Genomic DNA, 56,720 nt, shown 5'->3' on the forward strand with positions numbered 1-56,720 from the left:
AGGGGCTCGACGAGCGCGAGGTCAACGAGGCCGCGGTGAAGGTCGCCCTGCGCTTCATCGAGCCCTGATTGAAGCCTCCCGTCGCGGGCAGGTGCTCTCCATGGAGGCCACGATCGCTCTGCGACTGCCCAGGGACGCGGCCAGCGTGCCGCTGGTACGGCGGGTGCTCGACGGCACCCTGCGCTCGCTGGACGTCGACCCCCGGATCCGCGACGACATCGAACTGATGCTGACCGAGGCGTGCTCGAACGTGATCAAGCACGCCGGCACCAGTGACGAGTACGTGGTGAGCGCGGCCCTCCACGACGACCTGTGCGTGATCAGGGTGGTGGATGCCGGGGGCGGCTTCGACCCGTACGCGATGCGCAGAGCCGGACTCGGCGCCGAGCACGGCCGCGGGCTGCAGATCATGCGGGCGCTGGCCGACGACGTGCGCTTCGACCATCGCAGGGAGCACGGGGTCGTGGTGTGCCTGGAGAAGCGGCTGCGCCCCTAGCCGGACCCGTTGACAATGCGCCGCTTACTTATATGATTCAGATACTGAATCGTTCTTTGAAGAAACGGAACCCTCATGCTCGACTCGCGCACCGTCCAGATCGTCCTCGGCGACCTCCAGTCCGGCATCGCCGAGGCCAGCCGTACCAACCCGCCGGCGGCGCTGCGGCGCTCGGTGGGCGTGCTGGCCACCGTCGCGGGCGTGCTGGAGATCCCGATCACGGTCTCCCTCGCGCCCGGTTCAGGGGTGATCGAGGAGATCCCGGCCGACGTGCCCGTCCTGGTCCGCACGGGGCCCTGCGTCTGGGACGACGAGGCCGCCCGCAAGGTCATCACGGCGGCCGAGCGGCCCGTCATCGCCCTGGCGGGCGTCACGTCGGAGATCGTCGTGCTCAGGACCGCGATCGACGCGCTGGCGGCGGGATACGCGGTGCACGTGCTGGTCGACGCCTGCGGCGGGCTCACGGACCGCACCGAGGCGGCCGCCTTCCGGCAGATCGAGGCGGCGGGCGGCATCGTCACCTCGGTGGCCGGCTTCGCGTCCGACATGGTCAGGAACTTCACCACGCCGAAGGGGCGGGAGATCATCACCGCTCTGCACGGGTTGGCCGCCTGAATCTTTCCATTGACAACATCGCGCCCGTCCTGCAATCTAGTCACCGGAAAGATTGGAGGACGGAATGGTTCCGCTCATCGCTCTCATCGGTGGTTTCATCGCACTACGGCTCGTCGGTGTGGCAGGAGTCGAGGCGCTCGACGGGTGGCAGCCGGCACTGCGCGGCGGACTGGCCCTGATGTTCGTCACGACAGGCGTTCCGCACTTCCTGCCCAGCTGGCGGCGCGACATGGCCGCGATGATCCCGCCGGCGTTCCCCCGCCCTGAACTCCTCGTGATGATCACTGGAACGCTCGAGCTGGCGGGCGCCGCAGGTCTCCTGATCCCGTCCTTGGCCCCGATCGCGGCGATCTGCCTGGCCCTGCTGATGCTCGCCATGTTCCCCGCGAACATCTCAGCCGCCCGCCGCGGCCTCACCCTCGGCGGACGCCCCGTCACGCCCATCCCCCAGCGAACGGCCCTGCAGATCCTGTTCATCGCCGCCGCCGTCGCCGCCGCCCTGTGAAGCGGTCGTACCTCGTGGCCGCCGGCCTTCCGCGCGCGGAGGACCGGCGGCCACGCTTTCATTCCTCCGGATGCAACACGCGCCTGAGGAAGGAACGCGTCCTTTCGTGCTTGGGAGCCCCGATCACCTGCGCCGGAGGGCCTTCCTCGACGATGACGCCGCCGTCCATGAAGACGACGCGGTCGGCCACCTCGCGGGCGAACCCCATCTCGTGGGTCACCACGAGCATGGTCATGCCCTCCTCCGCCAGCTTGCGCATGACCGCGAGGACATCGCCGACCAGCTCGGGGTCGAGCGCCGAGGTGGGCTCGTCGAACAGCATCAGCTCGGGGTTCATCGCCAGCGCCCTGGCGATGGCGACCCGCTGCTGCTGGCCGCCGGACAGCTGGCCCGGGTAGGCATCGCTCTTGGCCCCCACCCCGACCTTGTCGAGGTTGTCCCTGGCGATGGTCTCCGCCTCGGTCTTGCTCCGCCCCAGCACCCGCCGCTGCGCGATCATCACGTTCTGCAGCGCAGTCAGATGCGGGAAGAGGTTGAACTGCTGGAACACCATGCCGACTTTCCGCCGGGCGGCGTCGATGTCGGCGTCCGGGTCTGTCAGCTCGGAGCCGTTGACGAAGACCTTTCCCTTGGTCGGGGTCTCCAGCAGGTTCACGCAGCGAAGCAGCGTCGACTTGCCCGAGCCCGACGGGCCGATGACGCACACCACCTGCCCGGGCTCGACGGTGAAGTCGATGCCCTTGAGCACCTCGTTGTCGCCGAAGTACTTGTGAAGATCGGCGATCTGTACGGCGTGCGTCACCGTTTCCTCCCCTGGCGCGCTTCGAGGCGGCGCACCACGACACCGAGCGGGATCGTGATCAGCAGGTAGGTCGCCCCCGCCACGATCAGCGGCGTGCTGTTGGCCTGGTCGATCGTGGCGTCGGAGCCGAACTTGGTGAGCTCCGTGGTCGCCGCGGTCACCCCGAGGGTGAACACCAGCGAGGAATCCTTGAACAGCAGGATCAGCTCGTTGGTCAGGGGCGGGATCACGATCCTGATCGCCTGCGGCAGGATGATCGACACCATCGCGCGCCCGGGCTTCATCCCCAGCGAGCGGGCGGCCTCCATCTGTCCCTTGGGCACCGCCTGGATTCCCGCACGGAACGACTCGGCCATGTAGGCCGCCGCGACGAGCCCGAGCGCGAGCGCCACCGTCCCGTACACGTCTCCCGGCAGCTTGAAGCCGGGGAAGGCGATCGGCAGGCCGAACCCGAGCAGCAGGAAGATGATCAGCGCGGGCAGCCCGCGGAAGATCTCGATGTAGACCAGGGCCACGACCCTGTAGGGAGTCACGGACGACAGGCGCATGAGCGCCAGCACCAGGCCCAGGACGAAGCCGATGACGTAGCCGGAGATGGTGAAGATCAGCGTGTTCTTCAGCGCCACGGTGAACAGGTCGGGGAACATCCCCGCCGCCACCTTGCCGTTGAGGAAGTTCAGCGCGATCTTGTGCCAATCGGCCAGCAGGATGACGCCGAGGAGGACTACGACAAAAACGGCGTACTGGATGCTCAGGCTGATCCGGCGCCGTTGCCGGGGGCTGAGGCCCCCGGCCCGTGTCGACGTGGTCGCCATGATCAGGAAGTGGGGGACGGGGTCGAGACCGGCGCCTGGCTCATCCACTTCTGGTAGTCGGCCGCCCAGGTGCCGTCCTTGACCGCCTCGGCCAGGGCGTCGTTGATGACCTTGAGCAGCGCGGTGTTGCCCTTCTTGGTGGCGAAGCCGTACTGCGCGTGGGTCGGGACCTGACCCGCCAGCTCGAAGGCCGAGGACACAGCGGGCTTCTTCATCCACTCCAGGACCACGGGCAGGTCCTGCACGACCACGTCGACCTGGCCGGACTGCAGCGCGAGCAGCTCCTTGCCGGAGTCCTTGAACTCCTTGGCCTCGATGCCGGCCTTCTTGGCCAGCTCGAGGCTGGTGGTGCCCGCCTGGACGCCGACCGAGAGGTTCTTGGCCTTGGCGTCCTCCAGCGACGTGACCCCCGCGCCCTTCTTGGTGACCAGGCCGAGGACCTCGTCGAAGTACGGGGCGGAGAAGTCAAGGTGCTGCTTGCGGTCCTCGGTGATCGTCATACCGGCGGCGGCCACATCGCACTTGCCGGCGTTGAGCGCCGCGCCGCCCTTGATGGAGTCGAAGTCGATGTCGACGATCTCCTGGGTCACGCCGAGCTTCTTCGCGGCCAGATCGATCATGTCGACGTCGAAGCCCACGACCTTGCCGCTGGCGTCCTTGGACTGGAACGGCGGGTAAGGAAGGTTCGTGCAGGTCGTCAACTTGCCCGGGGAGACCAGCTGGACCCCTCCCGCCGCCGAGGAACTCGCGGCCGCGGAAGGACCGCCGCTGCTGTTGTCGCCGGTGGAGCTGCTGCCACAGGCGGACAACGCGAGTGCGGCGCTCAAGGCGAGCGCGCCGGTGGCGTATCCGCGGCGGCTCATGAACCGGATGGCCATGGTGGCCTCCTCGAAAGTGATATGCGACGAACATTGAGTTCCGTGAAGTGTAGAGGTGCGCTTGCCGCGCTCCTTCCTCACCCACTTAACAATGCGTCATCAGAACGGCGGCACAGCGGACTCGAACCCTCACGCCCCTGCCCAAGCCGCTCGCCACCCCCACCAGGCACAGCTCGCGCCTGCCTGATCCCCACCCCCTCTACCGCGACGACCCGCGGGCCCTGCAAATCCTGTCCATCGCCCTGTGAACCACCTCTGCCAGGAGAGGAGGCGCCTGTAGTCAGCGCGCGTCGAGCACCGCGAGGTCGCGCACCATGTAGCGGCGATGCTCGCACTCCTCCTCCATCACCACGCGCAGGCAACTGCCGACCGAGCGCGCTTCCTCGGGATAGCCGGGCGCGGGTGCGCGCGTGCACATCCGTGCGAGCTCGGTGTCGGTGAGGCCGTCGACGATCCCGCGCACCACAGCCACGCGGCCGGCCCGCGCCTCCATCACTGCCGCGTACGACGGGCTCGAGGTCCATGCCGAGCCTCGCCGCGTCCGCGGGCGGATAACCGGTGTGGGTGAGGCCGAGCCGGTGGAAGGGCATCGGCTCGTCGAGGATCGTCCAGCTTGCCCAGGCGTCGGTGGCGAAGAGCAGGTGACGAAGCGTCTCGACGAAGGACCACTCGCCGTCGACCCGTTCATGACGAGCCGTGGCAGTCTCTCCGCGCGGGCGACCGTTTCCAGCCAGAGCCGTTCGATTGTGTCCCACATCGCGCGGAAGTCGTCGGCTGTCCTCATCGCTCGCAGCTGTACGCGCTCGAGATGTCGCCGGTCGAGCTGGGCCTCCACGAAGGGGGTGACATCCACATCATTGACGAGAAAGTTACGCACATCTCCGGACACACTGACGTCCACAAGCAAGGAGTCGACAATCTTGATCCGGCGCATGTCGCAGTCGCGAAATGTCGCGGCCGCGAAGCCGGCGCTCGTGAAGCTCGCACCACGGAACGCGTCGGTATTGCCGTACTGCGCTGTCATCGCGCCATTGTGCCCGATCTCCGATGCCGCCCTCCACACGATCCGAGAGCCGCTCTCACCCCCACCACGAACAGCCGCCCTACGAACGCAAATTCACCTGGCGAACCAACTCCGCGACCAACCTGCCTTGCTCCATCCACGACTTGTAGCGACGGCCTCAGTCAGCAAAGACGCGGTCGCTCGCGCTCGGCGTGTGGTCGGAGGCGGATCCGGCCACATCGACAGCCCCTGGGAACGCGCACTCGACGAGCTTGCCGACTGTTATCACAGAGATCAAGGCGGCGGCACCACACGTTCGCGTTGCTCTCCCCCACGCGAACGTGCGACTTCGGAGGCGATCTCGCGCGGGAGGTACCGCTGCCATAGCCTTGTCCTGACTTGATCACTGAAGGGTGCAATGTGCGCATATTCATCGCCGCCATCGCCGCGATCCCGCTCTTGGCTGGTTGCGCAGTCTCGATCAGCGGCGGCGAACATGCTTCGAGTTCGGAACGGGCACCCCATGGCCTGATTGACCCGCCCGCAGTCACGCGGCCCCTCACGGATCTTGCGCGAGGCGTCAAAGGAAAGGTGCTGCTTCATCATGTCGACGGGGAGGGCCAGAACACCGGCTGGAGCACGAAGCTCAAGATGGGAACCTCGTTTCGCCTCTCCATGGACTGCGTTGAAGCAAGTGGGGTGATGACTGTGCTGATAGATCAGTCTCGATTGCCTCACCAATGTTCTACCGGTCCTGGGAACATACGGGTCGGCATGATCCCTGACGAACTGGCTGTCCGTACCATCAAGGTCAAGGTGCCCAAGGGCGCCAAGTGGGCCATTCTCATTTCGAAGCCGCCCCAGAGCTAGCGGCATCTTCTTCGAGCAAGCGCGCACAGGTCGACGGCAGCAGCCCTCAGACTCGCCTGTCGATGAAGACGCCGAGCGTGGCGCAAGCCGCGATCACTCACGGGCAACCGACCTGTCCTGACCGGCACGCCCGTTCCCCCCAGCTCAGGCCAACAGACCCAGCAACCGGTTCCCAAGGTCCCCTATCAGCACCTGAGACGCGACTGAAATCCTGGCAGCTCAGGCGGCCAGGAGGGGTTCAACTGGCCCCTCGGGCACGGACGCCTGCTGGTCCTCCTCTCCGCAAGATGCTGCGCGTCATGGGCCGCTAATGTCGCCCTGGACATCTCCATCGGAAAGAGACCATTCCTTCGTGAACCTGGGCATCATCGGGCAGGCAGCTGGGCTGTTCGCTGTCACCAACATTGACGACCTCCTGGTCCTGGCGCTGTTCTTCGCCCAGGGCGCCGGGCACCGCGGTGCCGCCGGGCGCGTCGTGGTCGGTCAGTATCTCGGGTTCCTCGCCATCGTGGCCGTAGCCGCCGCGGCCGCCTTGGGAGTCACCTTCCTGCCCGAGCCGATCATCGCTTATCTCGGTCTCCTTCCGCTTGCTCTGGGCCTGAAGGCCGCCTGGCAGTCATGGAAGACCCGGCGGGCCGGGTTGGAGGACGACGAGCCGGTCCAGGTACGGCCGAACGGACCCAGAGCGCTGGAGGTGGCGGCGGTCACCTTCGCCAACGGCGGGGACAACATCGGCGTGTACGTGCCCGTCTTCGCCACCGCGGGCGTCGCCTCGATGAGCGTGCACATCGTCGTCTTCCTCGCCCTGGTCGCCCTCTGGTGCGCCGCCGGGCGGTTCTTCGCCACCCGCCCGCTCATCGCCAAAGCTCTCAGCCGATGGGGGCACGCCCTGCTGCCGCTGGTCCTGATCGGGATCGGCTTGCTCATCCTCATCGAGGGCGGGGCCTTCGGCCTGTGACGCCCCGGCCCAGCGGCCCTGACGGCTCAGACTCTGCCCGAGGTCAGGCCTCTGCTTGACCGAGGCAGTAGCGGGCGACGACGTCCGGCGAGGTGGGTCGAAGCGCGCCGCGGAGTCCGGAGGAATTTCTCCCGCACCCGAACTGTTCCACAGCCTGACTGTTTAATGTTCAACCAGCCTGGAGGAGGGGCCATGCCCGCCATCACCGCAAACACGCTGACCCTGCCCCGCGTCATCACGCCCGATCCGGTCGCGACCGTCCAGCGCCCGGTCCGGTCGGTGACCACCGCGCCCAGCGACTTCGAGGGCGAGGGCTTCCCTGTACGGCGAGCCTTCGCCGGCGTCTCCCTCGCCGACCTGGACCCGTTCATCCACATGGACCAGATGGGCGAGGTGGAGTACGCACCCGGCGAGCCCAAGGGCACGCCCTGGCACCCGCACCGCGGCTTCGAGACCGTCACCTACATCATCGACGGGATCTTCGACCACCAGGACTCCAACGGCGGCGGCGGCACGATCACCAACGGCGACACCCAGTGGATGACCGCCGGCTCCGGGCTGCTGCACATCGAGAAGCCGCCGGAGCACCTGGTGGTGTCCGGCGGGCTGTTCCACGGGATCCAGCTGTGGGTCAACCTGCCGCGCGCGCACAAGTTCCACCCGCCGCGCTACCAGGACATCCGCGGCGGCGAGGCCAGGCTGCTCGCCTCGGCCGACGGCGGCGCGCTGCTGCGGGTCATCGCCGGCGAGCTGGACGGCCACCAGGGACCCGGGATCACCTTCACCCCGATCACCATGGTGCACGCCACGCTCAGCCCCGGCGCGACGCTGGACCTGCCGTGGAACCCCGGCTTCAACGCGCTGGCCTACGTGCTGGCCGGACAGGGCTCGGCCGGTACCGGGCACGCCCCGATCCGCAAGGGCCAGCTGGCCACCTTCGGACCCGGCGGCGCGCTCACGCTGGCCGCCGACCCGCGCCAGCCCCAGGCCGAGCCCAACCTGGAGGTGCTGCTGCTCGGCGGGCAGCCGATCCGCGAGCCCGTCGCGCACTACGGCCCCTTCGTGATGAACACCCGCGCCGAGATCCTGCAGGCGATGGAGGACTACCAGGCCGGCCGCCTGGGCGTCGTCCCCGCCGCCCGGATGCCGCACACTGACGGAAAGGAGCGGCCATGACCGCCACCCTGGCCGAGGAGTACACCCGCGGCCGGATGTACTTCGAACTCAAGGACTACATCGGCGCCGCCCGCATCCTGGCGCCGGTGGTCGCCGCGGAGCCGGGCAACGTGGCGGCCCGGCTGCTGCTGGCCCGCGCCTACTACCACTCCGCCCAACTACGCGGAGCCGAGACGGAACTGCGTGCCGTCATCGAGCGCGCTCCCACCGAGGAGTACGCCCACCTGCTGCTGGGCCGTACCCTCCAGAGAGCCAACCGGCACGCGGAGGCCGAGACCTACCTCCGGCTGCACGCCGCCATGACCGGATGATCGATGGCCCCCTCACCTGCGTCGGCAGCTTCAACGACGCAGGTCAGGGGGCCTGATCCGTGATGCGGTCATCCGGCGGATACCCTGCCACCGCGTGGAGCGGCGATCATTGTCTCCATGACGGCTGATGAGGTGACAAAGGACGGGATGGCGCGGGTACTGGCGGACGGCAGCACGCTGCCGCTGCTGGGGCTCGGCGTCTGGCAGGTGCCCGATGGTCCGGAATGTGTCAACGCGGTTCGCTGGGCTCTCGAGGCCGGATATCGCCACATCGACACGGCTCAGGCGTACCGGAACGAGGCGAGCGTGGGGAAGGCGCTCAAGGAGAGCGGGCTCGACCGCGACGAGGTGTTCATCACGACCAAGTTCCTCCCCCGTGGCGGGGACCCGGTCCGCGCCGCGGAGGAGAGCCTGCGCCGGCTCGGCGTCGACCAGGTCGACCTGTACCTCATCCACTGGCCGGCAGGCGGTCCCACCTGGGCGTGGCCGGGCATGGAACGGGCTGCTGAGCTGGGGTACGCCCGCTCGATCGGGGTCTCGAACTTCGACGAGGCCGAACTGGCGAGCGTGACGGCGATCGCCGGCGTGCTGCCGGCGGTCAACCAGGTCGACTTCAGCCCCTTCGCTTACCGGCGAGCGCTGCTGGAGGCCTGCCGGCGCAGCAACATCGCTCTGGAGGGGTACAGCCCCCTGGGCACCGGGCGCCACCTTGCGGACGCCGCCGTCACCGCTGTCGCAGCCGACACAGGACGGTCGCCCGCGCAGGTGCTGCTCCGCTGGTTCGTGCAACAGGGGATCCCGGTGATCTCCAAGTCGGTCCGCCGGGAAAGGATCGAGGAGAACCTGCAGATCTTCGACTTCGAGTTGTCCGGCGAGGAGCTGTCGCGGCTCGACGCCCTCGACCGGACCGGTGGCACCGGGAGAGCTCTCGAACATCCGTGGTGGTGAGAGGCGTGCACCGGCCTATCCGTGGGTCCGCGTCGCGTCCGGCGGGTCGATCAGGTCGCGGAGCTGGTTGCGGTTGGCGATTCCGAGCTTGGGATAGGAGCGGTACAGGTGTGACGTGACCGTGCGGGGCGACAGGAACAAGAGATCGGCGATCTCCGCGTTGGTCAGGCCTCTGGCGGCGAGGGTCACGATCTCGCGCTGCTGCGCGGTGAGCCGGGCGGGCACCCCAGGAGACGCCGACGGGGCCCGCACGCTGATACCGCAGGCGCGTGGTTCGCCCTCGGCACGCCGTACCCAGGGCTTCGCGCGCCCAGGAGAGCGAACGTGTCGAGGGCCGACCCCAGCACGGGCTTGGCGTCGCGTGCCGCGGAGGCGGCGAAGTCGGCGATGGCGAGATAGGAGACGAACAGCGCCTGGCCGGCCAGGCGCTGTGCTTCATGGTGCGGCGCGCGGGGCGGAGGGTATCCGCGTGATTGCCGGGAGGTGCAGCCGGCATGCGGATGCCCAGGGAGTCGCCGGCTCCACCGGCACGACGCCGAACACCGTGGAGCAGGTTGCGCACGACGCCATCGCCTTCGTCACCGCCATGGACCTCGGCCAGGTCGATCTGCTGGGGTTCTCCATCGGCAACCCGGAAACCGCTCCCCAGGAATACCTGGACGTCTTCTTCGCCCGATCCGCATCGAGCCTGCAGGTCGGCAAGGAAGCGCTGGGCCGCATGTACGCCAGAACCGAGGATCGGGACACCCCGACGACCTGGGCGACCTGTGAAGCGCAGTACGACGCGGTCTGCACGTGGGGGATCCCCGATCACGGGCTGCTCCAGCGGCTCAGCTGCCTGACGATGCCGGTGTTCGTGACGAACGGCGCACCACGCGGGTTTCGCCGCCGACGTCGAGGCCTTCCTCAGCGACCTGCCCGGGTGATCCTTACTCGCCGGCAGCGGGCTAGACACCAGGTACGGCCAAGCCGAGCAGGTCGCCCTGGCCTGCCGACTGGAGGCGTTCGAAGGCGAGGCGGACGGCCACCGAGCCCTCACCGATGGCGGCTGCCACCCGCTTGACGGAACCGCTGCGCACGTCACCGACGGCGAAGATGCCGGGCCTGCTCGTCTCCAGATACAGCGGGGGCTGGCCCTCGCGCTCCAGCCGGGCAGCCGGGATATCACTCCCGGTCAGGAGGAATCCGTTCCTGTCCGTGGCCAGCTGGCCCGCCAGCCAGTCGGTTCCCGGTTTCGCGCCGATGAAGACGAACAGCCCGGCCACGGCCAGCTCTTCCGCGTCCGGCTTGCCCTCGCGGCGGAGCCGTACCGCCTCGAGCCGGTTCGTTCCGGTCAGGGCCGTGACCTGGGTGAAAGGCCAGACGACGATGCGCGGGTGGCGCTCGATCCTGTCGACCAGATACCGCGACATCGTGGCGTCCAGCGCGTCCCGGCGAATGATCACGTGCACCTCGGCGCACGAGCGGCTGAGAAAGAGCGCGGCCTGGCCCGCGGAGTTGCCGCCACCGACGATCGCGACCGGCCCGCTCTCGCAGGCCTGGGCCTCCGCCTGGGTCGCCGCGTAGTAGACCCCGACGCCTTCGAACTCCTGCAGGCGGTCCAGGGGAAGCCGGTTGTACCGCGCTCCTGTCGCGATGATGACCGATCTGGCGCTGATGACCTCGCCGTCATCGAAGGTGACCTGGTGCGCGCCGTCCTGGAACGACAGCGAGGTGGCTTTCGCGGCCTGCTTGATCCGGACGCCGAACTTCTGCGCCTGCAGCGTCCCCCGGGTCGCGAGCTCCTCCCCGGACACGCCCGCGGGGAAGCCGAGGTAGTTCTCGATCCGTGTCGAGGTTCCCGCCTGGCCGCCGAGCGCGGTGTCCTCCGCCAGGGTGGTCGCCATGCCCTCGGACGCGCCGAAGACCGAGGCGGCGAGCCCGGCCGGGCCCCCGCCCACGACGAGCAGGTCGCATACGCCCGGCGGATACGCACCGGTGTCGCCCGAGATTGCCAGGGCGTCGAGCAGCGCGCGGCTTCCGGGGTTCCTCAGCACCGGTCCGCCGGGCACGATGATGATCGGCAGGTCGGCGATCGGGACATCCAGGCCTTGCAGGATCTGCTCGGCCTCCGGCGACTCCTCCAGATCCAGCCAGTTCCAGACCAGCCGGTTTCGCGCCAGAACCTCCAGCAGCCGCCGCGTGTCATGGTCGAAGCGCGATCCGATCAGGGTCAGGCCGGTGCTGCGGGTCATCAGGATGGAGTGACGGAGCAGGAAGGTCCGCAGGATGAGGTCGCTCAGGCCCGGCTCTTGCGCCATGATCCGGCGCAGTTGCGCCACCGGAACCGCGAGGATCCGACCCGTGGAGGTGGCGACCGCGCTGAGGAAGGCACGCTGCCCGGTGAGCATGCCGATCTCGCCGAGGAACTCCGACGGGCCGTAGCCGGCGACCACGGCCTCCCCTGGCTCGCCGTACCCCTGCACGATGTCGGCCGTGCCCGCGAGCAGCACGATCAGGTCGTAGGTCTCGTCGCCGTCGGCGAACAGCACGTCACCTGCGGCTACGTCGCGTTCGCTGCCGTACCCGCGCAGCACGTCGAGCTGGGACGGGTCCAGGACAGGGGAACGCCCCACCAGCGAGATCAGGCGATCGTCGGTGGCCATCGGAACCTCCTGGCAGACAGATATCCATGCTGGTGCGGTCGCGGGGACGGGGGTATCGGCAACCTGACTGCAGTCAACCTCCCGATGGACGAGCATGGTGCGTGATCAACCCACCCTCAAGCCGATCCCGAGCGCGGTGCCGGGTTTCGAGGCGGCGGTTGGCCCCGCGACCTGACCACCGTCCACCTCGACTCTGATCAGCGATGATGACGGCGCCCTGCTGGTCGACTGTCTCGCCAGGCCGGTCGCCCTCGCCGAGTCCATTCCCGCGATGGAGGAGCAGATCTCGCCGGGATACCTGCAGATCTGGGGAAGGTTCTTCCCCGGCCAGCTGACCGGCAAGCCCGTCGCGCCGGCGCCGCTGGCGGGCACCACCGTTCCCATCGCGAACGTCTTGTTGAACTACTAGCGCAGCCACTTCGCGTTGCCGCGGTGCCGGGTCGGCTCAGGTTCAACACCCTTCAGCAGCGCCAGGCGCACCCTTGACGGGCACGCCGTTCGTAGATGTTGCAGTCCGCACCGATCCCGGCGAACGAGCCGCCGAAATGCATGAAATGCGTCCACGCCGGCCTGTCCTCGGCTTGGATCCGGAGAGGCATGGTGTTGTCCGTTCTGGACACGCGGGTCCTGTCTAGGCCCGCCAGTCGATCTGGCGTGGCCCTAATAGTCGGCGCCCGAGAATCTGCCGCTCATCGCCAGCACCCCCTACATGTCCGCATCCCGGCGAGCCTTCTCACGCTCGGCCATTTCCCGCCCGTGCTCGACGATCGCCATCGCGACCGCGCCCAGCATGAACCCGACGCCGGCGATCACGAAGATGAGCTGCGTCTGCCGAGTGGCCTCATTGTCGCCACCAATGAATGCGCGATAGGCCGTGAGAGCAAGGAGCACAGTCCCGACGAGGAGGAAGATCCGGCGCCCGATCATGGTTGGCGAGCATACGGGAGAGGGCTCGGAATGCGGGAGCTCCGACCCGGGATAGATCTCCGGGGCCGGGTCCTCAGTGCGGACCCGGCACTTGAACCGCAAGAAGAGCTGGTACAGCTCCCACCTGGTCAGAGCCGTCCCACCGAGCACGTGATCAGCGTGACCGCAGGGCCTTCTCCAGTGGCGTGGACGGCAGGTCAGTTCTGGTCCGGCCGTCGAGCGTCGGGCGCCACATGGGTGACCCGAGAGCGCCGATGACGGCCAGGTCGACGATGACGCCGAACGAACGAGGTCATGCCAGCGGAGACGATGGGTCTTGGCCGCTTGGGCCTGCTGAACGTCAGCGGTCTAAGCCCAGGGGCGGGGGAAGGTGGCGCCGTCCAGGCGGGCGCCTGCGGTGAGGGCGAGAGGGTCGGTCACGATGTGTTCGTTGCCGTTGTAGTGGGTTGCCTCGTCCATGTAGATGGTGACGTGCGCGAGGCGGGCCTGGGCGGTGCGGTTGGGTAGGGCCATGTGGCCGGTGTAGCCGCTGTGGAAGGTGCAGTCGCCGGCGCGGAGCGGCACAGTGACCCGGGGGATCCAGCGCAGGGACGGGTCCATCGCGAAGAGGTCTTCCTCGTGGTGGAGGTCTTGTGGGCGTAGGCCGGTGCGATCCTGGGTGCCGGGCAGGAAGGTCATGCAGCCCCGCTCCGGCGGTACGTCGACCAGCGCTATCCACGCCGACAGCGGGAGCCGGTCGCCCGCATGCGGCCAGTACGGACGGTCCTGGTGGAATTCCGTGGCGGCGTTGTTGTGCGGCTCCTTGACCAGCATCTGGTCGTGCCAGAGCCGCAGCGAGAACCCGGCGAGCTGTTCGGCGATCCGGCCCAGCCGCGGATCGAACGTGAGCTCTCGCAGCGTCTGGTCGCGTTGCCAGACGTTGACCAGCTGGCTGAAGACGCCCTGCTTCTCCAGGCTCTCCGCGCGATGCGCCTCCAGGAACGCCTCGGCGCTCGTTCGGAAGCGCTCGACCTCCTCGGGCTCGAGGACGCCGCGTACTCGGACGAAACCGTATTCGCGGTACGCCGCCACAAGCTCTTCCGGCACTCGGCCGTCGGTGCCGACGTCGCTGCCGTACTGCCCGGTCGTGGTCGTTGCCATCATTGACCTCCATGGTTCCTGCGGTTGGGATACCGCAAGCGTCGTCGAGGCGTACCGCTCTGGGCTAGGCCGATCCCGGCGAGTAGTCGTACGATTCCGACATGCCTGCCACGCTGCACGAACATGCGCTGTTCGCCGGGGGCCCGGTCCTGGCAGGTGTCCACCGCTTGGATCTGGACGTCGAGTCGCACGCGCACGACTTCCTCGAGATCGCGGTGATCGGAAGCGGGTACGGCCGGCACGTGACCAGCCAGGGCGAGCACCCCCTGCGGCGCGGGCAGGTCATCGTGCTCCGTCCCGGCGCCTGGCACGGGTTCCTGGACTGCACGGACCTGACCGTCGCCAACTGCTGCCTGTCCGCCCAAGCCCTACGGGGCGAACTGGCGGCGCTGTACGACATCCCGATGCTGCGCCGGATTCTGTGGACCGATCCGGTGGCATCCGGCACGTACGGCGTGGCGGTGACGACCGTCGACCCGGCCGCCGCCGAGGAGGCCATCGCGGAGATCAGCCTCCTTGAACAGGACCTCAGTGCCAATCAGGGCCGGCCGGGCCGTGTGCTGGGCCGGCTGATCACCGTGCTCGGCGTCCTGGCCGACGGCCGTGACCCCGAACCGAAGACGCTCGAGCCGGCCATCCACCCCGCTGTCGCCGCCACCGTCGCCCGGCTCGAGGCGGCACCCGGCCATCCGTGGCGGCTGGACGATCTCGCCCGGGCGGTCAACCTGGATCCCGACTATCTGGGCCGGCTGTTCGGACGGTACGTCGGGTTGACGCCGCTGGGCTTCCTGGCCCGGCTGCGAGCCGAGCGGGCCGCCACGCTACTGGCACACTCGGCCTTGCCGGCTGCTCGGGTCGGCGCCGCCGTCGGCTGGGACGACCCGACATACTTCGCCCGCCGCTTCCGAACGCTGGTGGGGCTGACGCCCACCGAGTACCGACGACGTAGCCGATCGGCCACCCATACTCAGCTCAGTACCCCCACCGAGCCGAAGAGTTCCTGAGGCGCTCTGCAGGCTACGGGAAGCATGCGAAGACAGATGACCTATGCCGGCTCAGATACGCGCCAGGCCACAGGCTGCGCGCCGAGCACGGCGGGATGACTCGCAGGGCGCCTGGACGTTGATGCCCCGGGCGACGACCGGGTCGGCTGAGCATGCCCCAAGGGCCCGGGTCCGGACCGTGGTGGGTGACGGCCAGCGGGAATGAGATATCGAGTCCAGAAATTTGGATCTTTCGTGAACTTTGGCGTCGGACTCATCGTCATTCCTATGGAAAACACCACAGACAGGGGGCATTGTGAGGAAACTGCTGTTCATTACCGCCATTAGCGGACTGGCGTTCGCCGCCATGGGATCGGCCGCCGCGTCAGCTACCGTTCGCGCCGACAATCCCGGGGCGCATGTCGCCAACCGTCACGGGGACTTGCTGGCCGAGGCCCAATTGTCCGCCCACAACAGAATCATCATCTGCGACCGCAGCACGGACCATCGATACGCGATGGCCAAGGTGCGGTACGAGGGCCACACGTACCAGTACGTCAATTACTACAAGGACCAGGACTGCATCCAGCAGAAGACCGTGGCCATGCCGCACGGCACGGTCGAGCTCTGGGCCTGCGTGAGCAAGCCGTACAAGGTGAAATTCTCCTACTGCGGACCCAAGGAGACGATAGTCAGGCCGTGACATTGATGGAGGTGCCGATTAGTTTCGGCACCCTCGCATTACTTTCGCCGATGCGGCGCATTGTCGCGAACGTATGGTACTCGCGCAGATTAAGACTCTCTTTTTATCCATCCTGAGCCCCTCAAGGGATGCCCATGGGAGAAACTGAGCCCTATCCGGCATGGTGGCGAGAGCCGCTTAAGCTACCTATTCTGGCCGGTCCGGCGGATCCAAAAGTGCCGCGCTACGGGAAATCGGCATCTGCACAAACGAGACGGTTCTCATACGCAGGGCAGCGCTCGCATACGGGTTCGACCGGCGGAGACTCCCAGCTCGCGTATCTCGAGCTGGGAGTCTCCGTTTCGTGCAGCCGGGCTCAGATGTTGACGATGGTGAAGGACGTGCTCAACGAGCTGTTCTCGAACAGGCTCGCCACGACCGAGTACTGCCCCTTGGTCCCGTTGGCGGTGAATTCGCCGGCGACGGCGATGCCGTCGGCGTTGGTGACCGCCTGGTAGGTGGCTTTGCCACCGGGAAAGGTGCCGGTGGCGCCGGTGCCCGGCGCCCTGAAGGTCACGCTCGCGTTGGGGTACGGCCCCCCTTGCTCGTCGGTCACGGTCACGCTGAGGTTCTCCGCGAGGCGCGTGTTCACCACGACGTTCTGCGGCGCGCTGCCGCCGTTGGGCGTGAGTGCCTTCGCCTGCAGTTTCCTGTTGCCGAGCTGGAAGATCGCCGGGCTGAGTCCAGGAACGCCGGTGACGGTCGCGGTCACGGTGTAGTCGCCCACCGTGCCGTTGGCGGTGAACGCGGCCGCGGTCACCGTGCCGTCGGCGCCGGTGGATCCGGCCCAGGAAGTGGTGCCGTCCGCGAAGGTGCCCGAGGCGCCACTGTCCGGTGCGGTGAAGATCACCCACGCGTTCGGGACGACCGCGCCGGCCGCGTTCTTCACCGTGACCGTCAGCCCGTGCGCGAACGTCGTCCCGATGTTGGCGGTCTGCGGCGTGCTGGCGGCCGCCGGAGTGATGCCGGCGACGTCGGTCTGGGTACAGGCCAGGTTGAAGGCGACAGCGGCCGTGCTCACGCCCGGCACCTGAGCCTCCACCCTGAACGAACCGGCCGTGCTGCCGGCGATCAAGTCGGTGGCCACCGCCAGGCCTCTGCTGTCGCTGACCGCCCGGCACGTGGTGGTGCCGTCGGCGAACTTGGCCGACGGTTCCGTGCTCGGCGCGGTGAACACGACGACGGCCTGCGGCAGCGCCTGGCCGGCGGCGTCGGTGACCTGCACGGCCAGCGCGGTCAGATAGCGCGTTCCGGTCGGGGCGGTCTGGTTGTCCCCGGAGTACTTGGCCACTGCTTGGACGGGGCTCGCTTGCGCCGCCGGCACGGACACCTTCTGCGGAGCGGAGTACAGGGGAGGACCGTAGGCGTCGTGGCATTGGACTGTGACGGTCGTCGTGCCGGTGCCGACGGCCGTCGGGTTGCCTTGGATGTAGCCGGTGTCCTCATCGAGCTTGAGTCCCTCGGGCAGTTTCCCGTCGATGACCTGCCAGCCAGAGATCCACTTGTCGCCCTGTTTGTTGCCCTTTTCCACCGGTATCTTCACGTTGTAGTCCATGCCCACCTGGGGTACTGGCTGTGTCGGGAGCGTGGGGATGTAGGGCTTGTTGGCGTTCGCATCCCCGGCCCCGATCGCCGTCGCCCAGAAGCTGGCGAGGTTGGTGAGGGCGTCGACCGCGGTCACGCCGTTGTTGAGCAGGGGCCCGGTGGCCGGGTACTTTCGGCTCAGCCAGCGGACCGACTGGGCCATGAGCGGAACGGGTGTCAGGACGCTCGCGGCCCACGTCACCGGCGGGGCGTCAGAATGCACGTTCCCCATGACGTACAGGATCAGGAGGACAAGTCCGAATCCGGTGGTCGCCAGCGGTCCGACGCTGAAGTGCTCCATGTTCTTGAAGGAACCGCCGCCGGTGAGGACCGTCGCGACACACGGCGCGGAAAAGACACACCAGACCAGCCACGGCGCGGCGGTGATCTCGCTGAAGTCCTTGAAGGTGGTGGCCCCGTAGATGCCGGGGTATCCCATGGCTACATATCCGAGCACGGTCGAGAAGGCGTTCCCGAAGGCGTTCACCTTGCTCTCCGGCAGCGGTTCACCCGTCGGCGCCCACGGCAGGTCCGTCATGACGCCGCCGAGCGTGCAGAGGATGCCTGACAGGAAGTTGCCCATCATCTGGGCCGCCATGAGGCCGTCGGAGTTCTTCGGCGGGTCCTGGACCACGAAGGCCGCGTGGTCGGGGTGCCAGGGCGGCGGGGGGATGACGGGGAACACGCCGCCGGGGAAGGGCACCTTGTCGACGCCGTTGAGGAGCTTGTAGAACACGGTGCCCATGAACGCGCCGATGAGCAGGAAGAGGTCGCCGTAGGTCAGGTCCTCGATCTTCTCCTTCGGGACCCCCGCGCGCTCCTGCACCCACTTGTAGATGTTGCTGAGGAACCCGGCGTTCTCGATCCGGGCGAACAGCGCTTCCTCGATCGTCTTGTACACGCTGACGGCGAGGGTCAGGAAGGCGCGGACGACCAGGGCGACGGCTTCGAGCAACGCGATGACGAGGTTCTCGATGGCGTCGAGCAGCAGGACCACGGGTGTGCGGCCGGGGTCGTTCTGATCCGGCGCGAAGACCCCTTCCAGAAGTTCCTTGATGTCATCCACCGCGCGGCCCAGCGCGTCGCCGACGCCGGACAGCTCCCACTTCGTGAGGAAGTCGTTCCAGGCGTCGCCCATCACGGATAGCGCGGTGGTGTTGTTGACCGTGAAGGAGCCCGGATGCCGGATCTGCTGTCCGTGCATCTGGTTGATCAGCCAGTTGCCCTGCGGGTCGCTCTGCGCCTTGTCGGCTTCCACTGCCTTGCCGGAGGCGTCCACGGCGGGCGGGATCTTGTTCTGGGCGTCGCCGATCCGGCTGTCGGCGAAGTAGGCCTTGGCTTGGGCGAAAGCCGTACGGACTTTTTGCTCCTGCTCCTTGAACCAGTCGTCGGAGATGTCGCTGAAGTGCGTGACGGTGGTCGACGCGTATCCCAGCGTGGTGAGGAGCCCGGACTTGAGGGCCTTCTTCGTCTCCCAGATGTCCTTGAAGGCGAACAGGGACTTGAGCCAGTCGATGACGCGCGTGGCGGCGTCGGCGATCATCTGGAAGACGGCTTCCACGGCTCGCGCGGCCTGCCCGATCGAGTTGATGATGATCTCGCCGAGGGAGACGATCGCATCCCCGATCCAGATCGCAATCTTGATGACGGACTTCTTCACGTCGACGACGACCTCGGCGACCCGGGCGGCGCCGGTCTTGATGCCCTCCCAGACGTCGGTGGCCCACTGGGCGAAGTCGTCCCAGAAGCCGCCGTAGGCAGGATGGCCGATGCGGTGGTCGTGGTAGGCCGCGATCTCGACCTCGCTGCGGAAGGCCTGGAATTGAGGCCGGTCCGGGTCCCAGTTCTGGAAGACGTAGCCGACGACCGGCTGGGCCTGCTCGGAACCGGAGAAGGCGGCCGCCGTGGGGGTGCCCGCGGCCATGGAGTACACGGTCGAGCAGTGATCGACGACTGTCTGCGGCTGAAGGTCGCGCGACCACCTGTTGCTCGGGACCAGCGGCTCGGTGTGACTGTCGTCCCCCACTGCCTGCGCCGTTCGCAGCGCCTCGGCGTCGAAGGTGCCCTTCTGGGAAGGCAGCGAGCCGGTGCCGGCGAGGTAGCCGTTGACCGCGGCGGCGAAGTCGATCCCGAAACCGGCGGAAAGGCCGTCGGTGGTGAGGGTCAGGATCGGGGAGCTGAGGCTGCGGGCGTCGACGGACACCGACAGCCTGCCCGCCCCGTTGGTGACGGCAGCGATCGGGCGCCCTGGGCCGACCTGGTAGGACACCGTACCGACGTGGACCTCGGCCAGCGAGTCGGCGGTGATGGTGACGGTGCGGCCGGGAATCGGCGCGCCCGCGGCGTCGAACAGCGTCACGTCGGCCACGTAACGGGAGACGATGATCGGAGGATCCTGCGACGCTTTCGCGAGGGCGCGGCGCACCTTGTCGACGGCCCACTGGGAGGTGGTGATGTCCTGGGTGCACAGGCAGTACGCCTCGGCGGGTGACGCTCCGCTGACCTTGATCAGCTGAGATGGCTTGTAGTCCGGGTAGGGATCGACTCGGTATTCCGCGACGCCCGCGTGCACACCGACGACGACCGGAGCCGCAAGGCTCGGGGACCGGTACACCGGAGGGAACAGGTCGCCCGCCGACTTCATGATGGTGACCCAACCCCGGGCCGTCCTCGGCCCGGGGGCGTAGACGATCAGGTGGTCGGCCCGGCCGCTGGAGGTGCAGTCGAAGGACATGACGCGGCGGCCCGAGAACCCGAAAAAGCCGCCGATGGTGCTCGAGGTGTAGACGGAGGCGTACGCCGGCGGCTGGTTCGGGACGGCCGGCTGCTTGCGGAGGATCCAGACGGTGTTGTCCCTGTAACCGACCAGGTGATCTGGCTTGTCCGCGCCGTAATTGAACGGCGCCAGCCGGTCGTCGGCGTCGGCCAGGCGAAAGCCGCCGATCCCGTTGGCGGACGTCAGGAGGGCCTGGTAGTCGCGGCTGTTCGGTTTGCGCTGCAGCAGGAAGAGGCTCCCGACACCGGGCCGGTAGGCCATCAGGTGGTCGCACTTGCCGCTGCCGTCGAAGTCGAACGCGATGAGCTGATCGCGGGAGTCGGCCATGTCGTAGCCGCCGATGCCATCGCCGGAGCCGGCCGTGCGGCTCTGGTACACGGTGTCGAAGAAGTCGCCGGCGCCCTTCTGCACGATCCACACGGTGCGGCCACCAGGCCGGTAGATCGCCAGATTGTCGAGCCGGCCCGAGCTGTCGTAGTCGACCGCGACGATTCGGTCGGCGGTGCTCTTCAGGTCGGCATTGCCGATGCCGGTGTTGCTCGAGTAGGCCGTGTCGAATCTCGCCTGGGCGGCGTTGGCCTTCAGAACCGTGACCTTGCCCGTCCCAGGCCGGTAAACGGCGACGTGGTCGAGCTTGCCGGTGTGCCGGTAGTCGAAGGGGCACATCAGGTCGCCGGTGCCCAGCGGGTAGGGGAAGTTCTGCAGGGTGGAGGAGAGGACTTCCTTGAAGCCGTCGGCAGTCCTCTTCATCACCCACACCTTGGCCTGGCCGTCCACCGGACGGTACGCCACGAGGTGATCGGCCTTGCCTGAGCCCTCGTAGTCGAACGCGAACAGCTGATCGGCGGTGTTCAAGCAGTCCCAGCCGTCGATCCCGGGGCCCAGGGGCCGCTCCGGCAGCGCCTGGGTCCACACCGGATGGACTGCCTGATGCCCGTAGAGCCAGTCGGCCTGGTGCAGGACGTTCAACGAACCGGCCGCGTCCTGGCCGAAGATGTGCAGCTTCCCGTCAGCGTCCTGCCATGCTCTGGCGGACTCGAAACTCACCGTGGCCACGTGCTGGGGCAGTCTGCCGCCGTAACCGGTCACCAGGCTGCTGTCGCCGGCATCGAGGAAGACGTATCCGATGTCGCCCTGCGGGGCGTACTGCGGCAGGTTCGGCACGTTGTAGGTACCGCAGAACTGTTTGACCGTGCTGCTCACCGTCTCGTTCGTGACGCCGGCGCCCTCGGCGGTCGAGAGGCGACGCAGGACGCTGCCGTCCATGACGTAGTACACGTACGACTTGCGGCGCACGTCGTCATGCTGAATCACCGGCACGAACCCGCCGCCGACCAAGCGTCCTGACTGCGCCGCGATCGAGCACGACCCGGACAGGACCCACGGGTAGTAGGCGCTGACGAAGGCCTTCGGCGAGGCGGACAGGGAGCTGATGTACAGGCCGTTGTGCAGCGCCGCTCCCATCACCAGCGGCCCGGCGTCCGGCGAGTACGACACCGCCAGCGCCTGCGGTGCCACATTCGGCGCTACCGTCCACGGCGTCGCGGTGGCCTGGCGCACCGTCCACCCGCACTCCACCGTCCCGTTCGGCCCGGCACCGGTCGCCACCAGCACGAACGACTGCACGTCACCGCCACCCACCGGGGCGGCGAACGCCCACACATCCCCGGTGGGATGCACCGCGACGACCACTTCGCTGAACGTCCCCGTCGCGGCGGACACCTCCGCCTGGTCCCAGCCCGTGTCGGAGCCCTCCGTCCGTTCCAGGTAGGTGAGCTTGCCGTCCTTGTTGATGACCAGCGCCTCCTCCCGCGCCTGCTTGAAGGGATTCGCGAACAGTGCCTCCTGGTTGTAGGCGCCCGTTCCCACTGACACGGCGTCGGCCGGAACAGCGTCCTGCATCAGCTGGACACCGACTTTGAAGGACTTCGGCATCTGGGTGTTGGCGGAGGTCGACGAGGACATGGCGGACTCCTTCACAGCTGTGAGACGGCAGGCGGGCTTGGACGATGGCCTGCCGAGTTTCATCTGCCCAGCGCGAGATGCCGGTTACCGTATATTTTGGCATAGTTACTGTGCGCTATGAAGGGTCGGGCTTGGTCGTGGATCGCGTGACATGAGGCGACGTCGTTCCTCACTCGGTCGTCCCCCAGCCACGCCGGGCGCGAGCGTACGCGGAGATCGATCTTGCTGTTCTTTGACCAGCTGCGGCGAAGCCGATCTGGTACGGCGGGCCCTGCGGCTCAGCGCGTCCGTGAATCCACCCGCAACCTGGCTCGTTCATCAGCAGGCGGGAGCAGTGGCCGGTAGAGGCGGGCTCGCGCCATCTGCACAATGGTCGCCATGGATGAGAACATCACTGACGAGAACATCGCGGACGAGAACATAGCGAACGAAGCGTGGTGGAAGCGGAAGGCCGCCGCACATGCGGAATGGTGGCGGAAGCGGTCGGCAGCGCACGAGGAGGAGACCCTCCGGCAGAACAACGTGATGTACGGCGGCTTGATCGGTATCGGAGCCGTCTTGGTGCAGCCGTTCCTGACCTCGGGAGCGGCTTCCCTGGATCTGTCCGCCACGATCTGCGTGATCGCCTTCTCCTTGGCGATCCCGCTCTTGTCAGCTCTCATCATGTTGAACCGGCACGAAACCTATCGTCGGCGCATGACGAGTTCCGGTCTCGTGCTGATAGCGCAGCAGGTTTCGCTCGGGCTCGGGTTCGTCGGGGTGGTCGCCGCTTTCTGGCACATCATGCCGATCGCCGGGATCGCGATCCTGGTTGGCGCGATCTTGGGTCTCGCCGTTCATTCCGCGGGTTATGTGCAGGTGGAGGAAGAAGACGCCCAAGCCACGCCGGGTACGGAGCAACCGCCCCAATGGTAAATCCACGGCCGGACAACCTACGGGACCAGAGCCCGACGCCACCGTCCCTGCGGACGCCGGCCATGGAGAACCGCGCGCTCGGCCGGACCAGCGCAGGCACGCTGGTGCGGTGCCGTTCGCGCGGCGGCGACCAACCCCCTGAACGCAACGCCCGCACAGCTGGGCGGGTTCGGACGAACGCCGATCAGGAAGCCGGGAGCTTCGTACCGTCGCAGCCGTGGTCGATTCGGCCGGTGTTGAAGTAGCGCACCACGTCGACAGCGCACTCCGGGACGCGTGTGGCCGACCCGTGCACGTCGTCGTCGACCGTGTAGACCTTGCCGCCGACGGCACGCCACGTCTGCAGCGTCCACTCGTACGCGGACATGAACTCGTGGCGGTGACCGGCCAGGACCAGCGGCCCGCTACCGCGCTTCACCCGGGTCTCCTGCACGGGCAGCGGCCAGCCCGCGCACCCGGCGCCGAAACCGAACGCGGGGCCGGTCACCGGATAGCGCTCGAGCCGCTGCTGGTAGTCGGCCCACGCGGAGGAGAACCCTTGCCGGCTGCTGTCCTCGTTGCACATGACCGCCCGGTTCATCGTCATGTTGGCCCACTCGGGCGTGCCCGCCGCGGGCCGGCCCGGTTCGGCGCCGAAGATCTCCTTGACAGTGGGCGGCGCGGTGCCGCCGGTCGCGTTCAGCAGCTCGGCCAGCGCCTTGCCCGCCCGCGGCCAGTCGGGCGAGCTCCTGCGGGCCAGATCGGCGACGGCCATCCCGTCGACGGGCATCCTCAGGTCGGTGAACGTCCTGGGGTTCTCCTCGTAGTCGCGACGCAGCCGCAGAACCGCTTCGCGCACCTGCTCCGCGGTGGCGCCCAAGCCGTACGTCTTGTCGTTTCGCGCCAGCCACGCCGCCATCCGGCCGAAGTTACGCTCGGCGGCGGCAGCGTTGCCCGCCACGTGTTCGTCGAGGCGGGTCCAGGGCGGCGCCACGCTGTCCAGGAAGACGCGTCCCGTGTGGCCGGGGAAGGTGCTGCGGTACAGCACGCCCAGCCAGGTGCCCCAGGACACGCCGAGCAGGTTGAGCCTGAGCTCGCCCAGCGCGGCCCGGACCAGGTCCAGGTCCTTGGCCACGTTGGCGGTGGTGAGCTGCCGGAGGAAGGCAGGATCGGAGCGCCCGCAGGAGCCGTTGTCGGCCACCTGGGCGTCATACATCCGATGAGCCGCCTCCTCGGTCAGGGTGCCCGGCTGCCCGCCCGGAGGGCGCGGCGGATTCTCGCAGTCGACCTTGGTGCTGTAGTTCACGCCTCGGGGATCGAAGCCGATGATGTCGTACCGGTCGTTGAGCCGCGCGCTCTCCTGGTTCCTGAGCATGACCCTGAGGACGGGGTCCAGGTATCCGTAGTTGCCCGGACCGCCGGGGAGGACGGTGATGGCGCCGAGCCGGTGCTTCCTGTCGACGGCGCCGAGCCGGGTGATCGCGATGCTGATCTTCCGGCCGCCGGGGTGGCTGTGGTCGAGTGGGACGTTGACGGTTCCGCATTCCAAGCGCTTCATCTGGGCGCGGAACGCCGGTATCTGCTCCGCCGGCAGGCCCATTCCCCGGATCGCCTCGTCGGAGTAGGACGGACAGGGTTTCCAGTTCACGGCGGAAGCGGCAGCGTTCGCGGCGGACGGATCCGCCGCCGGCCCTGCCCAGGCGAGGCACGCCATGGCCGCGGCGGCGGTCATTCGCAGGCGCGGGCCCCCCGCCCGCAGTGGGCTCCGGACGTCAGCCGCTTGTGCATGATTCACAACAATGATCCTTTTCTGTGGAACGCACGGGCAAGGCCGGCGCGTCGAGATTCGAGGACCTTTGTAGAGCGGCAAGTGCTAGATCCTGATAAGCGCCCGGGATTGCACAGTGTCATCAGACGAGCGTGATCAGTTACGCTCTGGCGACTGCCGATAACAGCCGCGAGTCCGCAGTCTGAGGGTCAGCGCCGCTTCGAGAAAGGTGTCGAGGTGCTCGACGATCCCATGACAGGCCTGCCCACCGTGGCGGACGTGCTGGAGCTGCCCGTCCTCCGGCTCGGGCAGCCGGCCGTCATGGCCGCCGACGGACAGCTGTCGCGGCAGGTGCGCTGGGTGCACGTCAGCGAGCTTCCCGACATCGCGACGCTGCTGCAGGGCGGCGAACTGATCCTGACCACCGGCATCGTGCTGCCGCAGTCGGAGCAGGCGCTGCGCTCCTACGCGGACGGCCTGGCCGACGCGGGCGTCGCCGGGCTGGTGATCGAGCTGGGCAGGCGGTTCGCCGAGCTCCCGCCGGCGCTCGTGCGGGCGTGCGCGCGCCGGGACCTCCCGCTCGTCGCCCTGCGCAGCGAGGTGCGGTTCGTGAAGGTCACCGAGGCGGTGCACTCGCTGATCGTCGACGCCCGCGTCACCGCGCTGCGCTCGGCGGAGGAGGCCGCGGACCTGTTCACCGCCCTCTGCGTGCGGGGCGCGGGGGCCGCGGACATCGTGCGGGCGGTGTCCCGGCTGACCGGGTGCCCCGTCGTGCTGGAGAACCTGGCCCGCCAGGTGCTGGCCTGCTCCCCGGCGGACGCGCCTGTCGAGGAGCTGCTCGCGGGCTGGGAGGCCCGCTCCCGGGCGGCGGAGGCCCACTGGGTGGTCACGCCGGTCGAGGCGCGCGGCCGGCCCTGGGGCCGCCTGGTGCTCGTCCCCGACGGGGAGACCGGCCCCGCCGTGGACGCCATCATGCGCCGGGCGGCCACCGCGCTCGAGCTGAGCAGGATGACCGACCCGGTCTCGCCGGAGCGGCAGGCGCACCGGTCGCTCCTGACCGACATCGTCGGCCGCCGCTACACGAGCGTCTCGGAGATGGAGGTGCGCGCCACCGCTCTGGGCGTGCCGGTGGCCCGCCGTACCTTGGTCGCTGTGGTCGTACGGCCTGCCGACGAGGACCCGAGCACGGTCGCGGACGCCGTGCGGGCCACCGGCATGAGAGCCCTGGTGGCACCGGTGAAGGAGGGGCTGTTGGGCGTGCTGCTCAGCCTGGACTCCCCCGGTGACCGTCACCGGGCCCTGACCCGGCTGTCCGAGCAGATCCTGGCACAGGTCCCGGACGCGGTGACCGCCGCCGGTCCCGGCGTGCGCGGCCTGGCCGAGGTGTCACGCACGTTCGCCGAGGCCGAGCACGTGGCGGACGCGGTAGGCGGCGAGAAGGGCGGCAAGCTGTACTACGAACTGGCCGACGTCCAGCTTCGCGGCCTGCTCCACGCGCTTCGCGACGACAGCCGCCTGCAGGACTACGTCGAGCGGACGCTCGGCGCGCTGCTCAGCTACGACGCGCGCCACGACGCCGGCCTGCTCGACGCGTTGCGCGCCTTCCTGTCGGACGGGAAGCGCAACAAGTCGGCCGCGGCGGACGCCGCGCATCTGTCCAGGCAGGTCTTCTACCAGCGGCTGGCAGCGATCGAACGGGTCCTGGGCGTGGACCTGTCCGACGCGCGGACCTGCACCTCCCTGCACACGGCGATCATGGCGCTCGACGTGCTACGAGGCTAGGCGGACCAGGGTGCGTCCCTGGTTCCCGCCGGCCAGGACGCGGTCCAGCGCCGGGCCCAGCCCCTCGAGGCCGACCTCCTGGGTGGCGATTGTGTCGAGGCCCTTCGGGCGCAGGTCTTCCGACAGCCTGCGCCACAGGTCGCGCCGGAGCTCGATGGGGCAGCGGACGGAGTCCACCCCCAGCAGCGCGACGCCGCGCAGGATGAACGGGAACACCGTCGTGCCGAGCTTCGGGCCGCCGGTGTTGCCGCTGGCCGCGACGGCCGCGCCGTACCGGAGGGTGGCCAGCACGGCGGCGAGCGTCTCCCCGCCGACGCAGTCGACCGCGCCCGCCCAGCGCTCCTGCTCCAGCGGCCTGCCCGCGGCGCCGATCCGGTCGGCCACCTCGGCCGCCCCCAGCCCGCGCAGCCAGCCGGCCGCCGCGGACTTCCCGGTCGAGGCGACCACCTCGTAGCCGCGAGCGGCCAGGATCCCGACGGCCACGCTGCCCACGCCGCCGGTCGCGCCCGTCACCAGGACGGGCCCGTCCTGCGGCCGGAGCCCGCGTGCCTCCAGCTGGTGCACGCTGAGCGCGGCGGTGAAGCCCGCCGTACCGAGGCTCATCGCCTCGCGGTCGGTGAGCCCGGACGGCAGCGGCACCACCCACTGCGCAGGCACTCGCGCGTAGGCGGAGTATCCGCCGTGGTGGGCGACTCCCAGGTCGTACCCGTGCACCAGGACCGGAGTGCCAGGCGCGTAGCCGCCTCCCTCCACGACGGTTCCGGCCAGGTCGATCCCGGGGACGAGCGGGCTGATCCGAGCCACCTTCCCGTCCGCCACGGTGGCCAGGCCATCCTTGTAGTTGACCCCCGACCAGGTGACGCGGATGGTCACGTCTCCCTCGCCGAGGTCGTCAAGGCCGAGGCGGCGTATCTCGCGAACGCCCTGTTCCACGACGTAGGCGTCGAATCTTTCAGGCATGTACGGCAGTCTTCCCCCCGTGTCCGCGGGTGGCCACGGACAAGGTGTACGGCTCTGGCCGCATCCCCGGACAGGTTGCCCCTGCCGTCCGCGGGCCCGGCGGGCGCACAGTCGACGACATGGACCTCAGCTCCCTGCTCCGGCCGCGCTCCATCGCGGTGGTGGGCGCCTCCCCCAGGACGTTCGTGGGGCGCGTCGCGCTGGACAACTGCCGTGCCCTCGGGTTCGGCGGCGTCCTCACCCCGGTCAACGGCCGGTATGACGAGATCGCCGGGCTGCGCGCCGTCTCGGCCGTGGCCGAGCTGCCCGCGCCGCCGGACGTCGTGGTCGTGCAGGTCGCGACCGAGCGCGTCCTCGGCGTGGTCGAGGAGTCCGTCGCGGCCGGGGCGCGCAACTTCGTGATCCCCGGCGGCGGCTTCACCGACTCGGGCGCGGCCGCGAAACGGCTGGAGGCGGGCCTCGCGCCGCTGGCCGCCCAGCACGGCATCCGGGTCGTCGGCCCGAACTGCATGGGCGTGGTCGATCTGGTCACGGGAGCCGCGCCGTACGTCGGCACCGTCCCCGAGCATGTACGGCGCGGCCGGGTCGCGGTCCTGGCACAGAGCGGCGCCGTCGTCGAGGCGGTCGTCAACTCCGGCGGCCGGGTGCCGATCTCCACCGCGGTCTCCACCGGGTCGGAGTCCGCCACCGGCATGGCCGAATACCTGCGCTTCTTCGCCGGGGACCCGGCCACCGGCGCGGTCATCGCGCTGGTGGAGGGGTTCACCGACCCGACGGGGTTCCTGGCGGCGGCCCGGCGCCTGGCCGAGGCGGGCAAGCAGCTCGCGGTCTGCGTGGTCGGCCGCACCGAGACCTCCCGCGCCGGGGTAGCCGCGCACTCGGGCAAGCTGGCCGCGCCGTACCGGGTCGCCACGGCCGCGCTGCGCCAGGCGGGTGCGGTGATCGCCGAGGATCTGGACGAGCTGCTGACCTTCGGCGAGATCCTCGGCACCGGGCGGCGGCCCGGAGGCAGGCGGGTCCACATCGTGACGAACTCCGGCGGCGAGGGCAACCTGCTGGCCGATCTGGCCGAGGACGCGGGACTGGAGCTGCCCCCGATGAGCACGTCGGCCGCCGCCGCCCTGTGCGAGCGGTGGCCCGACTTCCACGTGGCCAACCCGCTGGACCCGTGGGGCGTGGACGACTATCCCGAGGTCTACCCGGACGCGCTGCGCGCCGCCGCCCACGAGCCGGGCGACGTCCTCGTCGTCTCGATCGACCAGCAGGCCTGGTGCGGCCAGTACGAGAAGCGGCTCGGCCGCGACCTGGCCGGATACCTGGCCGACGCGGCGGCGGAGACCGGCAGGATGCCCGTCTTCCTCAGCCCGGCCAGCCAGGACCCCGACCCCGCCCTCGCCGACCTGTGCCGGGCCCGCCGGGTTCCGCTGCTGCGCGGCGCCCGGCCGGCCCTGACCGCCCTCGGCCGGCTGGCCGCCGCCGCGCCCGACCCGCTCGCCGTTCCCGGCCCGGCCCGCCGCCACCATCGGCTGGCCGAGGGCACCCCGCTCACCGAGGAGGTGGCGCTGGACGTGCTGTCGTCGTACGGCGTGCGGGTGCCGAAGCGGATCCCGGCGGACACGCCGGAGGAGGCCGCGGACGCCGCCCGCGAGATCGGCGGCACCGCGGTGGTGAAGGCCGTGGCCCCCGGGCTCCTGCACAAGAGCGACCTCGGCCTGGTCCAGGTGGGCCTCACCGGGCCGGACGCCGTGCGGGAGGCAGGAGCGGCGATCCTCGCCAAAGCGGGTCCCGGCGCGACGCTGCTGGTCATGGAGCAGGTCGGCGGAACGCTCGACGTGCTGCTCGGATACGCCCGCGACCCGCAGTTCGGCCCCACCCTCCTGATCGGCCTCGGAGGGGTGTGGGCCGAGGAACTCGACGACGTCGCCGTGCACGTCGGCCCGCTCGACCGCGAGGCCGCGCTCCGGCTGCTGGCCCGCAGCACGGTGGGCCGGATGCTCACGCGGGCGCGCGGCGGCGCGCTCCCTGCGGACGGCGTCATCGACACCCTCCTGGCGCTCGCCGAACTCGGATCCGCGCACCCGGAGATCACCACGATCGACGTCAACCCACTGATCATCGGCCAGGCCGGCTCATGGGCCGTCGACGCCGCCATCGAAACCGTCCCGAAAAGGTAGGAAGTCATGTCCGAAGAGATCACCGCCACCCTGCGCGTCCGCATCGGCCAGGAGGAGGCGCACTACGGGGGCAACCTGGTCGAGGGCGCCCGGATCCTCAAGCTGTTCGGCGACGTGATCACCGAGATCGCGATCATCACGGACGGGGACGAGGGGCTGTTCGCCGGCTATGCGAACATCGAGTTCCTCGCCCCGGTCTATGCCGGTGACTTCATCGAGGCCACCGGGCGGGTCACCCGCGTCGGGAACACGAGCAGGACCGTGGCGTTCGAGGCGCGCAAGGTGGTCGCCTCACGCTACGACCTGGCCCCGAGCGCCGCCGACGTCCTCCCTGAGCCCGTCGTGGTCGTCAGGGCCACCGGGACGACGGTCATCCCCAAGGCCCATTCCCGGACCTGACCGTAGCCAGGCCTTCAGAGGATGTCGAGGCGGCGGAGGATGACGCCTTCGCGGAGGGCCCAGGGGCAGATCTCCAGGCGGTCCACTTCGAACAGGTCCATGGCCGCGTCGGCGACGAGCGCTCCCGCGGCCAGCTGGGTGGCGCGGCCTTCGGAGACGCCGGACAGCTGGGCGCGTTCGGCGGAGCTCATGGTGGTGAGTTTGGCCGCCCACTCGGCCATGGATTCGCGGGTGAGCGAGCGGGACACGTAGAGCCCGTCGCTCGAGGGGGCCGCCCCGGCGATGCGGGCCAGCTGCTTGAAGGTCTTGGAGGTGGCCACGGCTCGGTCGGGCTCGCCGTACCTGACGACGTCGCCGACCGTGCGGGCGATCTCGGCGCGGACGTGCTTGCGCAGCTTACGGAGCTCGTCGGCGGACGGCGGGTCGGCGGTGAACCAGCCGCGGGTCAGCCGTCCCGCGCCGAGCGGCATGGAGACGGCCACGTCGGGCTCCTCGTCGACCCCGGCGGCGATCTCCAGCGAGCCACCCCCTATGTCGAAGGCCAGCAGCCGCCCCGACGACCAGCCGAACCAGCGGCGCACGGCCAGGAACGTCAGGCGGGCCTCGTCACGCCCCGAGAGGACCTGCAGGTTGAGCCCGCAGCGCTGCTCGACCCTGGCCAGAACCTCCTCGCCGTTGACGGCCTCGCGAACGGCCGAGGTGGCGAAGGCGAGGAAGTCCTCCACGCCCTTGTCCTCGGCGATGCGCTGCGCTTCCTCGGTGAAGTCGCCCAGCCGCTCCACGGCCTCGTCCGTCAGTCGGTTGTCGGCGTTGATCAACTCGTTGAGGCGCAGTTCTTCCTTGTGGGAGTACGCCGGAATCGGCCGAGCGCCGCGGTGGGCGTCGACGACCAGTAAATGGACGGTGTTCGAACCGATGTCCAGCACGCCGAGTCGCATACTGATGACGCTACCGGTACGCGGCCGGTACGGCGAAGCAGGCTACCCTTCCTCGGGTGGGTAGCGCGTGTTGCGGGCCGAGCAGAGCTGCGCAGGCTCCGCCGTACCAGGTCAGGGTCGAGCCGCGGCACCAGCCGCGCGGCATGGTGCCCGTCCCGGGCGGCAGGTTCCTGATGGGCGGCGACGACCCCGACGGGCGGCCCGAGGACGGTGAGGGCCCGGTCCGCGAGGTACGGCTGGCGCCGTTCCGGATCGATCCGGCGTGCGTGTCGAACGCCCAGTTCGCCACGTTCGTGAAGGAGACCGGCTACGTCACCGAGGCGGAGTCGATCGGCTGGTCGTTCGTGTTCCGCCAGTTCGCCAGGCACGGGATCATGGACGCGACCGTCCCGCAGGCGCCCTGGTGGGTGGGCGTGGAGGGCGCGACGTGGCGTTCGCCCGAGGGGCCGGGCTCGTCGATCTCCGCCAGGCAGAACCACCCGGTGGTGCACGTGTCGTGGCACGACGCGGCCGCCTACGCCACGTGGGCGGGCAAGCGGCTGCCGACCGAGGCCGAGTGGGAGATGGCGGCCCGCGGCGGCCTGGAGCGCAAGCGGTACCCGTGGGGCGACGAGCTGGCGCCGAACGGCAGGCAGCGGTGCAACATCTGGCAGGGCCACTTCCCCACCGCGCCGAGCAGGGACACGATGCCGGTGAAGTCTTTCCAGCCCAACGGCTACGGCCTGTACAACGTCTCGGGAAATGTCTGGGAGTGGACGGCCGACTGGTGGGGCACCTCCTGGCCGCCTCACGCCGAGGACCCGGTGGGCCCGGAGACGGGAACGGCCAAGGTCATGAGGGGCGGCTCGTACATGTGCCATGATTCCTACTGCAACCGCTATCGGGTGGCCGCGAGGACGGCGAACACGCCGGACTCGTCGACCGGGCACACGGGGTTCCGCTGTGCGGCCATACTCTGATCGCATGTCTCGAACCCTGCGACTGCTGATCACCGGTGGCGGCACCGGCGGTCACACCTACCCGGCTCTGACCACCCTGTCCGCGGTCCAGCGGCGCCAGTTGCCGCTCGACGTGTTGTGGGTGGGCACGGCGAACGGGTTGGAGGCCCGCATCACCGCCGAGCACGGCATCCCGTTCAAGGCGATCACCACGGGCAAGCTGCGCCGCCGGCCGAACATCAAGGAGCTGGGCACCAACATCGCCGACGTGTTCCGCATCCCGGTGGGCGTGGCGCAGGCGGTGGGCCACGCGGCCCGCTACCTGCCGGACGTGGTGCTGTCGACGGGCGGGTACGTGGCTGTGCCGATCGGGGTGGCGGCCAAGCTGATCCGCCGACCGCTGGTGATGCACGAGCAGACGACCGTGGTGGGGCTGGCCAACCGGATCCTGTCGCGGCTGGCGACCAGGATCGCGCTGTCGCACGAGTCGTCGCTCGAGTACCTGCCCGCCTCTGCGCGGGCCAAGGCCGTGGTGACCGGCAACCCGATCAGGCCCGAGCTGCTGCACGGCGACAAGGCGGCCGCCTACGACCTTTTCGGGCTGACCTTCGAGGTGCCGCTGATCTATGTGACGGGCGGCGCGCAGGGCAGCAAGCAGATCAACACGTTGATCGCGGAGGTGCTGCCGCGGCTGCTGCCGCACGCGCAGATCGTGCACCAGTGCGGCCCCGCCTGGATCGACCAGATGCGGGCGGTCGCGGTGCCGCGCGAGCTGGCCGACCGCTACCACCCGGTCCCCTACGTCGGGCCCGAGCTGGCCGACCTGTTCGCGGCGGCGGACGTGGTGATCTCACGCAGCGGCGCGGGCACGGTCTCGGAGCTGACGGCGATCGGCAAGCCGTCGGTGCTGATCCCGCTGATCCCGACGGGCGGCGACGAGCAGCGCAAGAACGCGGGCTACCTGGCCTCCTCGGGCGCCGCCCGGGCCCTCCTCGAGCCCAACCCGACTGCGGACCAGCTCCTGGCCGAGCTCATGCCCCTGCTGGCGGACCCGGCGCTCCGCGCCGCCATGGCGGAGGCGGCCTCCAAGCTCGGCCGCCTGGACGCCGCTGACGCGCTCTGCGACCTGCTGCTGTCCGCCGCCCAGCCGGCGGCCTAACCCCCGAGCCGCTCCAGCGCCCGCCGCGCGGTGTCCAGGGCCTGCTCCAGCCGCCAGGCCTCGCCCGCCAGCTCGTCGATCTCGGGCACCGCCAGGCGGCCCACTCCGGCCTCGGCCACGAGCTCCTGGTACTGGTGCCAGTTCCCCTGCAGTTCCTCGACGTGGAGCCGGGCCTGGTAGGCCCGCTCCGCCTCGCCCACGCTCCACGCGTACCGCTCGAGCGCCTCGATCCTGGCGACGATCGCGGCCCGGCTGGCGTCGAGGGCCCGCGCCATCTGCTCGGGCACGGCGACCAGGTCGGGCCGCTGGCGCGAGCGCGGCCCACCGGACGTGGCGTGTCCTTGAGTCGGTCGCCGTGAAGGCGAACCAGAAGAGCAAGCCGACGGACGAGAAGAGCGCCGCCACGACGAGCAGCTCAGGGCTCACCGATCCATAGACCGTCAGCGCGAACCAGACCACGATGTTGACCACGAGCGTGACGGCCGGCGGTTTCATGGAGGGCGGCCTCTTCGGCATCCAGCCCTGGCGCAACCGCACGATCAGGTCGGGGTAGGCGTGGATGAGGCGGGCGTCCGGCTCGGGGACGGAAGGGTCGACGATCATGATTCGCCGGGGAGGTGTCTGAAGGCTTCGTGGGCGGAGGTGATGCTGCGGCGCAGGGCCTGCTCGAGCTGGTCGGCCTCCTGCGCCAACCGGCTGATCTCCGGTACGGCGAAGCTGTCCGCGCCCGATTCCGCGACGAGCTCCTCGTATTCGCCCAGGCGGCCGCGTAACTCCTCGATCTGGTGGTGGGCGCGGTAGGCGCCTTCCGCCTCGGCGACGTTGGCCGCGTAGCGTTCGAGCGCCTCCACCCGGGCGACGACCGCGTTCTCGCTGCTGTCCAGGGCGCGGGCCAGGGGTTCCGCGACGGCGGCCACCTCGGGGGTGACGCCCTCGGAGACCGTCTGCCTGTGCTTGGCCCGCAGGGCCGACAGCTTGGCGAGCAGCCGGGCGATCTCCCACTCCTGGGCGGGCAGCATGACCGCGTTGCGCACGCCGTCCAGCAGCCCTTCGACGTTGACGGCGGAGTAGGTGATCGCCCTGATCGCGGCCTGGCCGCGGGCGAGCAGGCGCTGCGAGGCCTCGTCCAGGTCCTCCGGCAGCACGTACCGTCCCTCGTACCAGCGGGCCCTGTTCAAGGCCTCCCGCTCGTCGCGCACGTCGTCGTCCTCGACGATGTCGGCGCCGACGAAGGCCATGATGAGCAGCGGAACGCCGATCAGGGCGATGATCAGGGCACCCGTGCCGTTGCTCACGGCGCCGGATCCCATCAGCATGATGACGAGGGTCAGCACGCCGAGCACGACCACGGTCACGCGGCCGAGGCGGCTCATCCGCCGGGGCGGCGGGTCGGCGACCCAGCCCCGGCGCATTCTGGCCAGCAGGTGCGGGTTGTCGTGAAGTAATGAAGCGTCCTCGGGTGGTACCCCCGGATCGACCACCATCTCCGCCATGCATCCTGATCTTAGTCGCGCAGGTGGCGAAAAGCCTCGTGTGCCGACTTCACGCTGTCGCGCAGCGCCTGTTCAAGGCGGTCGGCGTCCTCGCCCAGCCTGCCGAGCTCCGGCACCGCCGACCCGTCGGCGCCCGACTCGGCCAGCAGTTCCTCGTAGCGGGGCAGCTTGGCGCTGAAGCGTTCGATCTGGTTGCGCGCCCGGTAGGCGCGTTCGGCCTCGCCGACATGCCCCGCGTAACGTTCCAGCGCCTCGACGCGGGCGGTGACCGCCTCCTGGCTGGTCGCCAGCACGGCGGCCAGGGGCTCGGCGACGGCGGCCACCTCGGGGGTGATGCCCTCGGCGACGACCTCCTCGTGCTCGGCGCGCAGCGCCGACAGCTTGGCAAGCAGCCGGGCGATCTCCCACTCCTGGGCGGGCAGCATGACCGCGTTGCGGATGCCGTCGAGCAGGCCCTCGGCGTTGACCGAAGAGTCGGTGACGGCCTCGATGGCGGCTTGCGCCCGTCCCAGCAGCGTCCTGCCCTGCTCGTCGAGGTCCTCGCGGATCACGTAGTGGCCCTCGTGCTCGCGGGCACTCTCGTAGAGGTCGAGCTCGGCGGTCATGATCCGCTCGAGCTCGGCGTCCCTGCGCGGGATCAGCACCACTCCCATGATCAGCAGCGCGGCGACCGACATCGCCACCACGAAGGCCGAGTAGGCGCGGTCGCCGAACAGGCCGAGCCCGATGAGCACGGCCGCCAGGGCGCCCACGGTGAAGACGGCGCGTAAGGCGATACCGATCACGGGGGCGGGGCGCTTGTAGTCGGGCGCCCAGCCCGTGCGCATCCGGGAAAGGATCTTGCGATTCTGACGCAACAGCTCCGCGATTTGCTCCGGCACGGCCGGATCTACGACCACCTTCGCATGACGCCCGGGCACACTTGCGATCCTAAGTGGCGCTCTGTCCGGTGTCAGCCTTCGAGATAGCGGAACGCCTCCTGCGCCGAGGTGACGCTGCGCCGCAGGACGCGCTCGAGGTCGTCGGCGTCCTGCGCGAGCCGTTCCAGCTCCGGTACGGCCAGCGCGTCGGCGCCCGACTCGGCCAGGAGCTCCTCGTAGCGCGGCAGCCGGGCGCGCAGTTCCTCGATCTGGCCGCGGGCGTGGTAGGCGCGCTCGGCCTCGGCGACGTGGTCGGCGTAGCGCTCCAGCGCCTCGACGCGGGCGGTGACCGCCTCCTGGCTGGTGGTCAGGGCCCCTTCCAGGTGTTCGACGACAGCGGCCACCTCGGGCGCGATGCCGCGCCCGAGCAGCTCGACGTGCTCGGCGCGCAGCGCCGACAGCTTGGCGAGCAGCCGGGCGATCTCCCATTCCTGCTCGGGCAGGAGGATGGCGTTGCGCGGGCCGTCGAGCAGTCCTTCCGCGTTGACGTGGGAGTGCAGCACGACCGTGCTGGCCTGCTGCGCGCGCCGCAGCAGCGCGGCCGCCTCCTCGTCGAAGTCCTCGGGCAGCAGGTAGCGGCCGTCGTTCAGGCGGGCCTTCTCCAGCAGCTCGCGCTCGCGCGGCCGTTCGTCGGGTGACACCTCGTTGATCGAGGCGATGCGGATCAGCACCACGAAGACGAACGCGCCTAACAGCACGAACCCGAGGGGCCGTACCGGGGACGCCAGGAGCACGGCCATGAGCGCGATGACGACGGGTGTGGCGGCCAGCAGCGCGACGCCCGACGGGCTCCTGCGCCGCTGCTCGGGTAAGGCGGGCGGCGGCACCCAGCCGGCCCTGATCCTGGACAGCAGGTGGGGGTTCGCGCGCAGCAGCCCGGCGATCTCCGGGGCGACTCCCGGATCGACCACCACTCCCACGCTCTGCCCTGGCACCCTGGCGCCCCCAACGCTCGTGATGCTCGCATGCTACGGAACATTTCGCCCGTGTGTGCGGGTGTGGAGCGCCAATGCGGCGGCGATGCAGGCGAAGGGGATGGCCGGAGTGACGTAGCGCTGGTCGAAGTCGAGGACGGCGACGGGCCCGACGAGCAGGGCGACCGAGATCGCCCACGGCAGCAGCGCCCGCCTTTCGCGCCAGGCTCCGCCCACCCCGCCGGCCAGCAGGACCAGCTCGAGCACCGGGGCGTGCAGGAGCCACGGGTAGGTGTAGGCGGACAGGACCGTGCCGTAGGGCTCGACGGAGGTCAGCCCGTGGATGTCCGGGTCGTACTCGGCCTTCACCTTGTCGATCAGCGGTTGCCCGGTCGGCAGCGTCGAGGAGCCGTGCGGGAACGACAGGCCGGCCGAGACGCGCGCGGGGTGCGCCACCGGGGTCCAGGAGAAGGCCAGCGAGGTGTCGGCGGCCACGTCCCGCAGGTAGTCCAGCGGCTGGGCGAGGACGGCCGCGACGGCGAACCGCTTGGCCAGGTCGTTGGCGGCGTAGCGGCCGCCTGGCATCAGGTTGACGGGGGCGCGCGGGTCCCACACGTACTCCGAGGCGGCGTCGAGCCTGGTGCCGTTGGGGCACAGCCTGGCCAGGTCAGGGGGCGGCTGGATCACCCGGCAGTCGGCGAACGTCATCGTCCTGGCCCACAACGACACCCCGTCGGCGCCCGTCAGCGCGAAGCGTCCGTAGACCGCCTGGAACCAGCAGGCGTAGGCCACCAGCGGCAGCGCCCCGGCGGCGACGGCCGCGGCCACGGGGCGCCATCCGGCCCGCCGTACCAGTAGGTAGCCGACCACCAGCACCAGCAGCGGGGCGGCGGCCGTGCGCGTCAGCCCGGCCAGGGCGACGAGCAGCGCGCTGAGCGCGGCCGCCCTGGCCGTGACCCGCTCGTGCCACATGAGCACGGCGAGCGCGGCCAGCAGCAGGGCGTAGACCTGCAGGTCGGACAGGATGGCGTGCTCCTGGCGCAGGAAGGCGGGGTCGAACAGCACCGGCAAGCACGCCAGGGTCGCGCCCCACGCGGGTACGGCGTGGCGGCGCAGCAGCAGGTAGATCAGCACGGCCACGCCGAGCCCGAGCGCGTGCTGGATCCCGGCGATCACCTGGACGCTGTGGAAGGGCCGCAGCAGCCACAGGAACCAGGAGTAGCCGGCCGGGTGGAACTGCTCGCCGGGCCGCGGGTGGCCAGCCATGTCGAGGTACTCGAACGAGTCGTACCAGTAGACCTGCGCGCCGTCGTAGGCGAGCATGACGAGCACCCGCAGCGCCACGGCCGGCGCGAGGACGAGCAGGAACAGCCGGTGGCGGGGCCCGGAGACGGGCGCGTCCGCGACGATGGCCGGCGGGCTCAGAACGGTCATGGAGCGGCAGTTCAGCGGGTGACCGCTAACCTGAACGTCACCACATCTGGTTATGCCCGCGTTATGCGGATTACGGGAAGATGCCGGGCATTTCGAGCTTTAGGGGGCGTGGGTGCGGGTTCTGGTCGCCGAAGACGAGCGCATGCTCGCCGACTCGATCGCCGAGGGGCTGCGCGGTGAGGCGCTGGCGGTCGACGTGGCCTACGACGGCGAGGAGGCGCTGCAGCGGCTGGGCGTCAACGAGTACGACGTGCTGATCCTGGACAGGGACCTGCCGCAGGTGCACGGCGACGAGGTCTGCAGGACCGTGGTCGACAGCGGCTGGCTGGTGCGGGTGCTGATGCTGACCGCCGCCTCCGACGTGCGCTCGCGGGTGGCGGGGCTGTCGCTGGGGGCCGACGACTACCTGCCCAAGCCGTTCGCGTTCGAGGAGCTGGTGGCGCGGGTGCACGCGCTGGGCCGCCGGGCCCGTCCCGCGGACCGGCCGATGCTGGAGCGGGCGGGGATCCGGCTCGACTGGGCGCACCGGCAGGTGTTCCGCGACGGGGTGTACGTGCCGCTGGCCCGCAAGGAGTTCGGCGTGCTTGCCGAGCTGCTGCGGGCGCAGGGGGCGGTGGTCTCGGCGGAGGAGTTACTCGAGCGGGTGTGGGACGAGCACATCGACCCGTTCACCAACACGGTGCGCACGACGATGATGAAGCTGCGCAAGAAGCTGGGCGAACCACAGGTCATCGAGACCGTTCCCGGATCGGGGTACCGCATTCCATGAGCATCCGGTTGCGTTTCGCCCTGGCCTGCGCCGGGGTGTTCTTCGTCCTCGCCGCGCTGGTGCTCGTCGGGATCTACGTGGTGGTACGGCAGAGCCTGGAGTACCGCGCCGGGCTGCTCACGCCGAGCAGCATCACGGTGAACAGGCCCTGGGGGGTCAACGGTTTCGGGCGGTTCGACGACTACTACGAGGTGGCCAGGCTGCGGGCCATGCAGGTGCGGGAGGTCTACCAGGCCGACACGCTGTCCAACGTCCGGACCGTGGGCGCGCTGGCGGTGCTCGGTGGCACGGCGGCGGCCTTCGGCATCGGGTGGCGGGCGGCGGGGTGGGTGCTGCGCCCGCTGAGCAACGTGACCTCCTCGGCCCGCCGTATCGCGCAGCACCAGGACCTGAGCGAGCGGATCGGTTACGAGGGGCCGCGCGACGAACTCAAGGAGCTCACCGAGATCTACGACACGATGCTCGGCAGGCTGGCCCGCTCCTTCGACGGGCAGCGCAGGTTCGTGGCCAACGCCTCGCACGAGCTGCGCACCCCGCTGACGATCAACAGGACGCTCGTGGACGTCGCGGTGCGCAGGCCCGACGCCACCGAGGACGTGCGGCGGCTCGGCGAGTCGCTGCTGCTGGTCAACGCGCGCCACGAGCGGCTGATCGACGGGCTGCTGGCGCTGACGGAGGGCGAGCAGGCGGTGCTGGACCGCCGGCCGTTCGACCTGCAGGACGTGGCCGAGCACGTGCTCGACCAGGCGGCGGGCGAGGCGGCCGAGCGGGAGGTGGCGATCCACCGGCTGCTCGACCCCGCGCCGACGGCGGGCGAGGCGGTGCTGGTCGAGCGGCTCGTGCAGAACCTGGTGGAGAACGCGATCCGGCACAACCACCCCAAGGGCGAGGTGTGGGTGACGACCCGCCGCCGCGGCGGGATCGTGGAGCTGGTGGTGGCCAACTCCGGGCTGCAGGTGGCACCGTACGAGATCGAGACGATCTTCGAGCCGTTCCGCCGGCTGCACGGCGACCGGCTGCGTTCCGACCGGGGCAGCGGGCTGGGCCTGTCGATCGTGCGGGTCATCACCGAGGCGCACGGCGGCACCGTGATCGCCAGCCCGCGCGAGGAGGGCGGTCTGACGATCACGGTGGAGCTGCCGTCGCAGGAGCCGTGATCAGTCGTCGACGCCGCGCGCGTTCAGCGCCTCGCCGAGCGCGTCCGCGTGGCGCAGCGCGCTGACCAGCAGCGGCACGGCGAACGCGCGCACGCTGCGCTCCACTCCCCTGGCCCGCTGCGCCTCGCGCACCCGTACGGCCAGCTCGGTCATCACGGGGACGCTGCGCAGCGTGAGCGACAGCAGCAGCGATACCCGGGGCGGCACGCCGCGGCGGTCCAGCCAGGCGAGCAGCTCGGAGGTGGGCGTGGTGAGCGTGACGAGCCCCGCCAGCGCGACCGCGAGCACGACCCGCAGCGTGGAGGAGATCGCGGTCGGCAGGTCGGCGAACAGCAGCTGGCTGCAGAACAGCAGGACCGCGAACCAGCGCAGCGGCCGGATCTGCCCCCATGCCGCCTTGAGTCCGGCCCCGGAGAGCCAGTAGAGCAACGCGACGAACACCGACGCCTCCGCCAGCGCATACGGCGAGCGCAGCAGCACCAGGACCGTGCACCCGACGGCCAGTCCGAGCAGCTTGAAGCCGACGCTCACGACATGAGCCTGCGGTAGAAGCCGATCGCGGCGCCGGGCTCGTCGTCGGCGACGATCTTGCCCTCGTCCAGCACGAGCACCCGGTCGAAGCCCTCGAGCAGCTCCAGGTCGTGGCTGACGACCACGACCTGCTGGTCCAGGTCGCGCACGAGGTCGGCGACGCGGCGGGAGTGGCGCAGGTCGAGCAGGGTGGTGGGCTCGTCCATGACCAGGATGTCGGGTTCGAGCACCATCACCGAGCAGAGCGCGAGCAGCTGCTTCTGCCCGCCGGACAGCTGGTGGGCGGGGTGGGCGGCGTGCTCGCCCAGGCCGTACCGCTCGAGCATCTCGCGCACGCGGGCGTCGACCTGCGCGCGGGTCAGGCCCTTGCGGCGCAGGGAGAAGGCCACGTCCTCGGCCACGGTCGGCATGACGATCTGCGCGTCGGGGTCGGTGAACAGGAAGCCGACGCGCCGCCTGATCTTGGCGCCGTCGCGGCGGGTGTCGAGGCCGAGCACGGTCACGGTGCCCGAGGTCGGCCTGGCCAGGCCGTTGAGCAGGCGGGCGAGGGTGCTCTTGCCCGACCCGTTGGCGCCGACGACGCCGACGTGCCTCTCGGCCAGCGTGAGCGTGATGCCGCGCAGCACGTCCCGCTCGCCCAGCCGGACGTGGACGTCGGCCAACTCGATCACTCACACCACCTCGAACAGGGCGGCGACTCCCAGGCCGCCGCCGACCGCGGCCGCTGCCAGGCCCAGTGTCCCCCGCGGCGCGCCCGAACGTACCAGGCGGCTGAACAACCTGGTGACGGCCACCGCGCCGGAGGCGCCCCAGGGGTGGCCGAGCGCCAGCGCTCCGCCGCCCGCGCAGACGCGGTCGCGTTCGACGCCGACGGCGTCGATGACGGCCAGCACCTGAGCGGCGAAGGCCTCCACGATCTCCACGGCCGCGACGTCCCCGATCGCAGCGCCCGACTTTTCCAGACATTTCCTGATTGCTGGCACGGGGCCCCAGCCGGGCAGCTCGGGGTCGCAGCCGACCACGGCGCCGGTGACGAGCCGCAGGCCCGGCCTGCCCGCGCGGAGCCGCTCGGGCACGACGGCCACGGCCGCGGCGCCGTCGCTGATGGGCGAGGAGTTGCCCGCGGTCACGGTCCCGCCGGCCACGAACGCGGCGGGCAGCCGGGCCAGCGTCGCCGGCTTCAGCGGGCGCGGCCGCTGGTCGGTCACGCGTCCGTCGATGGGCACGATCTCCTGCTCGAAGTCGGTGGCCAGGGCCCTGGCGTGGCTCTCGCAGGCGTAGGCGTCCTGCCGCTCCCTGCTGATCGAGCTCGCCGCCGCCAGCGCCTCGGCTGCGGGCCCCATGTCCGGGTCCGGCCGGCCCTCGGGCACGAAGGGGGCTCGCTGGTACGGCTCGGCCGCCCCCACCCGGGTCCGCAGCGGAGCCGTCGAGGCGCTCTCCACGCCCCCGGCGATCACCACGTCCACCGCGCCGCTGCCGATCGCCTGGGCGGCGACCAGGACGGCGGCCAGCCCGCTGCCGCACTGCCGATCCACGGTCAGCCCGGGAACCTCGTGGCCGAGCCCCGCCGCCAGCGCCGAGACGCGCGCCAGGTTCCCGCCCGGGCCCATGCAGTTCCCCAGCACGACGTCGTCCACCGGCAGCCCGCCCAGCTCGCCGGCCACGGCCGCGATCACGGGCGCGGCCAGCCGCTCGGTGGTCAGCTTCTTGAAGGCGTGCCCGGCCGTCCCGATCGGCGTCCGGCGCGCCGCCACCACCACCGGTGTCGTTTCCGTCATGTCAGAGCCGCTTCAACTGGTCGAGGATCTCGGCGATGAGCGCGCGGGCGGGCTTGCCCGTCGGGGTGCGCGGCAGCGCCTCCGCGCTGTACCAGCGGCGGGGCCGCTGCACCGGGTCGAGCCCGCCACGCGCCACGGCCTCGAGGGCCGCGCGGGAGGCGGGGCCTTCGACGACAGCGGTGACGACCGAGCCGAGCTCCGGGTGCGGCGAGCCGAGCACGACCACGTCGCCCACGCCGGGCACCCGCCTGAGCACGGCCTCGACGTCCTCGGGCACAACGGTCGCGCCGCCGGTCTGGATCGCGCCGTCACCCCTGCCGCGCAGTCGCAGCCTACCGCCGGGCCGGTACGGCTCGGCCAGGTCGCCGACCGTCGTCCAGCCGCGGGCGTCGCGGCGCATGGGGCCCTCGGCTCCGGCGAGGTAGCCGTGGGCCAGCCACGGCGAGCGCACCCACAGCTCGCCGTCCCTGACCTCGACCTCCACCTCGGGAAAAGGACGCAGCCCCGTGCCGTCGGCGTCGACCGCGACGAACGACAGCTCGGTCGCGCCGTAGTAGGCGACCACGTGCAGCCCGGGCGGGCGGTCGCGCAGCGCCGCGCCGCCGACCACGGCCACGCGCAGCCGGTTGTCGTGCTCGAGCACGGCGGGCAGCTGGTGCGGCACCAGGTGCGCCACCGTGGCGTCGCGCAGGTAGGCGGCCAGGTCGCCGCCGGGCCAGCGCCCCGGCACGACCGCGGTCGCCCCGGCGGCCAGCGTGTGCACGGCCGCGAAGCAGTAAAGGGAGGAGACCGGCGAGCCCGGCACGAGCACGACGTCGTCGGGCCCGATCCCGGTGAGCGCGTCGAGATGGCGGAACGATCCGCTCCAGGACTCCGCGCTCCGCAGGACCGCCCGCGGCCTGCCGGTGCTGCCGGAGGTGAAGCACGCCCAGCCGCCGCCGGAGTTCGTGAGCGTGGCGGGGATGCCGGACAGGACCGCGGCGCGGCGTTCGGCGGACCAGGTGGGGTCGCAGATGAGGGGGGTGGCGCCCGCGAGGTCGGCGGCCAGCGCGGTGGCGAGGAGGTGGACGGGGTCGGGCAGGGACAGCGGGACCAGGTCACCGGGGTGGTGACCGTGGTCCCGCTGGATCATCGCGGCGAGCTCGCCGTAGCTGACCTCGCCCGACGGGCCCCGCAGTGCCGGGTGGCGGGGTCGCTCGGCGGCATGCCGTACCACGTGTGCGGCGAGCGGCATGCTCAGTGGGTCTCCGCCCGCACGCGCTCCTGGTGGACGGCGGGGATGGCGTCGGGGTAGGCCCGCTGCGTGCCCCGGGCGATCAGCGAGGCGAGCACCGCCTTGATCGCGTCGCCGGGCAGGAAGACCATGCTGAGCAGGGCCGCCTTGCTCAGCGACATGCCGGTGATGGCGGCCTGGACGGGGATGCCGAAGGCGTAGATCACCAGGACGCCGCCCACCAGGCAGGCGGTGAGCAGGCGGATGATGCCGGGATGGGTGCCACCGCGCTCCACGATCCAGCCGGTGACGGCGGCGCCGGGGATCCAGCCGATGAGGAACCCGGCCGACGGCCCGGCGAACACGGCGAGCCCGCCGCGGCCGCCGGCGAGCAGGGGCAGCCCGGCGGCCACGAGGATGAGCAGCACGGCGACCGCGAGCGCGGAGCGCCAGGTGCCCAGGATGGCGCCGGCCAGCATCACCCCGAAGGTCTGCAGGGTGATGGGGACGGAGTTGCCGAAGACGTTCAGTGCTCCGGGCAGGCCGAGCACGGCGATCACGGCGGCGAAGACCGCCACCCGGGCAAGATCGCCCATCGTGGTTCGATTCATGAGGACGATCCCACACCACCCGGGTCACGTTCACGCATGTAGGAATCCCACAACATTCCTCCGCGGGTGTCGAACCCGCGCACCAATCGCCCCCGGTCAGAGCGACCGGGTGATCTCGTCGAGCGCGGCGGGATCCTCGATCGTGGAGGGCGTGGTGTAGGGGCGGCCGGCGGCGATGTCGCGCATGGTGCCGCGCAGGATCTTGCCCGAGCGGGTCTTCGGCAGCTTCCCGACCACCACGGCGCGGCGGAAGGCGGCGACGGGCCCGATCCTGTCGCGGATCAGGGCGGTCAGCTCGCGCTCGATCTCGGCCGGGTCGCGGTCCGCGCCGGCCTTCAGCACCACGAACCCGACGGGCAGCTGCCCCTTCAGCTCGTCGGCCACGCCGATGACCGCGCACTCGGCCACGTCCGGGTGGGAGGCGATGACCTCCTCCATCGCGCCGGTCGACAGCCGGTGGCCGGCCACGTTGATGACGTCGTCGATGCGGCCCATGACGTACAGGTAGCCGTCCGCGTCGAGGTAGCCGCCGTCGCCGGTGAGGTAGTGGCCGGGGAAGCGCGACAGGTACGCCTCGGCGAAGCGCTCGTCGTCGCGGTAGAGCGTCGGCAGCGTGCCGGGCGGCAGCGGCAGGCGCAGCGTGACGGCGCCCTCGACGCCCGCCGGGCACAGGTTGCCGTCAGGGTCCAGGATGCGCACGTCGTAGCCGGGCACGGGCTTGGTGGGCGAGCCCGGCTTGATCGGCAGGGGTTCGATGCCGACGCAGTTGGCGGCGATGGGCCAGCCGGTCTCGGTCTGCCACCAGTGGTCGATCACCGGGATGCCGAGCAGGTCGCAGGCCCAGTGGTAGGTGTCGGGGTCGAGCCGCTCGCCCGCCAGGAACAGGTAGCGCAGGCCCGACAGGTCCCACTTGCCGGTGAACGCGCCGGAGGGGTCCTCCTTCTTGATGGCCCTGATCGCGGTCGGCGCGGTGAACAGGGTGCGCACGCCGTGGATGGCCACGACCCGCCAGAACGCGCCGGGGTCCGGGGTGCCGACGGGCTTGCCCTCGTACAGCACCGTCGTGCAGCCGGCCAGCAGCGGGCCGTAGACGATGTAGGAGTGGCCGACGACCCAGCCCACGTCGGAGGCCGCCCAGTACACCTCGCCGGGCGCGGCGCCGTAGACGTTGGACATGCTCCAGTGCAGCGCGACCGCGTGGCCGCCGTTGTCGCGGACGACGCCCTTGGGCAGGCCGGTCGTGCCGGAGGTGTAGAGGATGTACAACGGGTCGGTCGCGGCCACGCTCACGCAGTCGGCGGGGTCGGCCTGGGCCAGGGTGGCGGCCCAGTCGAGGTCCCTGCCCTGGACGAGGTCGGCGGGCGCCTGGTCGCGCTGCAGGATCACGCAGTGGCCCGGCTGGTGGGTGGCCTGGGCGAGGGCGGCGTCGAGCAGTGGCTTGTAGGGCACGACCCGGGTGGGCTCGATCCCGCACGAGGCCGACAGCACCACCTTGGGCTTGGCGTGGTCGATCCGGACGGCCAGCTCGTTGGCGGCGAACCCGCCGAACACCACCGAGTGCACGGCGCCGATCCGGGCGCAGGCCAGCATGGCGATGACGGCCTCGGGCACCATCGGCATGTACACCACCACGGTGTCGCCGGCCTCGACGCCGAGCCCGCGCAGCATCCCCGCGGCCCGCCGTACCTGCTCGAGGAGTTCTGCGTAGGTGTAGGTGCGCTCGGTGCCGGTGACGGGGCTGTCGTAGATCAGCGCGGCCTGGTCGCCGCGGCCCGCGGCGACGTGCCGGTCGAGAGCGTTGTGGCAGGTGTTCAGCCGCCCGTCGGGGAACCACCGGTTCCCCTGCGAGACGACGGTGGGCGGCTGATCCCAGTCGATGCCGCGAGCCGCCTCCGCCCAGAAACGCTCGGGATCTTCGATGCTCGCCCGGTAGACCGCGTCAAAACCACCCATCCAACGATCAGACCAGGTCAGGGCCGATACATCAAGCAGGAACTCACCCCACGTGCACCTGGGGCCTGCGCTGCAGGTCGGGTTCGGCCTTGCGGAGCACCTCGCGGGTCAGCGGCGGCACGTCGCCGCCGCCGAACAGCAGGTAGCGCAGCAGCGCCCCGATCGGGTTGCCCTCCGCCCAGTGGAAGTAGACGTGCGGGCGCCGCCCGGTGGTGTCGCGCAGGTGCAGCAGGATGGCGGCGATCGTGTTCGGGACCGCGGCGCTCCGCACGGTCAGGACGCGGTAGCCGTGGCGTTCCTCGCCGTGCACGTTGATCTCGGACTCGAAGTCGGAGGTGTCGCCGAGCGTGACCTCCAGGAAGATCATCGGCTCGGTGCCTGGCAGGTGGTGGTACTCGCGGGTCTCGCGGTCCTTCTCGCGGTACTCGGCCTCGTCGCGGGCGTCCGGCTCGTTGGCGATGATGCGCAGCTCGCCCTCCGGCAGCGAGTCGATCAGCCGCTTGGCCTCCTCGTCGAGGTCGATGGTGGTCACGCGCAGCTCGGTCGAGCGGGTGGCGCGGGAGATCAGCGAGGTGACGATGATGGCCACGACGAAGAACAGCGCGATCGACAGGCCGTCGGGCCGCTCGAACACGTTGGCCGCGAACGTGTAGGCCAGGATCAGCGAGATCAGCCCGAACAGCGCCGCGGCCAGCCGGCGGCCGCGGCGGGCGACGGAGATCGTGACGGCCACGGCCGCCGACAGGATGAGGGCCAGGACGCCGGTGGCGTAGGCGCCGCCCTGCGACTCGACGTTCGCGCCGAACATGATCGTGATGACGAACGAGATCGCGGTGAACACCAGCACCAGCGGTCGCACCGCGCGGGCCCAGTCGGGGGCCATGCCGTACCTGGGCAGGTAGCGCGGCACGATGTTGAGCAGCCCGGTCAGCGCCGAGGCGCCGGCGAACCAGAGGATCGCGATCGTCGAGATGTCGTAGGCGGTGCCGAACCAGTCGCCCAGGTACTCGTGGGCCACGTAGGCCAGCGCCCGCCCCGCGGCCTTGCCGCCGGGCTGGAACTCGGCGGGCGGGATGAGCACGGCGGTGGCGAAGCCGCTGAAGACCAGGAACACGCTCATGATCAGCGCGGCGGTGGTCAGCAGGCGCCTGGCGCCCCGGATGCGGCGTTCCAGGTCGCCCTCGATCTGCGGCATCACCGCGACGCCCGTCTCGAAGCCGGACATGCCCAGCGCCAGCTTCGGCAGCGCGACCGCCGACAGCGCGATCATCGCCAGCGGGCTGCCGTGCCCGGCGGCGACCAGCGCGTCCTGCCAGTTGGCCACCAGCGACGGCGCCGACAGCACCTCGACGACCGCGGTGGCCACCACGACCACGTTGAGCACCAGGTAAACGGCCACCAGCGCGATGGCGAGCCCGATCGCCTCACTGAAGCCGCGCAGGAAGATCGCGCCGAGGGCGGCGATGAGCAGCAGCGTGATCGGCACCTGCTGCCCGTCGAGCGCGTCGGGCACGAACGGGTTCTCCAGGATGTGCGCCGTGGCGTCGGAGGCCGACAGCGTGATCGTGAAGATGAACGCGGTGGCCACGAAGCCGAGCAGCACGAGCACCAGCAGCTTGCCCCACCAGTGCGGCAGCAGCCGCTCCAGCATCGCGATCGAGCCCATCCCGTTGGGGCTCTCCGCGGCGACGGCGCGGTAGGTGGGCAGCGCGCCGAACAGCGTCAGCGCCACCAGCATGAGCGTGGCGATCGGCGACAGGGCACCGGCGGCCAGCGCGGCGATGCCCGGCTGGTAGCCCAGCGTGGAGAAGTAGTCGACGCCGGTCAGGCACATGACCTGCCACCAGGCGTGGCGCTTGCCCGGATGCTCGTCGTGCATGCCCGAGGTGGGCTGCAGACCGTGCAGCAGCCAGCTCCGTATTGACACCCATTTACCCTTTCTTGACGCCCCCAGACCCTATAGGGCGCAGCCAGGGAAATGGCGGGACATTTCAGGGTGTGTCCGGGTACGGTGATCAGGCGGGGTGGTTCCTGGGCGTGCTTGCTTCTCTCCTTTGACAATGACCTCAGCGCGCCCGCTCTCCATCCCGCGAGGCCGTGCGGGCGATCCCGTGCGGCCTCCGTGCTGCCTGGGAGGAGGCGCCCGTGAACGAGGCCGTACGACCTGATGAGCGGGCCGGGGCCCGCGGGAGTGCGGGTGACGACGTGATCTTGCAGGTGGTGACGGGGTCGCGGGCTTACGGGCTGGATACTCCCGAGTCCGACACGGACCGGCGGGGCGTGTTCGTGGTGCCGACGCCGGAGTTCTGGCGCCTGGACAAGCCGCCCACGCATCGGGACGGGCCGCTGCCCGAGCAGTTCTCGTGGGAGGTGGAGCGCTTCTGCGTGCTGGCGCTCGAGGCCAACCCGACGGTGCTCGAGTGCCTGTGGTCGCCGCTGGTCGAGCTGGTCACGCCCGCCGGGGAGCGGCTGCTCGGGCTGCGGGACGCGTTCGTGTCGGAGCGGGCCAGGCGGACCTTCGTGGAGTACGCGCGGGCGCAGTTCAAGCGGCTCGATCCGGAGCGGCCGCGGTGGAAGCAGGCCATGCACATGATCCGGCTGCTGCTGAGCGGCCTCCACCTGCTCGAGCACGGCTCCCCGCTGGTCCGGGTGGGCGAGCACAGGGAACGGCTGCTGGCGATCCGGCGCGGGGAGGTGCCCTGGGCCGAGGTGGAGGCGTGGCGTGCCCGGCTCGCGGCGCGGGCGGAGACCGCGCCCAGCGTGCTGCCGGCCGTACCTGATCGGAAGGCGGTCGAGGAGTTCCTCATGGACGTGCGGCGGGAGAACCTGTGAACCTGCCCGGCTGGCTGGAAGAGGTGGCGGCGTCGCAGCCGCACCCGCTGGCGTTCGCGACCGTCAGCGGGGCGCACCTGTACGGGTTCCCGTCGGTGGACTCCGACGTGGACCTGCGCGGCGTGCACCGGCTGCCGCTGGAGGAGGTCGTCGGGCTGCGCACCGGGCCGGAGACGCTGGAGCGGACCTGGACGCGCGACGGCGTGGAGGTGGACCTGGTCACGCACGACCTGGCCAAGTTCTGCCGGCTGCTGCTCAACCGCAACGGCTACGTGCTCGAGCAGTTGCTGTCGCCGCTGGTGGTGGCCTCCTCGCCGGTGCACGAGGAGCTGGTGGCGCTGGCGCCGCGGTGCTTGACGCGGCACCACGCGCACCACTACCTGGGGTTCGCGCGGACGCAATGGCGGCTGCACGCGCAGTCGGGCGAGCTCAAGCCGCTGCTGTACACCTTCCGGGTGCTGGCCACGGGCACGCACCTGATGCGGACCGGGGAGGTGGTGGCCGACCTCACGCGGCTCTACTCCTACGGCCCGCCGTACCTGCCCGAGCTGGTGGCGGCCAAGCGGGAGGCCGAGCACGGCGCGGCGCCGTCGGTCGCCTCGGCCGAGCAGGACGTGGCCCGCATGACGGCCGCCCTGGAATCGGCCAGGGACGGCTCGTCCCTCCCCGAGGCCGCCACCGCCCAGGACGCCCTGCACGCCCTGGTGGTCCGCATCAGGCTGAACAGCTGACCTCAGCTCGTGGAGATCACCAGGCGGACGGCGAAGTTGCGGTAACCGGCACGCTCGAACGCCCTGGCCATCGGCACGTTCCCGGTGTCGGTGTCGGCCACGATCCGCTGGACGCCCCGCTCGGCGTGCCGGCGGGTGATCTCACCGAGCAGGTCGTCGATGTAGCCGTGGCCGCGCTGCTCGGGCACCACGCCCACGTACCCGACGACGGGTCCGCCGTTGTTGGCCGACGGGATGGCCAGCCCAACCAGTTCGCCGTCCGGCGTGTAGGCCAGGCGCCACCACGACCGGTCGCCCGGCATCTCCCGGTAGCCGGCCACGTCCTCGCGGGCCTGCGCCTCGGGGTCCATCCGGCCGAGCGCCTCCTGGGTGTGGTGGTCGAGGGTGCCGACCGCCACCCGCAGGAAGGCGTCGACGAACACCTCGTCGTCCGGCTCGGCGCGGAACACCACCCGGCCCGAGGGCTCGGGCACGGGACCGCCGGCGGTCCATTCGTAGCGCAGCCGTTCGAGCTCGCGCGTCATCCCCGCCCGCGCGAGGGCCTCGCGCCGCCAGCCGACGGCCGCGACCGCGCGCGGGTCGTCATGCCAGCCGTTCTGCAGGAAGACGTGGTAATCGGGCGCGTCGCCGAAGGCCTCGTGCGCCCTGGCCAGCAGCTCGGCGGCCAGCCCTGCCCGGTCCTCGACGGACGGGTGGACGTACAGGCAGTCCAGGGCGAGCGGCTTGTCCGAGCCGGGGAAGGCCCACCAGACGGCGCGGGCCAGGATCTTGTCACCGTCCTCGGCGACCCAGATCCGGTCGTGCCGGTATTGGCCGTCCTCGAGGAAGGCGAGCAGGCGATCGGGGTGGGACCAGCTGACGGGCTCGTCGATCACGCAGCCAAGCAGGCGGTCGAGATCTGCCTCGACCGTGAAGCGGAAAAGCACAGTTCCTCCGAAGAGTAGAAGCGAGAAGACACCGCATTCCTCCTTTCTTCTGACTTTTCGTGACACCGGGGACCTTAGCATCGGCAAAGATGGGAACGTGGATGACGTCCTGCCCCTCCAGCCCCCCGTGCGCCTCCCTCCGGAGTCCGAGCTCGCCGAGAAGGTCCCCGAGGGCTCGCTCGACGCCTGGGCCGAGGAGAGCCGCCGCCTCCTGGATCCCGACGGACCGGCCTTCATGGGGCTGGTGCGCCTGTTCCTGGCCCGCGAGCCGCTCGTCCTCGACGACGCCGATCTGCTCGAGGAGCTGGGGCTGGCGGTACGGCTCGGCCGGCCGTACGAGCTGACGCCCTTGGGATTGTGGACGGCTCGGCTGCTGATCTCGGAGCTGAGCGGGCAGGACATCCCGGTGCTCGGCACGCTCGCCAAGGTCGACGCGGCCGGGCTGCTGCGCGGGCTGCGCTCCTATCCCGAGCGGGAGCGCGACGAGGAGCTGGCGGGATGGCTGGCCGGGCGCGACGAGCAGGCCGCCGCGGCCGAGCTGGCCAGGGTGATCCCCGAGGCCAGCCCGCTGAGCAGGGCCGTCGGCGTGGAGCTGCTGTCGGCCTCGTTCGGCGAGTACGGCGAGCAGGAGCTGGCCGAGCTGATCTACGAGCCGCGCGTCGGAGCCGTGGTCGCCGCCAGGCTCGGCAGGGAAGACAGGCGGCCCGCGCCGGAGGAGATCGCCTGGGTGCTGGTGGACATGGCGGCGGCGCTGCTGGAGTTCGGTGGGGAGATCTCGCAGGTGACCGAGTCGGTGACCGGGGATCAGTCGGGCACGATCTCGCTGCTGGCGCTGTGCGACCATCCCAACACCGCGGCGGTGCTGCGCGTCTTCATCGAGCACCACCCCGACCCCGGCGTGGCCGCGGCCGCCCGCAAGGCGCTGCGACGGCTGCATGGTTTGTCCCGATAGAGTCGGTCGGGATGACTGACCACACGATCACCCCGCGCACCGGCACGCTCCTCGGCGACGGCTACGACTGCACCTGCGGCACGCTGCTCGCCGACCGCGTCAACGCCGAGCTGCACGCCTCCGAGCACCAGCTGTGCACCTCGTGCCTCGGTTCGGCGGTCGAGGAGCCGGCGGCCGGGTTCACCCGCGCCTGCACGGCGTGCGCGGGGACGGGGCGGCGGCGCGAGCAGATCACCTGGCAGCTCGCCCACGCCGAGGCCGCCGAGGTGATCACCCTGCCGATGGTCCGCGGGGTCGTGTCGGGATGGGAGGGCCCTTTCCACCTCTCGCAGATCGCCGACGCCATCAGGGACGGCCTCGCCCTCCCCGCCGGCCGCCTCCCGGTCGGCCCCCGGGTCCGCGACCTCCTCCTCCGGATGCAGCAGTCAGGCGAGATCCACATGATCTCCGCCCCCGACGAGCTCCTGGACGGCACGGACGTCGTCCTTTACCGCGACCCCCAATGGCAACGCACCCGCCCCCTCGCCCTTTGACCCCCACCCGCGTCTAGCGGGGGAGGCGGCAGATGAGTTCGCCGTGGAGGATGGAGATCCAGCCGTCCGGGGCCGCGGCCCAGTCGCGCCAGCCGTTCGCGATGCGCTCGAGGTCCCCCCGGGTGGCCAGCCCCGTGGCGACCGCCTGCTCGCCCAGGGCCGAGCGGAGGATGCGGTCGGCCCACATCCCGCCCCACCACGCGCGGTCCTCAGGCGTCGCGAAGCACCACGTCGACGACGAGGGCGTGATGTCCTCGAACCCGGCCTCCCTGGCCCACGACAGCAGCCGCCGCCCCGCGTCGGGCTCGCCGCCGTTGGCGCGGGCGACCTTGCGGTAGAGGTCCAGCCACTCGTCCAGTTCGGGCAGCAGCGGCCACCAGGTGAAGCCCGCGTAGTCGCTGTCACGGACCGCCACGTAGCCGCCGGGCTTGGTCACCCGCCCCATCTCGCGCAGCGCCCGCACCGGATCACCCACGTGCTGCAGCACCTGGTGGGCGTGGGTGACGCAGAACGAGTCGTCGGCGAAGGGCAGCTCGTGCACGTCGGCCACCGCGTAGTCCACGTCCGCCCGATCCCCGATCGCGGCCTTGGCCAGCTCCAGCGCCTCGGCCGTCACCTCGGAGGCCGTCACGTGCCCCACCCGGTCGGCCAGGTCGGCGGTGATGGTGCCCGGCCCCGAGCCGACGTCCAGCACGGCCATGTGCGGCTTCAGGTGCGGCAGCAGGTAGGCGGCCGAGTTCTCGGCGGTGCGCCAGCGGTGCGAGCGCAGCACCGACTCGTGGTGGCCATGGGTGTATACGGCAGTCATCGCAATCTCCCTCGTCGACTACCGCGACCCTATCTCTTGTCTCGCTATACAAGAAGATTCGTCTCGCATCGTGAACATCATAGACTTGATCGCACCACTCTCGGGAAGGGCGCTCGACATGGCACAGGCACGGCCGATCGTGTACGTGGGGGACCCGGTGCTCAGCACCCCGTGCGAGCCCGTGACCCGCTTCGACGACGAGCTCGCGGCCCTGGTGGACGACATGTTCGCGAGCATGTACGCGGCCCAGGGCGTGGGCCTGGCCGCCAACCAGGTCGGTGTCCCGCTGCGCGTCTTCGTCTACGACTGCCCCGACGCCGACGACGTCTCCCACAAGGGCGTCGTCGTCAACCCCACCCTCGAACTGCCGGGTCTGCGCGATCGCCACCTGGACCCCGGCGACGAGGGCTGCCTGTCGATCCCCGGCCAGTTCGCCCCGGTCCCCCGCCCCGACCAGGCCACGGTCCACGGCCACGACGCGACGGGCGCCCCCGTCACGATCACTGGGACGGGCCTCCTGGCCCGCTGCCTCCAGCACGAGACGGACCATCTCGAAGGCCGCCTCTTCATCGACCGTCTCCCCGCAAAACGCCGCAAACAACTCCTGGCCGCCCACGCCACCTCCCTCGCCCAGCCCCTCTGACCAAGGGTCACCGCGCCGCCGTGATCTCCTGAGCCGAGGCGCGACCTCTGCCCAGGCACGTGAGGATGTTCGCCACGGCGATCCCCGTCATGCACCCCAGCGCCCATCGATACCCGCTGATCAGGTCGGCGACGCCGGCAGGCGCGACCTGCGACAGCGTCCCCGCGAAGACGGTGTCGTGCAGGACTGCGGGGAGCGGGATCGTGATGATCGACAGCACCATCGCGGTCCCCACCACTCCTCCGGTGTTCTGGAGCATGAGCCGCATCGCGTTGACGATGCCGAGCCGGCCGGAGGGGATCCCGTCGAGCAGGACGGTGGTGTTGGACGGCAGGAACATGCCCGACCCCACGCCCATGAGCATCAGAGGCGCCGCCATCACGGCGTAGGGGATGTCCGGGGAGATCAGGCACAGCATGCCGGCCAGGCCCGCGGTGGTCAGCGAGGCTCCCACGAGCGCCACCGTCCGCGGCCTGAGCCGCCGTTGCAGGAACCCCGACGCCACCGACGCGATCATGGCGGCGATCGACAGCGGCAGGACCTTCAGCGCCGCGGACACCGGATCCTCACCGCGGACCGTCTGGAAGAACAGCGACACGAGGAACACCACGGCGATCCGGGCCGCCGCGTTGAGGAACGAGGCCAGCGTGCCGAGGGTGAACGGCAGGTCGCGGAACAGCCGGACGTCGACGACCGGGTGCCGCGCCCTGGTCTCGCGCAGCACGAACAGGGGCAGCGTCAGCACGAAGGCGGCCAGCCCGCCGGCCACCAGCGGGTTTCCCCAGCCGAGCCTGGTCACCTCCGACAACGACAGCAGCAGCCCGCCCAGGCAGGCCAGGACCAGGAGGCTGCCGGGCAGATCGAGGCCGCGGTCCGCCGAGGCCGGCCGTCCTCTGGGAAGCACGAGCGCTCCCCACGCCAGGCAGAACAAGCCGATAGGCACGTTGAACCAGAACACCCACCGCCAGCCGAGGTGCTCCGCGAAGAACCCGCCCACCGTCGGGCCGACGAGCTGCGCGATGGAGAAGGAGGCCGTGTAGACGCCCATGCCCTCGCCCAGACGCGAGCGTGGGAAGGCGTCGGTCACCAGGGCGGCGCTGTTGGTGAGCAGCATGGCGGTGCCCGCCGCCTGCAGTACCCGGAGCACGACGATGAGCCACGCGTTCGGCGCGAGCCCTGCCAGCAGGCTGGCGCCGGTGTAGGTGGCCAGGCCGAGCAGGTACATGGCCCGGCGGCCGAACATGTCGGCGAGCCGCCCGCACACGACCATGAGAACGGTGGTGGTGAGCTGGAAGGCGAGCAGGATCCAGCCCGCGGCGTCGGCGCCCGCACCGGTCTGCCGTACGACCTGGGGAAGCGCGACGTTGAGCGCGCTCCCGCCGAGCGCCGTGAGCACGCTGGCCATGCTCACGACCGAGAGGATGCGCCAGGCGCGCCGCAGCCGCTCCCGCTGGTCACAGTGCTCGTCCGCCGCGACGGTCATCGGTCGACCGGCATGATCGCGTCCCACTCTCTCGGCTAATTTTGGATTTCAATACTAGAATCCTAATCTAGATCCGGGTCCGGGAGGAGCGGCATGTCCGAGGAGGCGCGCTTACGCTACGCATGGCGGGTGCTGTCCGTGGTCAGCCTGGCGAGCATCCTCATCGCGCTGGGCAGCAGCTCGCTGAACGTGGCGCTGCCCGAGGTGGTCAGGCACTTCCACGCGAGCGCGGCCGCCGCCGGCTGGATGCTGCTGTCGTTCATGCTGGCCAGCACCGTGCTCATGGTCGTCTTCGGCCGTCTGGCGGACATGTACGGCCGGCGGGCCATGTACCTGCTCGGGCTGGCCACCTACACCGTTGCCAGCCTGCTGCTCGGCTTCTCCCCCGGCGAGTGGTACGTCGTCGGGCTGCGGGTGTTCCAGGCAGCGGGGGGCGCGATGCTGCTGGCCAACAGCGCCGCCCTGCTCACCGACGCCTTCCCGCGCCGCCAGCTCGGCCGCGGCATGGGCATCTACATCGCCTCCTTCTCCGTCGCCCAGCTCGTCGGCCCCACCCTGGGCGGGTTCCTCACGCACCGGTTCGGCTGGCAGTGGGTGTTCTGGTACAACGTGCCGGTGGGGCTGGCCTGCCTCGCCTGGGGCGCGTTCACGCTGCGCCGTACGGAAAGGTCCACCGGGGACAAGGGGATCGACCTGCCGGGCAACCTGCTGGTCCTGGTGTCCCTGGGCGGGCTGCTGTTCGGGCTGTCCCAGGTCGGCGACCGCGGCTGGACCGACCCGCTGGTACTCGGCGGGATCGTGGTGTTCGCCGGTCTGCTCCCGGTGTTCGTCCTCGTCGAGCGGCGCAGCCGCCATCCCGTGGTCGACGTGGGGTTGTTCGCCGACAGGGTGTTCGCCCTGGACCTGCTGGCCGCGTTCCTGAGCACCGTGGCGAGGATGGCGGTCGTCCTGCTGGTCGCCCTGTTCTACCAGGCGGTCCGCGGCGAGGATCCGGTGTCGGCCGGGCTCAGGATCCTCCCGCTGTCGGTCACCATGATGGTCGTCTCGGCCTGCGCGGGACCGCTCCAGGCCCGGTTCGACGCGCGCGTGGTCGCTCTCGCCGGCAACGTCGTCGGTACGGCGGGCCTGGTCGTGCTCCTCGCGTGCGTCTCCGCCGGCGGCGGGTACGCGCCGATCCTGGCGGCCCTGGTGCTGCTGGGCGCGGGCGGCGGGATGTTCATGCCCGCCACCGCCACCGCGGTGCTGGACGAGCTGCCCGCCCACCGGGTCGGCATCGTCAACGCGATGCGCCTCATGGTGCAGAACAGCGGCGTGGTGGTGAGCAACGCCCTGGCCCTGTCCCTGATCACGATCCCGCTGCCGGCCCCGCTGAGACCGGAGGTGTTCGCCGGCACCCTGTCGCGCACGGCGCCCGCGGCGGTCGACCAGTTGGTCGCCGGGTATCGGCTCTCGCTGGCCGTGATGACGGCTATCTCCCTGCTCGCCGTCCTCGCCTCGTACGGCGGGCGCAGGAGGACCGCGGGCACCGACCGCCGTACGAAAGCGAAGGCGCTCACCGGCTCCACGCCTCAGCGGCCGCTCTCCGTGCCTGTTGAAGTAGATTGGCCCGATGGTCACCGTTGAGGACGTGCGCCGGCTGGCGTCGACGCTCCCCCGCTCCTCCGAGCACCTGATCAGGGACCGGATCAAGTTCCGCGTGGGCAGCATCGTGTACGTGGCCTTCTCCCGCGACGAGACCGTCATGGGCTTCGGCTTCCCCAAGGAGGAGCGGGCCGCGCTGGTGGCCGCCGAGCCGGAGAAGTTCATGCTGCCCAGCGAGTCCGACATGCGTTACAACTGGGTGCACGTCTGGATGGCGGCCATCGACGAGGCCGAGATGCGCGAGCTC

At 70.4% G+C, this 56,720-nt stretch carries 54 protein-coding genes (2 of these 54 running past the window's edge); 27 read left to right on the forward strand and 27 right to left on the reverse strand.

Translation table 11 applies throughout. The annotated features are described in order from the left end of the window. From KIK09_RS00515 to KIK09_RS00530, 4 genes are all read left to right on the forward strand, one after another. A protein-coding gene (locus KIK09_RS00515) for a TetR/AcrR family transcriptional regulator (RefSeq protein WP_214316610.1) crosses the window boundary here: on the forward strand, nt 1–68 show its final stretch. 478 nt of this gene lie to the left of the window's left edge; only the last 68 of its 546 coding nucleotides appear in the window; its start codon lies off the left edge, out of view; its stop codon occupies nt 66–68. Between the two features lie 32 nt (nt 69–100). Continuing rightward, a complete protein-coding gene (locus tag KIK09_RS00520; RefSeq protein WP_214316611.1) occupies nt 101–496 on the forward strand; it encodes an ATP-binding protein in 396 nt (131 codons plus the stop codon). 75 nt (nt 497–571) lie between these two features. Then, the gene (locus KIK09_RS00525; RefSeq protein ID WP_214316612.1) at nt 572–1,111 is read left to right on the forward strand and encodes an isochorismatase family protein; all 540 of its coding nucleotides are present in this window, start codon (nt 572–574) and stop codon (nt 1,109–1,111) included. A 64-nt stretch (nt 1,112–1,175) separates the two neighbouring features. Continuing rightward, on the forward strand, nt 1,176–1,616 hold the full coding sequence (locus KIK09_RS00530) for a DoxX family protein (protein ID WP_214316613.1): 441 nt from the start codon (nt 1,176–1,178) through the stop codon (nt 1,614–1,616). A 58-nt stretch (nt 1,617–1,674) separates the two neighbouring features. On the opposite strand, the gene KIK09_RS00535 is transcribed toward KIK09_RS00530, so the two are convergent. The 4 genes from KIK09_RS00535 to KIK09_RS00550 all read right to left on the reverse strand — a co-directional run bounded on the left by KIK09_RS00535 (nt 1,675) and on the right by KIK09_RS00550 (nt 5,135). Next, entirely contained in the window at nt 1,675–2,418 is a 744-nt protein-coding gene (locus KIK09_RS00535; protein WP_214316614.1) for an amino acid ABC transporter ATP-binding protein, read from the reverse strand. After that, nucleotides 2,415–3,281 carry an amino acid ABC transporter permease gene (locus tag KIK09_RS00540; RefSeq protein WP_308163862.1) on the reverse strand — a complete coding sequence of 289 codons (867 nt, stop codon included), beginning with the start codon at nt 3,279–3,281 and terminating at the stop codon, nt 2,415–2,417. Before KIK09_RS00540 ends, KIK09_RS00535 begins: the two co-directional genes overlap by 4 nt. Continuing rightward, nucleotides 3,236–4,111, reverse strand: coding sequence for an ABC transporter substrate-binding protein (locus KIK09_RS00545; RefSeq protein WP_214316615.1), 876 nt, complete (start codon nt 4,109–4,111; stop codon nt 3,236–3,238). Before KIK09_RS00545 ends, KIK09_RS00540 begins: the two co-directional genes overlap by 46 nt. A gap of 280 nt (nt 4,112–4,391) precedes the next feature. Continuing rightward, a complete protein-coding gene (locus KIK09_RS00550; RefSeq protein WP_214316616.1) occupies nt 4,392–5,135 on the reverse strand; it encodes a DinB family protein in 744 nt (247 codons plus the stop codon). Nucleotides 5,136–5,534: 399 nt separating this feature from the next. On the opposite strand from KIK09_RS00550, the gene KIK09_RS00555 reads away from it, so the two are divergent. The 5 genes from KIK09_RS00555 (at nt 5,535) to KIK09_RS00575 (ending at nt 9,377) form a co-directional block, all read left to right on the forward strand. After that, nucleotides 5,535–5,984, forward strand: a complete 450-nt coding sequence (locus KIK09_RS00555) for a hypothetical protein (protein WP_214316617.1) — start codon at nt 5,535–5,537, stop codon at nt 5,982–5,984. 352 nt (nt 5,985–6,336) lie between these two features. Further along, nucleotides 6,337–6,942, forward strand: a complete 606-nt coding sequence (locus KIK09_RS00560; protein ID WP_214316618.1) for a cadmium resistance transporter — start codon at nt 6,337–6,339, stop codon at nt 6,940–6,942. Nucleotides 6,943–7,134: 192 nt separating this feature from the next. Continuing rightward, nucleotides 7,135–8,118, forward strand: a complete 984-nt coding sequence (locus KIK09_RS00565; RefSeq protein WP_214316619.1) for a pirin family protein — start codon at nt 7,135–7,137, stop codon at nt 8,116–8,118. Beyond that, nucleotides 8,115–8,429: a tetratricopeptide repeat protein gene (locus tag KIK09_RS00570; RefSeq protein WP_214316620.1), complete on the forward strand. Its 315-nt coding sequence runs from the start codon at nt 8,115–8,117 to the stop codon at nt 8,427–8,429. Before KIK09_RS00565 ends, KIK09_RS00570 begins: the two co-directional genes overlap by 4 nt. Before the next feature lie 117 nt (nt 8,430–8,546). Then, nucleotides 8,547–9,377, forward strand: coding sequence for an aldo/keto reductase (locus tag KIK09_RS00575; RefSeq protein WP_250572468.1), 831 nt, complete (start codon nt 8,547–8,549; stop codon nt 9,375–9,377). A 15-nt stretch (nt 9,378–9,392) separates the two neighbouring features. Here KIK09_RS00575 and KIK09_RS57240 read toward each other — a convergent pair whose 3' ends face one another. Together KIK09_RS57240 and KIK09_RS00585 are read right to left on the reverse strand one after the other, a co-directional pair. Continuing rightward, nucleotides 9,393–9,629 (reverse strand): helix-turn-helix domain-containing protein, encoded by a 237-nt coding sequence (locus KIK09_RS57240; protein WP_308163863.1) that lies wholly within the window; start codon nt 9,627–9,629, stop codon nt 9,393–9,395. A gap of 695 nt (nt 9,630–10,324) precedes the next feature. Then, nucleotides 10,325–12,022 carry an FAD-dependent oxidoreductase gene (locus KIK09_RS00585; RefSeq protein WP_214316621.1) on the reverse strand — a complete coding sequence of 566 codons (1,698 nt, stop codon included), beginning with the start codon at nt 12,020–12,022 and terminating at the stop codon, nt 10,325–10,327. A gap of 271 nt (nt 12,023–12,293) precedes the next feature. On the opposite strand from KIK09_RS00585, the gene KIK09_RS00590 reads away from it, so the two are divergent. Next, a complete protein-coding gene (locus tag KIK09_RS00590) occupies nt 12,294–12,431 on the forward strand; it encodes a hypothetical protein (RefSeq protein ID WP_214316622.1) in 138 nt (45 codons plus the stop codon). 296 nt (nt 12,432–12,727) lie between these two features. On the opposite strand, the gene KIK09_RS00595 is transcribed toward KIK09_RS00590, so the two are convergent. Continuing rightward, entirely contained in the window at nt 12,728–12,949 is a 222-nt protein-coding gene (locus KIK09_RS00595) for a hypothetical protein (RefSeq protein WP_214316623.1), read from the reverse strand. 348 nt (nt 12,950–13,297) lie between these two features. Next, nucleotides 13,298–14,089: a phytanoyl-CoA dioxygenase family protein gene (locus KIK09_RS00600; protein ID WP_214316624.1), complete on the reverse strand. Its 792-nt coding sequence runs from the start codon at nt 14,087–14,089 to the stop codon at nt 13,298–13,300. 101 nt (nt 14,090–14,190) lie between these two features. Here KIK09_RS00600 and KIK09_RS00605 point away from each other — a divergent pair, with 101 nt between their 5' ends. Then, entirely contained in the window at nt 14,191–15,093 is a 903-nt protein-coding gene (locus tag KIK09_RS00605) for a helix-turn-helix domain-containing protein (protein ID WP_214316625.1), read from the forward strand. Nucleotides 15,094–15,388: 295 nt separating this feature from the next. Next, a complete protein-coding gene (locus KIK09_RS00610; RefSeq protein WP_214316626.1) occupies nt 15,389–15,775 on the forward strand; it encodes a hypothetical protein in 387 nt (128 codons plus the stop codon). Between the two features lie 355 nt (nt 15,776–16,130). Here the strand turns inward: KIK09_RS00610 and KIK09_RS00615 are convergent, their stop codons facing one another. Then, on the reverse strand, nt 16,131–22,139 hold the full coding sequence (locus KIK09_RS00615; RefSeq protein ID WP_214316627.1) for a putative Ig domain-containing protein: 6,009 nt from the start codon (nt 22,137–22,139) through the stop codon (nt 16,131–16,133). 378 nt (nt 22,140–22,517) lie between these two features. On the opposite strand from KIK09_RS00615, the gene KIK09_RS00620 reads away from it, so the two are divergent. After that, the gene (locus tag KIK09_RS00620) at nt 22,518–23,054 is read left to right on the forward strand and encodes an MFS transporter (RefSeq protein ID WP_214316628.1); all 537 of its coding nucleotides are present in this window, start codon (nt 22,518–22,520) and stop codon (nt 23,052–23,054) included. 184 nt (nt 23,055–23,238) lie between these two features. Here KIK09_RS00620 and KIK09_RS00625 read toward each other — a convergent pair whose 3' ends face one another. Further along, nucleotides 23,239–24,681, reverse strand: a complete 1,443-nt coding sequence (locus KIK09_RS00625) for an alpha/beta fold hydrolase (RefSeq protein ID WP_214316629.1) — start codon at nt 24,679–24,681, stop codon at nt 23,239–23,241. A gap of 357 nt (nt 24,682–25,038) precedes the next feature. Here KIK09_RS00625 and KIK09_RS00630 point away from each other — a divergent pair, with 357 nt between their 5' ends. Further along, nucleotides 25,039–26,583 carry a PucR family transcriptional regulator gene (locus KIK09_RS00630; protein ID WP_214316630.1) on the forward strand — a complete coding sequence of 515 codons (1,545 nt, stop codon included), beginning with the start codon at nt 25,039–25,041 and terminating at the stop codon, nt 26,581–26,583. On the opposite strand, the gene KIK09_RS00635 is transcribed toward KIK09_RS00630, so the two are convergent. Beyond that, nucleotides 26,572–27,543 carry an acrylyl-CoA reductase family protein gene (locus tag KIK09_RS00635; RefSeq protein WP_214316631.1) on the reverse strand — a complete coding sequence of 324 codons (972 nt, stop codon included), beginning with the start codon at nt 27,541–27,543 and terminating at the stop codon, nt 26,572–26,574. The two genes, KIK09_RS00630 and KIK09_RS00635, sit on opposite strands and share 12 nt — an antisense overlap. Nucleotides 27,544–27,662: 119 nt before the next feature. Between KIK09_RS00635 and KIK09_RS00640 the strand changes: the two genes are divergently transcribed. After that, a complete protein-coding gene (locus KIK09_RS00640) occupies nt 27,663–29,717 on the forward strand; it encodes an acetate--CoA ligase family protein (RefSeq protein ID WP_214316632.1) in 2,055 nt (684 codons plus the stop codon). Nucleotides 29,718–29,723: 6 nt separating this feature from the next. Further along, on the forward strand, nt 29,724–30,116 hold the full coding sequence (kal, locus tag KIK09_RS00645; RefSeq protein ID WP_214316633.1) for a 3-aminobutyryl-CoA ammonia lyase: 393 nt from the start codon (nt 29,724–29,726) through the stop codon (nt 30,114–30,116). A gap of 14 nt (nt 30,117–30,130) precedes the next feature. Here the strand turns inward: kal and KIK09_RS00650 are convergent, their stop codons facing one another. Next, nucleotides 30,131–31,054 (reverse strand): Ppx/GppA family phosphatase, encoded by a 924-nt coding sequence (locus KIK09_RS00650; RefSeq protein ID WP_214316634.1) that lies wholly within the window; start codon nt 31,052–31,054, stop codon nt 30,131–30,133. Between the two features lie 56 nt (nt 31,055–31,110). Here KIK09_RS00650 and KIK09_RS00655 point away from each other — a divergent pair, with 56 nt between their 5' ends. Together KIK09_RS00655 and KIK09_RS00660 are read left to right on the forward strand one after the other, a co-directional pair. Next, nucleotides 31,111–32,013, forward strand: a complete 903-nt coding sequence (locus tag KIK09_RS00655) for an SUMF1/EgtB/PvdO family nonheme iron enzyme (RefSeq protein ID WP_308163864.1) — start codon at nt 31,111–31,113, stop codon at nt 32,011–32,013. Between the two features lie 4 nt (nt 32,014–32,017). Continuing rightward, nucleotides 32,018–33,151 (forward strand): UDP-N-acetylglucosamine--N-acetylmuramyl-(pentapeptide) pyrophosphoryl-undecaprenol N-acetylglucosamine transferase, encoded by a 1,134-nt coding sequence (locus tag KIK09_RS00660; protein WP_214316635.1) that lies wholly within the window; start codon nt 32,018–32,020, stop codon nt 33,149–33,151. Here the strand turns inward: KIK09_RS00660 and KIK09_RS00665 are convergent. From KIK09_RS00665 to KIK09_RS00685, 5 genes are all read right to left on the reverse strand, one after another. Next, nucleotides 33,148–33,438: a hypothetical protein gene (locus tag KIK09_RS00665; RefSeq protein ID WP_214316636.1), complete on the reverse strand. Its 291-nt coding sequence runs from the start codon at nt 33,436–33,438 to the stop codon at nt 33,148–33,150. The genes KIK09_RS00660 and KIK09_RS00665 overlap by 4 nt on opposite strands. 312 nt (nt 33,439–33,750) lie before the next feature. After that, nucleotides 33,751–34,644 carry a hypothetical protein gene (locus KIK09_RS00670; protein ID WP_250572469.1) on the reverse strand — a complete coding sequence of 298 codons (894 nt, stop codon included), beginning with the start codon at nt 34,642–34,644 and terminating at the stop codon, nt 33,751–33,753. A gap of 11 nt (nt 34,645–34,655) precedes the next feature. Continuing rightward, nucleotides 34,656–35,471, reverse strand: a complete 816-nt coding sequence (locus KIK09_RS00675; protein ID WP_250572470.1) for a hypothetical protein — start codon at nt 35,469–35,471, stop codon at nt 34,656–34,658. A gap of 125 nt (nt 35,472–35,596) precedes the next feature. Then, entirely contained in the window at nt 35,597–36,475 is an 879-nt protein-coding gene (locus KIK09_RS00680) for a hypothetical protein (protein WP_308163865.1), read from the reverse strand. A gap of 57 nt (nt 36,476–36,532) precedes the next feature. Beyond that, on the reverse strand, nt 36,533–37,912 hold the full coding sequence (locus tag KIK09_RS00685; protein ID WP_214316637.1) for a hypothetical protein: 1,380 nt from the start codon (nt 37,910–37,912) through the stop codon (nt 36,533–36,535). Nucleotides 37,913–38,024: 112 nt separating this feature from the next. Between KIK09_RS00685 and KIK09_RS00690 the strand changes: the two genes are divergently transcribed. After that, nucleotides 38,025–38,681 carry a response regulator transcription factor gene (locus KIK09_RS00690; RefSeq protein ID WP_214316638.1) on the forward strand — a complete coding sequence of 219 codons (657 nt, stop codon included), beginning with the start codon at nt 38,025–38,027 and terminating at the stop codon, nt 38,679–38,681. Further along, nucleotides 38,678–39,838, forward strand: a complete 1,161-nt coding sequence (locus tag KIK09_RS00695; protein WP_214316639.1) for a sensor histidine kinase — start codon at nt 38,678–38,680, stop codon at nt 39,836–39,838. Before KIK09_RS00690 ends, KIK09_RS00695 begins: the two co-directional genes overlap by 4 nt. On the opposite strand, the gene KIK09_RS00700 is transcribed toward KIK09_RS00695, so the two are convergent. From KIK09_RS00700 to KIK09_RS00730, 7 genes are all read right to left on the reverse strand, one after another. Beyond that, a complete protein-coding gene (locus tag KIK09_RS00700) occupies nt 39,839–40,369 on the reverse strand; it encodes an energy-coupling factor transporter transmembrane component T family protein (RefSeq protein WP_214316640.1) in 531 nt (176 codons plus the stop codon). Continuing rightward, nucleotides 40,366–41,040: an energy-coupling factor ABC transporter ATP-binding protein gene (locus KIK09_RS00705; protein ID WP_214316641.1), complete on the reverse strand. Its 675-nt coding sequence runs from the start codon at nt 41,038–41,040 to the stop codon at nt 40,366–40,368. Before KIK09_RS00705 ends, KIK09_RS00700 begins: the two co-directional genes overlap by 4 nt. Then, a complete protein-coding gene (locus KIK09_RS00710) occupies nt 41,041–42,147 on the reverse strand; it encodes a thiolase family protein (RefSeq protein WP_214316642.1) in 1,107 nt (368 codons plus the stop codon). A 1-nt stretch (nt 42,148) separates the two neighbouring features. Further along, a complete protein-coding gene (locus tag KIK09_RS00715; protein WP_214316643.1) occupies nt 42,149–43,381 on the reverse strand; it encodes an AMP-binding protein in 1,233 nt (410 codons plus the stop codon). 2 nt (nt 43,382–43,383) lie between these two features. Further along, a complete protein-coding gene (locus KIK09_RS00720; protein ID WP_214316644.1) occupies nt 43,384–43,971 on the reverse strand; it encodes a biotin transporter BioY in 588 nt (195 codons plus the stop codon). Nucleotides 43,972–44,067: 96 nt separating this feature from the next. Next, nucleotides 44,068–45,924, reverse strand: coding sequence for a propionyl-CoA synthetase (locus KIK09_RS00725; RefSeq protein WP_214316645.1), 1,857 nt, complete (start codon nt 45,922–45,924; stop codon nt 44,068–44,070). A 43-nt stretch (nt 45,925–45,967) separates the two neighbouring features. Beyond that, nucleotides 45,968–47,851, reverse strand: coding sequence for an APC family permease (locus KIK09_RS00730; RefSeq protein WP_308163866.1), 1,884 nt, complete (start codon nt 47,849–47,851; stop codon nt 45,968–45,970). A 218-nt stretch (nt 47,852–48,069) separates the two neighbouring features. On the opposite strand from KIK09_RS00730, the gene KIK09_RS00735 reads away from it, so the two are divergent. Together KIK09_RS00735 and KIK09_RS00740 are read left to right on the forward strand one after the other, a co-directional pair. Beyond that, nucleotides 48,070–48,756 carry a nucleotidyltransferase domain-containing protein gene (locus KIK09_RS00735; RefSeq protein ID WP_214316646.1) on the forward strand — a complete coding sequence of 229 codons (687 nt, stop codon included), beginning with the start codon at nt 48,070–48,072 and terminating at the stop codon, nt 48,754–48,756. Next, nucleotides 48,753–49,487: a nucleotidyltransferase domain-containing protein gene (locus tag KIK09_RS00740; protein WP_214316647.1), complete on the forward strand. Its 735-nt coding sequence runs from the start codon at nt 48,753–48,755 to the stop codon at nt 49,485–49,487. The genes KIK09_RS00735 and KIK09_RS00740 overlap by 4 nt, the downstream gene beginning before the upstream one ends. Nucleotides 49,488–49,489: 2 nt before the next feature. Here KIK09_RS00740 and KIK09_RS59840 read toward each other — a convergent pair whose 3' ends face one another. Further along, on the reverse strand, nt 49,490–50,413 hold the full coding sequence (locus KIK09_RS59840) for a GNAT family N-acetyltransferase (protein WP_214316648.1): 924 nt from the start codon (nt 50,411–50,413) through the stop codon (nt 49,490–49,492). A 97-nt stretch (nt 50,414–50,510) separates the two neighbouring features. Here KIK09_RS59840 and KIK09_RS00750 point away from each other — a divergent pair, with 97 nt between their 5' ends. Then, nucleotides 50,511–51,365, forward strand: a complete 855-nt coding sequence (locus tag KIK09_RS00750) for a hypothetical protein (RefSeq protein WP_214316649.1) — start codon at nt 50,511–50,513, stop codon at nt 51,363–51,365. Between the two features lie 11 nt (nt 51,366–51,376). Then, nucleotides 51,377–51,898, forward strand: a complete 522-nt coding sequence (locus KIK09_RS00755) for a hypothetical protein (protein ID WP_214316650.1) — start codon at nt 51,377–51,379, stop codon at nt 51,896–51,898. A gap of 13 nt (nt 51,899–51,911) precedes the next feature. Here KIK09_RS00755 and KIK09_RS00760 read toward each other — a convergent pair whose 3' ends face one another. Next, on the reverse strand, nt 51,912–52,706 hold the full coding sequence (locus KIK09_RS00760; protein ID WP_214316651.1) for a class I SAM-dependent methyltransferase: 795 nt from the start codon (nt 52,704–52,706) through the stop codon (nt 51,912–51,914). An 85-nt stretch (nt 52,707–52,791) separates the two neighbouring features. On the opposite strand from KIK09_RS00760, the gene def reads away from it, so the two are divergent. Further along, on the forward strand, nt 52,792–53,349 hold the full coding sequence (gene def, locus KIK09_RS00765; protein WP_372455491.1) for a peptide deformylase: 558 nt from the start codon (nt 52,792–52,794) through the stop codon (nt 53,347–53,349). Nucleotides 53,350–53,356: 7 nt separating this feature from the next. On the opposite strand, the gene KIK09_RS00770 is transcribed toward def, so the two are convergent. Continuing rightward, the gene (locus KIK09_RS00770) at nt 53,357–54,832 is read right to left on the reverse strand and encodes an MFS transporter (protein WP_214316652.1); all 1,476 of its coding nucleotides are present in this window, start codon (nt 54,830–54,832) and stop codon (nt 53,357–53,359) included. 93 nt (nt 54,833–54,925) lie between these two features. Here KIK09_RS00770 and KIK09_RS00775 point away from each other — a divergent pair, with 93 nt between their 5' ends. Together KIK09_RS00775 and KIK09_RS00780 are read left to right on the forward strand one after the other, a co-directional pair. Continuing rightward, nucleotides 54,926–56,455: an MFS transporter gene (locus tag KIK09_RS00775; RefSeq protein ID WP_214316653.1), complete on the forward strand. Its 1,530-nt coding sequence runs from the start codon at nt 54,926–54,928 to the stop codon at nt 56,453–56,455. Further along, nucleotides 56,442–56,720 carry the 5' portion of an MmcQ/YjbR family DNA-binding protein gene (locus KIK09_RS00780; protein WP_214316654.1) on the forward strand. It continues 66 nt past the right edge of the window, so only the first 279 of its 345 coding nucleotides appear in the window; it begins with the start codon at nt 56,442–56,444; the stop codon falls past the right edge of the window. Before KIK09_RS00775 ends, KIK09_RS00780 begins: the two co-directional genes overlap by 14 nt.

It is taken from the genome of Nonomuraea sediminis, from assembly GCF_018531495.1.
GTDB lineage: Bacteria > Actinomycetota > Actinomycetes > Streptosporangiales > Streptosporangiaceae > Nonomuraea > Nonomuraea sediminis.

Bases quoted from the DNA above. Each gene is read 5' to 3' on its own strand.
- KIK09_RS00545 (WP_214316615.1), bottom strand. From the start codon at position 4,111: ATGGCCATCCGGTTCATGAGCCGCCGCGGATACGCCACCGGCGCGCTC.
- KIK09_RS00590 (WP_214316622.1), top strand. From the start codon at position 12,294: ATGGAGGAGCAGATCTCGCCGGGATACCTGCAGATCTGGGGAAGGTTC.
- KIK09_RS00695 (WP_214316639.1), top strand. From the start codon at position 38,678: ATGAGCATCCGGTTGCGTTTCGCCCTGGCCTGCGCCGGGGTGTTCTTC.
- KIK09_RS00530 (WP_214316613.1), top strand. From the start codon at position 1,176: ATGGTTCCGCTCATCGCTCTCATCGGTGGTTTCATCGCACTACGGCTC.
- KIK09_RS00660 (WP_214316635.1), top strand. From the start codon at position 32,018: ATGTCTCGAACCCTGCGACTGCTGATCACCGGTGGCGGCACCGGCGGT.
- KIK09_RS00620 (WP_214316628.1), top strand. From the start codon at position 22,518: ATGGATGAGAACATCACTGACGAGAACATCGCGGACGAGAACATAGCG.
- KIK09_RS00720 (WP_214316644.1), bottom strand. From the start codon at position 43,971: ATGAATCGAACCACGATGGGCGATCTTGCCCGGGTGGCGGTCTTCGCC.
- KIK09_RS00565 (WP_214316619.1), top strand. From the start codon at position 7,135: ATGCCCGCCATCACCGCAAACACGCTGACCCTGCCCCGCGTCATCACG.
- KIK09_RS00595 (WP_214316623.1), bottom strand. From the start codon at position 12,949: ATGATCGGGCGCCGGATCTTCCTCCTCGTCGGGACTGTGCTCCTTGCT.
- KIK09_RS00520 (WP_214316611.1), top strand. From the start codon at position 101: ATGGAGGCCACGATCGCTCTGCGACTGCCCAGGGACGCGGCCAGCGTG.
- KIK09_RS00755 (WP_214316650.1), top strand. From the start codon at position 51,377: ATGACTGACCACACGATCACCCCGCGCACCGGCACGCTCCTCGGCGAC.
- KIK09_RS00650 (WP_214316634.1), bottom strand. From the start codon at position 31,054: ATGCGACTCGGCGTGCTGGACATCGGTTCGAACACCGTCCATTTACTG.
- KIK09_RS00585 (WP_214316621.1), bottom strand. From the start codon at position 12,022: ATGGCCACCGACGATCGCCTGATCTCGCTGGTGGGGCGTTCCCCTGTC.
- KIK09_RS00675 (WP_250572470.1), bottom strand. From the start codon at position 35,471: ATGCGCACGGGCTGGGCGCCCGACTACAAGCGCCCCGCCCCCGTGATC.
- KIK09_RS00685 (WP_214316637.1), bottom strand. From the start codon at position 37,912: ATGACCGTTCTGAGCCCGCCGGCCATCGTCGCGGACGCGCCCGTCTCC.
- KIK09_RS00575 (WP_250572468.1), top strand. From the start codon at position 8,547: ATGACGGCTGATGAGGTGACAAAGGACGGGATGGCGCGGGTACTGGCG.
- KIK09_RS00725 (WP_214316645.1), bottom strand. From the start codon at position 45,924: ATGGGTGGTTTTGACGCGGTCTACCGGGCGAGCATCGAAGATCCCGAG.
- KIK09_RS00715 (WP_214316643.1), bottom strand. From the start codon at position 43,381: ATGCCGCTCGCCGCACACGTGGTACGGCATGCCGCCGAGCGACCCCGC.
- KIK09_RS00615 (WP_214316627.1), bottom strand. From the start codon at position 22,139: ATGTCCTCGTCGACCTCCGCCAACACCCAGATGCCGAAGTCCTTCAAA.
- KIK09_RS00775 (WP_214316653.1), top strand. From the start codon at position 54,926: ATGTCCGAGGAGGCGCGCTTACGCTACGCATGGCGGGTGCTGTCCGTG.
- KIK09_RS00550 (WP_214316616.1), bottom strand. From the start codon at position 5,135: ATGACAGCGCAGTACGGCAATACCGACGCGTTCCGTGGTGCGAGCTTC.
- KIK09_RS00760 (WP_214316651.1), bottom strand. From the start codon at position 52,706: ATGACTGCCGTATACACCCATGGCCACCACGAGTCGGTGCTGCGCTCG.
- KIK09_RS00635 (WP_214316631.1), bottom strand. From the start codon at position 27,543: ATGCCTGAAAGATTCGACGCCTACGTCGTGGAACAGGGCGTTCGCGAG.
- KIK09_RS00605 (WP_214316625.1), top strand. From the start codon at position 14,191: ATGCCTGCCACGCTGCACGAACATGCGCTGTTCGCCGGGGGCCCGGTC.
- kal (WP_214316633.1), top strand. From the start codon at position 29,724: ATGTCCGAAGAGATCACCGCCACCCTGCGCGTCCGCATCGGCCAGGAG.
- KIK09_RS00570 (WP_214316620.1), top strand. From the start codon at position 8,115: ATGACCGCCACCCTGGCCGAGGAGTACACCCGCGGCCGGATGTACTTC.
- KIK09_RS00600 (WP_214316624.1), bottom strand. From the start codon at position 14,089: ATGGCAACGACCACGACCGGGCAGTACGGCAGCGACGTCGGCACCGAC.
- KIK09_RS00710 (WP_214316642.1), bottom strand. From the start codon at position 42,147: ATGACGGAAACGACACCGGTGGTGGTGGCGGCGCGCCGGACGCCGATC.
- KIK09_RS00770 (WP_214316652.1), bottom strand. From the start codon at position 54,832: ATGACCGTCGCGGCGGACGAGCACTGTGACCAGCGGGAGCGGCTGCGG.
- KIK09_RS00640 (WP_214316632.1), top strand. From the start codon at position 27,663: ATGGACCTCAGCTCCCTGCTCCGGCCGCGCTCCATCGCGGTGGTGGGC.
- KIK09_RS00670 (WP_250572469.1), bottom strand. From the start codon at position 34,644: ATGGCGGAGATGGTGGTCGATCCGGGGGTACCACCCGAGGACGCTTCA.
- KIK09_RS00525 (WP_214316612.1), top strand. From the start codon at position 572: ATGCTCGACTCGCGCACCGTCCAGATCGTCCTCGGCGACCTCCAGTCC.